Origin of the sequence: Streptomyces hokutonensis (assembly GCF_042751305.1) — a bacterium.
Lineage (GTDB): Bacteria > Actinomycetota > Actinomycetes > Streptomycetales > Streptomycetaceae > Streptomyces > Streptomyces hokutonensis_A.
Map to the genome: position 1 here is coordinate 57,672 of NZ_JBHYWD010000021.1, position 43,311 is coordinate 100,982.

Annotated in this window: 41 protein-coding genes (1 of these 41 cut by a window edge); 18 read left to right on the forward strand and 23 right to left on the reverse strand. The window is 69.6% G+C overall.

The window, feature by feature from the left end:
* From ACFXC1_RS38825 to ACFXC1_RS38840, 4 genes are all read right to left on the reverse strand, one after another.
* Positions 1-1,122: the 5' end (the start) of a DUF3367 domain-containing protein gene (locus ACFXC1_RS38825; protein ID WP_381252075.1), read on the reverse strand. Its footprint begins 3,399 nt before the window's first position; 1,122 of the gene's 4,521 nt are visible here — the first part of the coding sequence; its start codon is at positions 1,120-1,122; the stop codon falls past the left edge of the window.
* Complete coding sequence (locus tag ACFXC1_RS38830) at positions 1,119-1,862, reverse strand: class I SAM-dependent methyltransferase (RefSeq protein WP_381252077.1); 744 nt, start codon at positions 1,860-1,862, stop codon at positions 1,119-1,121. The genes ACFXC1_RS38825 and ACFXC1_RS38830 overlap by 4 nt, the downstream gene beginning before the upstream one ends.
* Entirely contained in the window at positions 1,850-3,004 is a 1,155-nt protein-coding gene (locus ACFXC1_RS38835) for a glycosyltransferase family 4 protein (RefSeq protein WP_381251901.1), read from the reverse strand. The genes ACFXC1_RS38830 and ACFXC1_RS38835 overlap by 13 nt, the downstream gene beginning before the upstream one ends.
* A gap of 203 nt (positions 3,005-3,207) precedes the next feature.
* Positions 3,208-4,185 (reverse strand): cell envelope lipid trafficking protein PgfA, encoded by a 978-nt coding sequence (locus ACFXC1_RS38840; protein ID WP_381252079.1) that lies wholly within the window; start codon positions 4,183-4,185, stop codon positions 3,208-3,210.
* Between the two features lie 153 nt (positions 4,186-4,338).
* On the opposite strand from ACFXC1_RS38840, the gene ACFXC1_RS38845 reads away from it, so the two are divergent.
* The 4 genes from ACFXC1_RS38845 (at position 4,339) to ACFXC1_RS38860 (ending at position 7,470) form a co-directional block, all read left to right on the forward strand.
* Positions 4,339-4,491, forward strand: a complete 153-nt coding sequence (locus ACFXC1_RS38845; RefSeq protein WP_362970637.1) for a hypothetical protein — start codon at positions 4,339-4,341, stop codon at positions 4,489-4,491.
* Positions 4,492-4,495: 4 nt separating this feature from the next.
* Positions 4,496-5,737, forward strand: a complete 1,242-nt coding sequence (locus ACFXC1_RS38850) for a helix-turn-helix domain-containing protein (RefSeq protein WP_381251903.1) — start codon at positions 4,496-4,498, stop codon at positions 5,735-5,737.
* Between the two features lie 120 nt (positions 5,738-5,857).
* Positions 5,858-6,631 carry an IclR family transcriptional regulator gene (locus ACFXC1_RS38855; RefSeq protein WP_381251905.1) on the forward strand — a complete coding sequence of 258 codons (774 nt, stop codon included), beginning with the start codon at positions 5,858-5,860 and terminating at the stop codon, positions 6,629-6,631.
* Complete coding sequence (locus tag ACFXC1_RS38860) at positions 6,628-7,470, forward strand: SMP-30/gluconolactonase/LRE family protein (protein ID WP_381251907.1); 843 nt, start codon at positions 6,628-6,630, stop codon at positions 7,468-7,470. Before ACFXC1_RS38855 ends, ACFXC1_RS38860 begins: the two co-directional genes overlap by 4 nt.
* A 63-nt stretch (positions 7,471-7,533) precedes the next feature.
* Here ACFXC1_RS38860 and ACFXC1_RS38865 read toward each other — a convergent pair whose 3' ends face one another.
* Genes ACFXC1_RS38865 through ACFXC1_RS38880 form a run of 4 tightly spaced genes read right to left on the reverse strand, consistent with a single transcriptional unit; the run spans position 7,534 to position 11,834 of the window.
* Entirely contained in the window at positions 7,534-8,919 is a 1,386-nt protein-coding gene (locus ACFXC1_RS38865; protein ID WP_381251909.1) for an FAD-dependent monooxygenase, read from the reverse strand.
* A gap of 49 nt (positions 8,920-8,968) precedes the next feature.
* A complete protein-coding gene (locus ACFXC1_RS38870) occupies positions 8,969-10,144 on the reverse strand; it encodes an MAB_1171c family putative transporter (RefSeq protein ID WP_381251911.1) in 1,176 nt (391 codons plus the stop codon).
* On the reverse strand, positions 10,141-11,313 hold the full coding sequence (locus tag ACFXC1_RS38875) for an MAB_1171c family putative transporter (protein ID WP_381251913.1): 1,173 nt from the start codon (positions 11,311-11,313) through the stop codon (positions 10,141-10,143). Before ACFXC1_RS38875 ends, ACFXC1_RS38870 begins: the two co-directional genes overlap by 4 nt.
* Positions 11,310-11,834, reverse strand: a complete 525-nt coding sequence (locus tag ACFXC1_RS38880) for a toxin (protein WP_381251915.1) — start codon at positions 11,832-11,834, stop codon at positions 11,310-11,312. Before ACFXC1_RS38880 ends, ACFXC1_RS38875 begins: the two co-directional genes overlap by 4 nt.
* A gap of 486 nt (positions 11,835-12,320) precedes the next feature.
* On the opposite strand from ACFXC1_RS38880, the gene ACFXC1_RS38885 reads away from it, so the two are divergent.
* Positions 12,321-13,289: an arabinan endo-1,5-alpha-L-arabinosidase gene (locus ACFXC1_RS38885; RefSeq protein ID WP_381251917.1), complete on the forward strand. Its 969-nt coding sequence runs from the start codon at positions 12,321-12,323 to the stop codon at positions 13,287-13,289.
* Positions 13,290-13,309: 20 nt separating this feature from the next.
* The gene (arfA, locus tag ACFXC1_RS38890; protein ID WP_381251919.1) at positions 13,310-14,830 is read left to right on the forward strand and encodes an arabinosylfuranosidase ArfA; all 1,521 of its coding nucleotides are present in this window, start codon (positions 13,310-13,312) and stop codon (positions 14,828-14,830) included.
* A gap of 5 nt (positions 14,831-14,835) precedes the next feature.
* Here arfA and ACFXC1_RS38895 read toward each other — a convergent pair whose 3' ends face one another.
* Positions 14,836-17,805 carry a glycoside hydrolase family 35 protein gene (locus ACFXC1_RS38895; protein ID WP_381251921.1) on the reverse strand — a complete coding sequence of 990 codons (2,970 nt, stop codon included), beginning with the start codon at positions 17,803-17,805 and terminating at the stop codon, positions 14,836-14,838.
* A gap of 118 nt (positions 17,806-17,923) precedes the next feature.
* Between ACFXC1_RS38895 and ACFXC1_RS38900 the strand changes: the two genes are divergently transcribed.
* The 3 genes from ACFXC1_RS38900 (at position 17,924) to ACFXC1_RS38910 (ending at position 20,436) form a co-directional block, all read left to right on the forward strand.
* The gene (locus ACFXC1_RS38900) at positions 17,924-18,382 is read left to right on the forward strand and encodes an RrF2 family transcriptional regulator (RefSeq protein ID WP_381251923.1); all 459 of its coding nucleotides are present in this window, start codon (positions 17,924-17,926) and stop codon (positions 18,380-18,382) included.
* A gap of 105 nt (positions 18,383-18,487) precedes the next feature.
* On the forward strand, positions 18,488-19,411 hold the full coding sequence (locus ACFXC1_RS38905) for a sulfite exporter TauE/SafE family protein (RefSeq protein ID WP_381251925.1): 924 nt from the start codon (positions 18,488-18,490) through the stop codon (positions 19,409-19,411).
* A 368-nt stretch (positions 19,412-19,779) separates the two neighbouring features.
* Positions 19,780-20,436 (forward strand): DUF4360 domain-containing protein, encoded by a 657-nt coding sequence (locus ACFXC1_RS38910; protein ID WP_381251927.1) that lies wholly within the window; start codon positions 19,780-19,782, stop codon positions 20,434-20,436.
* Between the two features lie 47 nt (positions 20,437-20,483).
* Here the strand turns inward: ACFXC1_RS38910 and ACFXC1_RS38915 are convergent, their stop codons facing one another.
* Positions 20,484-21,251, reverse strand: a complete 768-nt coding sequence (locus tag ACFXC1_RS38915; RefSeq protein WP_381251929.1) for an intradiol ring-cleavage dioxygenase — start codon at positions 21,249-21,251, stop codon at positions 20,484-20,486.
* Between the two features lie 146 nt (positions 21,252-21,397).
* On the opposite strand from ACFXC1_RS38915, the gene ACFXC1_RS38920 reads away from it, so the two are divergent.
* The gene (locus ACFXC1_RS38920; RefSeq protein ID WP_381251930.1) at positions 21,398-21,913 is read left to right on the forward strand and encodes a hypothetical protein; all 516 of its coding nucleotides are present in this window, start codon (positions 21,398-21,400) and stop codon (positions 21,911-21,913) included.
* A gap of 25 nt (positions 21,914-21,938) precedes the next feature.
* Here ACFXC1_RS38920 and ACFXC1_RS38925 read toward each other — a convergent pair whose 3' ends face one another.
* Genes ACFXC1_RS38925 through ACFXC1_RS38935 form a run of 3 tightly spaced genes read right to left on the reverse strand, consistent with a single transcriptional unit; the run spans position 21,939 to position 23,344 of the window.
* Positions 21,939-22,421: a catalase gene (locus ACFXC1_RS38925; protein WP_381251931.1), complete on the reverse strand. Its 483-nt coding sequence runs from the start codon at positions 22,419-22,421 to the stop codon at positions 21,939-21,941.
* The gene (locus tag ACFXC1_RS38930; RefSeq protein WP_381252081.1) at positions 22,418-22,903 is read right to left on the reverse strand and encodes a catalase; all 486 of its coding nucleotides are present in this window, start codon (positions 22,901-22,903) and stop codon (positions 22,418-22,420) included. Before ACFXC1_RS38930 ends, ACFXC1_RS38925 begins: the two co-directional genes overlap by 4 nt.
* Positions 22,904-22,921: 18 nt before the next feature.
* Positions 22,922-23,344, reverse strand: a complete 423-nt coding sequence (locus ACFXC1_RS38935; RefSeq protein WP_381251932.1) for a hypothetical protein — start codon at positions 23,342-23,344, stop codon at positions 22,922-22,924.
* A 53-nt stretch (positions 23,345-23,397) separates the two neighbouring features.
* Between ACFXC1_RS38935 and ACFXC1_RS38940 the strand changes: the two genes are divergently transcribed.
* Entirely contained in the window at positions 23,398-23,796 is a 399-nt protein-coding gene (locus ACFXC1_RS38940; RefSeq protein ID WP_381251934.1) for a MerR family transcriptional regulator, read from the forward strand.
* A gap of 8 nt (positions 23,797-23,804) precedes the next feature.
* Here ACFXC1_RS38940 and ACFXC1_RS38945 read toward each other — a convergent pair whose 3' ends face one another.
* Positions 23,805-24,941 carry a hypothetical protein gene (locus tag ACFXC1_RS38945; RefSeq protein ID WP_381251937.1) on the reverse strand — a complete coding sequence of 379 codons (1,137 nt, stop codon included), beginning with the start codon at positions 24,939-24,941 and terminating at the stop codon, positions 23,805-23,807.
* Between ACFXC1_RS38945 and ACFXC1_RS38950 the strand changes: the two genes are divergently transcribed.
* The 5 genes from ACFXC1_RS38950 to ACFXC1_RS38970 all read left to right on the forward strand — a co-directional run bounded on the left by ACFXC1_RS38950 (position 24,933) and on the right by ACFXC1_RS38970 (position 29,839).
* Complete coding sequence (locus tag ACFXC1_RS38950; protein WP_381251938.1) at positions 24,933-25,145, forward strand: hypothetical protein; 213 nt, start codon at positions 24,933-24,935, stop codon at positions 25,143-25,145. The genes ACFXC1_RS38945 and ACFXC1_RS38950 overlap by 9 nt on opposite strands.
* Before the next feature lie 7 nt (positions 25,146-25,152).
* Positions 25,153-25,461: a hypothetical protein gene (locus ACFXC1_RS38955; protein ID WP_381251940.1), complete on the forward strand. Its 309-nt coding sequence runs from the start codon at positions 25,153-25,155 to the stop codon at positions 25,459-25,461.
* Between the two features lie 71 nt (positions 25,462-25,532).
* Entirely contained in the window at positions 25,533-26,912 is a 1,380-nt protein-coding gene (locus ACFXC1_RS38960; RefSeq protein ID WP_381251942.1) for a DUF3500 domain-containing protein, read from the forward strand.
* A gap of 125 nt (positions 26,913-27,037) precedes the next feature.
* Complete coding sequence (locus ACFXC1_RS38965; RefSeq protein ID WP_381251944.1) at positions 27,038-28,213, forward strand: 4-hydroxybenzoate 3-monooxygenase; 1,176 nt, start codon at positions 27,038-27,040, stop codon at positions 28,211-28,213.
* A 27-nt stretch (positions 28,214-28,240) separates the two neighbouring features.
* The gene (locus ACFXC1_RS38970) at positions 28,241-29,839 is read left to right on the forward strand and encodes a methyltransferase (RefSeq protein WP_381251945.1); all 1,599 of its coding nucleotides are present in this window, start codon (positions 28,241-28,243) and stop codon (positions 29,837-29,839) included.
* A 58-nt stretch (positions 29,840-29,897) separates the two neighbouring features.
* On the opposite strand, the gene ACFXC1_RS38975 is transcribed toward ACFXC1_RS38970, so the two are convergent.
* From ACFXC1_RS38975 to ACFXC1_RS39010, 8 genes are all read right to left on the reverse strand, one after another.
* Positions 29,898-31,571: a pyridoxal phosphate-dependent aminotransferase gene (locus tag ACFXC1_RS38975; protein WP_381251947.1), complete on the reverse strand. Its 1,674-nt coding sequence runs from the start codon at positions 31,569-31,571 to the stop codon at positions 29,898-29,900.
* A gap of 195 nt (positions 31,572-31,766) precedes the next feature.
* Entirely contained in the window at positions 31,767-32,921 is a 1,155-nt protein-coding gene (locus tag ACFXC1_RS38980) for an aldose epimerase family protein (protein ID WP_381251949.1), read from the reverse strand.
* Between the two features lie 73 nt (positions 32,922-32,994).
* Positions 32,995-34,239 (reverse strand): multiple monosaccharide ABC transporter permease, encoded by a 1,245-nt coding sequence (gene mmsB, locus ACFXC1_RS38985; protein ID WP_381251951.1) that lies wholly within the window; start codon positions 34,237-34,239, stop codon positions 32,995-32,997.
* Positions 34,236-35,786 (reverse strand): multiple monosaccharide ABC transporter ATP-binding protein, encoded by a 1,551-nt coding sequence (gene mmsA, locus ACFXC1_RS38990; RefSeq protein WP_381251953.1) that lies wholly within the window; start codon positions 35,784-35,786, stop codon positions 34,236-34,238. Before mmsA ends, mmsB begins: the two co-directional genes overlap by 4 nt.
* Positions 35,787-35,833: 47 nt before the next feature.
* Entirely contained in the window at positions 35,834-36,946 is a 1,113-nt protein-coding gene (gene chvE / locus ACFXC1_RS38995; RefSeq protein WP_093626278.1) for a multiple monosaccharide ABC transporter substrate-binding protein, read from the reverse strand.
* Positions 36,947-37,207: 261 nt separating this feature from the next.
* On the reverse strand, positions 37,208-38,182 hold the full coding sequence (locus ACFXC1_RS39000; RefSeq protein WP_381251955.1) for a hypothetical protein: 975 nt from the start codon (positions 38,180-38,182) through the stop codon (positions 37,208-37,210).
* 122 nt (positions 38,183-38,304) lie between these two features.
* Positions 38,305-39,309 (reverse strand): zinc-dependent alcohol dehydrogenase, encoded by a 1,005-nt coding sequence (locus ACFXC1_RS39005; RefSeq protein ID WP_381251957.1) that lies wholly within the window; start codon positions 39,307-39,309, stop codon positions 38,305-38,307.
* A complete protein-coding gene (locus tag ACFXC1_RS39010; RefSeq protein ID WP_381251959.1) occupies positions 39,306-40,463 on the reverse strand; it encodes a mandelate racemase/muconate lactonizing enzyme family protein in 1,158 nt (385 codons plus the stop codon). The genes ACFXC1_RS39005 and ACFXC1_RS39010 overlap by 4 nt, the downstream gene beginning before the upstream one ends.
* Positions 40,464-40,720: 257 nt before the next feature.
* Between ACFXC1_RS39010 and ACFXC1_RS39015 the strand changes: the two genes are divergently transcribed.
* Positions 40,721-41,518 (forward strand): SCO2400 family protein, encoded by a 798-nt coding sequence (locus tag ACFXC1_RS39015; protein WP_381251961.1) that lies wholly within the window; start codon positions 40,721-40,723, stop codon positions 41,516-41,518.
* A 32-nt stretch (positions 41,519-41,550) separates the two neighbouring features.
* On the opposite strand, the gene ACFXC1_RS39020 is transcribed toward ACFXC1_RS39015, so the two are convergent.
* Positions 41,551-41,988, reverse strand: coding sequence for a MarR family winged helix-turn-helix transcriptional regulator (locus ACFXC1_RS39020; RefSeq protein WP_381251963.1), 438 nt, complete (start codon positions 41,986-41,988; stop codon positions 41,551-41,553).
* 105 nt (positions 41,989-42,093) lie between these two features.
* On the opposite strand from ACFXC1_RS39020, the gene ACFXC1_RS39025 reads away from it, so the two are divergent.
* Positions 42,094-43,092, forward strand: coding sequence for an NADP-dependent oxidoreductase (locus tag ACFXC1_RS39025; protein ID WP_381251965.1), 999 nt, complete (start codon positions 42,094-42,096; stop codon positions 43,090-43,092).
* Positions 43,093-43,311 lie beyond the last annotated feature (219 nt).

Below are 43,311 nucleotides of genomic sequence, written 5' to 3' on the forward strand. Positions count from 1 at the left end.
GAACGGGACGAGCGGGCCGTTCAGCCAGTCCTGCACCAGCCCGTGGAAGGGCGCCCCGAACGAGCCGCCGTACCCGGCGAACAGGATCAGCGCGACCGACACCGCGACCAGCACCAGCCAGCGCCGTTCCGGCATGTCACGCCGTGCGAGCCCCGCGAGGCCGAGCCCGGCCGCGAGTGCCGAGCAGACGATCACGATCACCGAGGAGGCGACCGTCCAGCCGGCCGGTATCCAGGCCTCGCCCAGATGCAGATAAGCGACCCAGTCACCGGCTCCGCGCAGCCCCTCCGTCGCCGACATGGTGTCCGTCGTGGTCTGCGAAGTCTCCACGTAGGGAAGGAAGTTCTCGCCGTAGACCCCGAGCATGAGGAGGGGGATCCACCACCATGCCGTAGCCAGCACGACCCCGGGCACCCACCAACCGATGAGCTTGCGCTGCCGTGGCCCGGCCGGGCGGGACAGCAGATACAGCCCCACCGGGAACAGGGACGCCAGGGTCGCCGCCGCGTTGACCCCGCCCATGAACGGCACGATCAGCGCCGAGCGCAGGGCGGCCACACGGGCCGTGCAGCGCTCGTCGGTCAGCGGCAGCAGGACCCAGGGCAGGAAGGCGCCGGGCAGCGCGGCGGCCGACGTGGAACCGACGACGATCGTGAACACCGGCCACAGCGCATAGGTCACGGCGGCGAGCAGCCGGGACGCCGGGCTCCCGACCCGCAGCCGCTCGGCCAGCCGCAACGCGCCCCAGAAGGCCACCGAGACGACCAGTGACAGCCACAGCCGTTCCGCCAGCCACACCGGCAGGTGCACGGCGTGCGCCAGCCAGTAGAACGGCAGCATCGGCCAGAGATAGCCCGCGTACTGGTCCTGGATACCGCCGAAGGAACCCCGGTCGTGCCACAACTGCCCCAGATCGGACAGGAATTGGCCCGGGTCGACGATGACACCGAGTTTGGTGTCGAAGGTCTGCCGCCCCGGATGCACGGCCAGGAACAGCACGAACACCACGGCCCAGAACCCCAGTAGCCAGCGCCACGACCTCGGACCCTCCGGGGGCCCGGCCAGGGTCGTGCTGGTGGGATCGGCCGCCGGGGGCGGAGCCTGGACCGTGGTCGCCGTCATCGTGGACACCGCCGGAGGATGAGAAGGAGGTTCCAGGTGGCCAACTCCCTTATCCCGGGCGCCTTGACGACGGCTCGGTCGAGGAAGGGCCAGTAGCGGGACCGCGCCGCGACGACCGTCACGTCGTCGCGGGCACGGACCTGCCGCAGGGTGGCACCGATGTGCACGGCGAACAGGTTCTCGCCGAGCGTGTGCTTGGCGGCCTTGCCGGTACGGCGCCGATAGCGGGCCCGAGCGCGCTCGGCGCCGAGGTAGTGCCAGGGCGCCCACTCGTGACCGCCCCACGGGGACAGCCAGTTGGTGAACGACACATAGATCAGCCCACCGGGGCGGGTCACCCGCGCCAGCTCACTGAGAAACGTCTGCGGATCGGCCACGTGCTCAAGGACGTTGGACGAGAAGGTCACATCGGCGACCCCGTCGGACAGGGGGAGGAGATAGCCGTCCGCGACGACCGTCCCGTCGGGCGGCTTCTGCCCCAACTCCCGTACGTCCGGCTCGAAGAGATAGGCGTGGGCCCCGCGCCGCCGGAACTCCTCGGTGAAGTAGCCACTGCCACCGCCGACGTCCACGACTGTGCGCCCGGTGACAGGTCCGTCGTAGGCCTCGACCTGATCGGCGGCGTCGCGCGCGAGCAGCGAGTAGCAGGACTCGGGGTCGTCCTGTTCGTGCAGGAAGGCCCGGAACAGAGCCACCGACCTCCGTAGGGAAGGGTCCTTGGGGCCGGTCACGACCCCCAGCCCCTCACCGCCTCAGCGGCGACAGCCCGGAACTGTCTCACCGTCCGATCCCAGCGATAGCGAGCCGCCCGGTCACGCGCGGCCTTCCCCATGGCCTCACGCCGACGCCCGGACAGAGCCAAGGTGCACCAGGCCGCCGCGAAGGACGACTCCCCCCGCGCCAGTACCCCGGTCTCCCCGTCCACGACGGAATCCCGCAGCCCAGGCACATCGAACGCGATCGCCGGCGTCTCCCGGGCGGCAGCCTCCGTCACCACCAGCCCCCACCCCTCCAGCGCGGACGGATGCAGCAACAGCCAGGCAGCGCAAAGGAGTTCGTGTTTCCGCGACTCGGAGACATGCCCGGTGAACTCCACACCGGGCCCCGCGAGTTGCTCCAGCCGCTCCCGCTCGGGCCCGTCGCCGACGATCAGAAGGCGCCCGCCGACCACGGGACGTACCCGCTCCCACAGCCGCAGCAGCAGATCGATCCGCTTGTACTCGACCAGCCGGCCCACCGCCACGAACAACGGTTCCGGCGAGCGCTCGGCACAAGGACCGGGTTCCTCGACTCCGTTGTGGACGACCCGGATCCGCTCCCGCTCGATCCCGATCCCGCGCAGCGCGTGCGCGGTGGAGGGAGAGACCGCGACCAGCAGACCACGATGCTGCGCCCCGGTCAGCGCCCACTGTTCGAGCCGCCGACCGATCCGGGCCGCCGGGGCCATCGGCCCGTCGAACCGCATCTTCCACACGTCCGTGTGGACGTGGTTGACCAGGCAGATGGTGGGCCCGTGATGCCAGACGGGAGCGAAGTAGGGCATGCCGTTGCACACCTCGACCAGCAGATCGCAGCCACCGATCCGCCGGCTGAACGTCGTACGGGCACGCAGGTAGTGGCCGTAGGTGCCGCCCGCCGACACCACCCGGTAGTCGCGGTAGGCCGCGGGGCCGCCGCACAGCAGGGTCACCTGGTGGCCGAGTCGGGTCAGGCCGTCGGCGAGTCTGTCCACGAGGAGTTCGGAGCCGCCGGCCGAGGGATTGTCGAGATCCCGGTGGGCGAGGAACACGATGCGGCGCGGTTGCGGCACCGGCATCGCGTGGTGCTGCGCGGCCGGCGGGGACGCGGTACGCAGCGGGTGGTGGGGCACGTGCTGGGGCATGGGTGCTCCAACTCGTCTCGGGGTGCGGAACTCTGCGGGGGACATAGAAGGGCAAGGGCGGGCAAGGGCGGGCAAAGGGCGGGCGCGGTGCGGGAGTTCTGTGGGCGGGCTGTGTGCGGGTGGGTGGACAGTTTTCGCTTCGGCGTTCCCGACGGCTACTCACCCGCGTGACAATTTCGGGGGTTATTAGAACTGACGTCACGTCACATCGTGGGTGGATACTCGGGCGAAGCGGGCGATTCGGGGCGTCGGCGTCCGCGTACCACCAAAACAACCCCCGCCACGGCGAGGACGAATCCAGCCACAGCGGTACCGATCGGCAACGACTGCCCCACCAGCCGCAGTTGACCGCTCTCCTGCTTCGCCAGTTTCACCTGTTCCTTCTGCGTGGCCGTGGTGAACGCGAGCTTGTCGGCGTCGAGGAGGAGCACCGCGTCGTAGGAGTGACCGGGGGCGCGCAGGGTGCGGCGGGGGCCGGTCTGGGCGTAGATCACCCGGCCGGTGCGCTGGTCGACGACCAGCTCGATGCCGTGGTTGGAGTACCACTCCTCGGCCAGGATCTGGGGGGAGGTGGGCTGGTCGACGAGGCTGCCCGGAACCAGCCGGGTGCCGATCTTCGTGGGCGGGACCGTGCCCTTGAAGACGTAACCCGAGTAGCCCTGCACCTTCTTGGTCCCCGAGTAGCGCAGAGTGACCGTCCCGCCAAGGGAGTTGTCCCACCACTGGTACGGCTGTTTCCGCACGTCGAAGGGGAACTTCAGGTAGGCGTCGCCCTCGAAGTACGGGTTCTCGTGGCAGCAGTGCACCGGCCTGTTGGTCTTACGGTCCGTGACCCAGCGGTTGGGGAAGAACTCCAGCGCGTCGTGCGGATCGGCGGCCGGGAGGGACTTGTCGGTGTCGACGGTCGTGGTGACGTCCCACACCGCGTCCCCGCTCTTCTCGCTGTCCGCGACATCGCCGCGCACCTGCTGGGTGACGGTGATCCGCCGGTCGTCCACGGTCCGCAGCTCGCCGGTGTCGAAGTAGCTTCCGGTGCCCCGGTACACGGCGGTCGTGTCGATGTCGATCGGCGTCACGGCGGCCCGCGGCTCGACGTACCACGCCAGCAGCGGCGCCAGGACCAGCAGAAACGTGCCAAGTCCCAGGAGAATCAAGGAAAGTGGAGAGGCTGTACGGCGCATCCGGACACTCCAGTGGAAGGTGGTGAGGAGTTCGGGCCGGCCCTTGGGGCGGGAACCGTAGGCGCCCCTTGACGGAGTGTCAATGTCTGCCGACACTGGGCCGACGGGCAGGGGCGGGCGCACGGACCTCAGGACAGAGAGGCTGACCCTGCGATGTCCAGACTGCTCGCCGCCGTACTCACCATGGCTCTCGCCGCCGCCCTCGCCGTCGGCGCCGCGCTCGGCATCGTCGCGCTGCTCGACGCCAGGCCCGACCAGCCGAACACGCCCCTGATCACGTACGAGCAAGCGGGTCAAGGGAGTTGACCCCATGGCCGCTCGACCGGCGACCGTGACGGCACGCTCGGCATGGCTCGACGTGCCACGCCCCCAGGTGCGCGAGTTCGCCGCGATCGCCATGGCCGAGGCGCCCGCGCTCGCCGAGGAGATCCTGCGGGAGATCCGCCGCGAGCACCCCCAACTGCCCCTGGTTCTCGACGACTCGGGCGAACCCATGGCTCTGATCGGGATCCGCCGTGCCATCGAGGTCTTCGTCCAGCATCTGGAGACCGCCGAGGGCCGCCCGACCGTACCGCCGGGCGTCTTCCAGGAGTTCGGGCGCGGCGAGGGCCTCAACGGCCGCAGCCTCGACTCGCTCCAGGCGATCTACCGCATGGGCGTACGGCTCGCCTGGCGGCGCTTCGCCGAGATCGGCCAGCGCGTGGAGATCCCACCGCCCGCGATGTACGAACTCGTCGACGCGGGCTACGAGTACCTGGACGGGCTGGTCGACCAGTCCGTGCGCGGCTACGCGGAGGCCGCCGCGAGACAGGCGGGGGAGCGGTTGCGCCTCCAGCGGCGGCTGATGGAGCTGCTCCTCGCCGAGCACCACCGCGGCGACCCGGCCGAGGCCCTCTCCGAACGCGCCGCCCGCATCGGCTGGCCGCTGCCCGACAAGGTCTCCGTCGGTGTGCTGCTGCGCCCGGCCCGCGAGGCGGTCGCCCCCGCCGTGGGCCAGGAGGTCCTGCTCGACATGGAGTACGAGCAGCCCCGCATGGTCGTCCCCGAACCGGACGCGGCCGGCCGCCCCGAGCTGCTGCACCGCGCGCTGACCGGCTGGGCGGGTGCGATCGGGCCGCCGGTGCCGCTGGCCGACGCGGTGAAGTCGGCGCGCTGGGCCGAGGCCGCCGTAGGGCTGATGGAGCGGGGGCTGTTGCCGGCCGGAGGGGTGCTGTACTGCACCGAGCACACCGAGGCGCTGGTCCTGCTCCAGCCCGAGGAGCTGATCGACGATCTCGCGCTGCGGTGTCTGGCGCCGCTCGCGCACTGCGGGCCGACGCACGGGCGGCGGCTCGCGGAGACCCTGCTCGCCTGGCTGGAGACCCGGGGCGGGGCGCCGGAGGTGGCCGCGCGGCTCGGTGTGCACCCGCAGACCGTGCGCTACCGGCTGCGTCAGATCCGTGAACTCTGGGGCGGCGAGATCGACGATCCCGACCGGCGCTTCGAACTCGAACTCGTCCTGCGGGCGCAGCGGTTGAGGGGTGCGCTGGGTGATCCGCGGGGCCGGCGGTAATCAGGCGATCACCCGACCATTGCCCGTGCAACCCTCTATGGCTAGCCTGTGTTCGTTATCCCGATCGTCAGTTGAAATCTCGAACACGCCAGTCGATACCACTCTCAGAAGGGGGCCGGTGTGGGACGCCTCGTACCTGCCGTGACCCGGGCTCTCGACATCCTTGAGCTCTTCCTCGACGGGGACGGGACGCTCTCCGCCCCCGACATCGTGCGCAAGCTGCAACTGCCGCGCACCACCGTGCACGAACTCGTCACCACGCTGTCCGCCCGGTCTTACATCGTGCCCGTGCCCGGACAACCCGGACGCTACCGGCTCGGAGTCCGTCCGTACCAGCTCGGGAGCCGTTACGCCGAGCAGCTCGACCTCGCCGCCGAGGGCCAGCAGGTCGCCCGGTCCGTCGCCGAGACCTGTGACGAGACCGTGCATGTGGCCATCCTCGAAGGCACCGACGTCATCTACATCGCCAAGGTCGACTCCACGCACGCGGTGCGCATGGTGTCGGCGGCCGGCCGCCGGCTGCCCGCCCACTGCACCTCCGTGGGCAAGATGCTGCTGGCCTCCCTTCCCGAGCCGGAACTCACCGCCCGTATCCCCGCGGGCGCGACGCTGGTCGCGATGACGCCCAACAGCATCGTCGAGCCGGACGCCCTGCGCGAGGCCCTCGCCGAGATCCGGCAGCGCGGGGTCGCGGTCGAGAGCCGCGAGTCCAACCCCGACGTCTCCTGCGTCGCGGCCCCGGTCCGGGACCGCACCGGCCAGGTCGTCGCCGCGCTCTCCATCTCCGTGCCCATGATCCGCTGGAGCGACGAGCGGCGTGACGAGCTGGAGCAGCTCGCCGTGAAGGGCGCGGCCGAACTGTCGGAGCGACTCGGGCACCGGAGCGTGGCATGACGTACGAAGTGGCGGTACGCGCCGAGGCCACCCTCGGCGAGGGGCCGACGTGGGACGCGGCGGCCGGTCGGCTGATCTGGATCGACATCCTCGGCTCCAGGGTCCACACGTACGACCCCGCGACCGGCGCGCGCACGGTCCGCGTGACCGAACAGCACGTCGGTGCGGCGAAGCCCCGGGCCGGCGGAGGGCTGGTCCTCAATCTCCGGGACGGCGTCGGGCTCGTGGACGAGGACGACGGGTTCCGGTGGCTCCACCGGGAGCCGGTTCCCGGCCGGCGCGCCAACGACGCGGCCGTGGCACCCGACGGCGCGTTGTGGGTGGGCACGATGCGCTACGACGAGGCCGCGTGCGGTGGCACGCTGTCCCGGATCACCGGGGACGGCTCGGTGCAGCTGGTCCTCGACGACGTGGCCGTCAGCAACGGGACCGGGTGGAGTCCGGACGGGCGGCTCATGTACTACATCGACTCGCCCACGCGGCGGATCGATGTCTTCGAGTACGCGGACGGGCGGGTTTCGAAGCGGCGGCGCTTCGCCGAGATTGAGGCGGGGGCCGGGTTTCCTGATGGGCTGACTGTCGACGCCGATGGGTGTGTGTGGGTGGCGTTGTGGGGTGGGAGTGCCGTGCGGCGGTATACGCCGGATGGTGAGTTGGAGCGGGTTGTTTCCTTGCCTGTGCCGTTGGTGACCGCGTGTGCGTTCGGTGGGGCGGACCTGACAGATCTCTACGTCACTACAGCTCGGGTGGGGCTCAAGTCGCCGCATCCTGTTGCTGGTTCGCTGTTGGTTGTGCCTGGGGCGGGGAAAGGGTTGGCGCAACCTGCGTTTGACGGGTGAGGGTTGAGTTGTGGGCGCGGGGCCGGTGGGTGCTGGTCGCGCAGTTCCCCGCGCCCCGAAAAACTACTTCAGCGCGGCCAGTGTCCTTCGTTCCGACGGAGTCAGCGGCGGGCCCGAAAGCGGTGGCAGGAGTGGGCCGTTGAGGGCCGCCAGCAAGGTGCCGGGGCGCAACAGCGTCGACGCGTCCGCCTCCATGCTCGTCACCGTCGCCAGTGCTGCCGCCGCCTTGTAGGAACCCGTCGCCGACTTCAGGAGGCGGCGGGAGTAGCCGGTGATCAGGCGGTCCGCCCTGGTCGGCTCGGGGCCCTTCGTCTCGGGGTACCAGATGTCCTGGCCCACCGCCATGGACCAGGCGCCCTCCACGGGGGCGGCGACTCCGCGCTGGACCTTGGCGGCCAGGCCGGGGGCGGTGAAGCCCTCGTGGTCCAGTTCGCGGGAGAGTATCCGTGCGCCGAGCGCGGCCACCGACATGCCTTGTCCGTAGGCCGGGTTGAAGGTGGCGAGGGCGTCGCCGAGGACGACCAGGCCCTCGGGCCAGTCCTGGACCTTCTCCAGGTAGCGGCGGACGTTCTTGCTGCTGTGGCTGGTGTGGATGTCCGTCAGGGGTTCGGCGCCGGAGACCAGGCGGCCGAGGATGGGGTGCGGCAGGTCGCGGACGTACTGGAGGAAGCCGTCCGGGTCGGCGGGCGGTTCGCCGCCGCGGGTGCCGGCGAGGCTGACCATCCAGCGGTCGCCCTCGATGGGCAGGACCATTCCGGCGCGGCCGGGCCGGGACTCGTACGGGTTCGCCTGGAGGATCGTCAGGGGGAAGTGCTCGGCGCCCTCGGGGCGGCGGTAGATGCGGGTCGCGTTGACGAGGCCGGAGTCGACCGTTCGCTCCTCGATGCCGGTCACCCCCAGCGCTTCCAGCCAGCGCACGATCCGTGAGCCGCGCCCGCTGGCCTCGACCACGAAATCGGCGTCAAGTTCCGTGATCCCGGCGTCCGTTGAGATGCGTACACCGGTCACACGCCGGGCGTCGCCGAGCAGGTCCAGGCCCCGGGCCGTACGGATCTCGGTCTTCGTGTTGGCCAGGACCGCCGAGCGCACCACCCAGTCCAGCAGTGCGCGGGTGCAGGTGAGCATCCGGGGGCCCTCGTGCTTCCAGCGGCGCAGCCAGCCCTCGGAGGTCAGGGCGAGCATGCCCGAGTTGAGGGAGATCTCGTGGGCGCCGGCGGCGAGCAGCTGGTCGCGCACGCTGGGGCCGGGCACGAGGTCGTCGATCGCGGCCAGGCCGCCGGACATCAGCAGATGGGCGTGGCGCCCCTGCGGGAGACCCCTGCGGTGCTCCGGCCCGTCGGGCAGCTCGTCCCGGTCCAGCACGATCACCTCGTCCGTGTGGACGGACAGGGCGGCGGCGGCCAGCAGGCCGGCCAGACCGGCACCGACGACGACAGCTCTCCGCGGCATGGGGCTCCTCAAATCAGCCTGGAAACAGGGGTGTTCGCGCAAACGTGGGTCAGCGAGGGGTGGCCTTCACCGTACTCTGCGGTACGGCCGTGCCGAGCCGCGACCGTGCGAGTGCCCGGGCCAGTTCGACCAGGCCGCAGGTGTCGGAGACCTCGGTGGCGTAGAGCCGGTAGGTGCTCGGGGTGTCGAAGGGTTTCTCGCGGGCGGCGGCGCGGCGGGCGGCGTCGGCCACCATCGCCGCCTCGGCCGCCACCCGGGCCTCGTGCGCGGAGCGGCCCTCGTGCAGCGCGGCGTCGCGGGTGCGTTCGCGGACCCGGTCGTCGAAGTACGGGGCGAGCGCCAACAAGCCGTCGTGTATGGACACTTCACGCCAGTGCAGCCGCATCCGAGGGAGCTGCCAGAGCGCGCTCGGCGGCTTCGGCGCGAGGGACGCGAACCGGACCTCCGTCCACAGCGGGCCCAGCCCGCGCAGCGCGCCCAGGTCGCGCCGGTGCGCGCGGAGCGCCGGCAGCAGCCTCGGCAGGGCGAAGCCCGCGGAGCAGGTGAGGGCGGCCAGCGAGGCCATCGGCGGGGCGAGCCCGGTGGAGAGGAAGTCCAGGTCGTGACCGTTCCAACGGGCCACCACCGCCGTGTACTTGGCGAGCTGGAAGCCGACCACGTCCAGCAGCGTGCCGACCAGGATGAGCCGCAGCCCGGTCCGCAGCAGACCGGTGACCTCCCGGGCCCAGGTCACGCACACCGAGCACATGGCCAGGGTGGCCGCGCTGTGCCCGAGCAGATAGAGCACGATCATCTCGCGCATATAGGGCGTGTTGGCGTAGTACGTGTCGAGGTCGGTGAGCCGCTCGGTGCTCGCGTCGGCCAGTGCGAACAGCACGACGATGGCGACGATCAGCGCGCCGTAGGCGGCCATGCTGCGCAGCACCATGCGGCGGATCCGGGCGGGGGAGCCGCCCCGCCACTGGATCAGCAGGACGAGCAGGGAGCAGCTGTACGCGGAGATCATGCCGTAGGTGAGGGGCGCGCCGAAGTTCGGAATGCCGGTCAGGCCGTTGACCGCGCTCAACGTCGTCGGCGCCGCGCAGATCAGCCCCAGGGAGCCGAGGACGATCGCCGCGCAGGTGGACACGGTCAGCGGGTCGCGCGGGGCGTTCGAGGGCCGGGCCAGCAGGGCGGTGCAGGAGAGCAGGAAGACGGCGGCGGCGAGATACACCATGAGGCTCATGCCCGGCTGCTCCCTTCCGCCGTGCCGGCGCGGACCCGGGCGGCGGCGACGAGCGGGGACCCGGTCAGCGCGTCGGCGATGGGCGCGAGGAGGGCGGTTCCGGGGGCCTGGTCCGGGGTGTCGGCGGGGGCGAGGTGCGGGTCGCCGGTGCGCTCCTCGGCCACCGCCGCGGCGACTACCGCCGCCCACGCGGTCGCCTCGGCCCGCTCCGGGTCGCCCGTCGTGCGTGCCGCGGCCTCCAAGGTCCGCTCGTACAGGGCCCGGTCGAAGAACGCGTCCAGGTGGCCGAGCGCGTTGTGGATGCTGGTCTGGCGCCACACCAGCCGGGTTGCGGGGGAGGAGAAGCGGGGCCGGGGCAGCCGTAGCGCACGGCGGGTGAGGAGTTCGTCCAGTTCGTGTTCGAGCGGTTCGAGCCGGGCGTACGTCCGCCGGGCCTGCCGGCGCTGGGTCAGCCGGGGGCCGGCCAGCGGGATCAGCACACCTACGACGATCAGGACCGCGCCGAGGCCGGCGGCGGCCGGCGAGACGGTCGTCCCGAGCTCCGTCCAGTCCCGTCCGAACCAACCCGCGACCACCGCCGCCAACTTGGTCAGGCTGTACCCGGCGCCGCACAGCGAGCCGACGCCCAGCGTGACCAGCCCGGCGCGCAGCCAGCCGTGCACCTGCCGGGCCCAGCGCAGCGAGGAGACCGTGGTGACACTGACGGCGGCGAGGTGTCCGGCGAGATACAGCACGATCATCTCGGCGGTGAACGGTGTCGTCGCGTAGTAGGTGTCGAAGTCGGTACGGCGCTCCACAGGGGTGTCGCCGAGCGCGAACATCACGGCGATGCCGACCAGGACGATCGCGTAGGCCACGATCCAGCGGCGGGCGGTGCGGTGGACGTGCGGTCCGCCCCGCCAGTAGACGATCAGGACCTGGGAGGACGCGCTGTACGCGGTGATCGACGCGTACGTCAGCGGTGCGGCGAGGTTCGGGACACCGCTGAGCCGGTTGACCGCGCCGACGGTCGGCGGCGCCCCGAGGAAGAAGCAGGCCCCGGCCAGCGCGAGCAGCACGCAGATGACCCGGAGATAGGGGTCGCGCCAATGGCGTATGAGATCCGGGGCCTTGACCAGCATGCCCAGCCAGAGCAGGCCGCAGCTGAGGTAGTTGATCAGGCCGTTCATTTTCTGGTCCCGCGGTAGTTGAGGGCGGCGCCGATGCGCCCGGCGACGCCCTGCGTACCGTCGTCGGCCTCGGCGGGGTCGGTGCCGGCCGCGGACTCCAGCCAGGGGCGCAGCCGCCCGCTCATCAACATGCCGAAGCGGTCCGCCTCTTGTTCGTCGGCGACGCTGAAGTCGGTGCGGGCCGCGACGGGCCGCGGACCGCGCTCGGCGGTCAGCTGGGGAGGGCGCTCGGTGGTGCGCCGGTGCATGTGCCACACCTCGTGGCAGAAGATCACGATCTGGTGCCAGGCGGCGGCCCGCTTGTCGATCACGATGACGTCGTAGGTGTCGCCCTCCAGCCACAGCCCGCTCGCGGTGTGCGGCGGGAACACCTCGCGGCGCACCACGACTTCACGTCCCCGCCAGCGGATGACGGAGTCGACCAGCGCGTCGAAGAGGGCCTCGGGATCGGCGGGGACCGGGACGTGCATGGGGTCGATGAGGGCGCCGGCGAGCCGCCTCATCTCCTTCTTCGTGCGCACCGCTGCAATATGCCAGGACATACGTCGACTCAGCCACCTCACCGTCGCCGCGGCAGCAGGAAACCGGCCGCTCCCTCGTCTCGCCGTCCGCCGCACAGCCGGTCCGAGGTTACGCGTCCACAACTGCCGACGTCATGTCGTTCGGTGGCCGTTGTGGGCCCGGGAACGACCGCTGTGTCCGGAAATCGACCCCGAGAATGAATGTTGCACTGTGCTCAGCCCATTGACGTGAACGCGCTTCGATTTTACCGTCCCGTTCGAAGTTACGTGCGCTATGCGGCATTTCGAACATGGCAGGACTCCTACCGGCAAGGGGCGGGGCATGGGACCACATGAGCCGAAGCGCGGGCACCGCCCGGCCGCGGCCGGCCGCGGCCTCGAGCCCGGCCGTCTCCCGGATCCCCCGGGCCGAGACCCGCTCGCCAAGTACGGCGTGAAAGAAGCGGACGCGCGGCGGGCCGGTGACTCACCGACGGAGGTACCGAGTTGAAGCACCCGACACTGACGACCCTCCTCGCCGCCGCGGTGATCGCACTCCTCCCCGCCACGGCCGAGGCCGACGTCACCTACCCCGACCCGCAGCCCGTCACCGGCCGGCAGATCATCCACGACCCCACGGTCGTCCGCCTCAACTCCGGCGGCTACGTGGCCTATTCGACCGGCGGCGTGATCGGCGCCCGCACCTCGAAGGACCGCGTCCAGTGGGACGACGCGGGCAACGCCTTCGCCGCGCCCCCGAGTTGGTGGTACGACTACAACTCCGCCGGCGACCCCTGGGCCCCCGACCTCTCCTACCGTGCCGGACGCTACTGGCTCTACTACGCCGTCTCCTCCTGGGGCACCAACCACTCCGCGATCGGCGTCGCCACCTCCCCGACCGGCCTCCCCGGCACCTGGACCGACCACGGCAAGGCCTTCAGCTCCGAGACCACGGACACGTGGAACGCCATCGACCCGGCGATCGTCCGGGCCGACGGAAGACTCTGGATGGCGTTCGGCTCGTACTGGACGGGCATCCGCATGGTCGAACTCGACCCCGCCACCGGCAAGGCGATCCCGGGCGCGCCGGTCGCCCAGCTGGCCACCCGTCCGGACGCGCCGTACGCGGTCGAGGGCGCGTACGTCCTGAAGCACGGCCGCTACTACTACCTCTTCGCGTCCTACGACGCCTGCTGCGCGGGCGTGAACTCGACCTACAAGATCCGGGTCGGCCGTTCCGCGTCGGTCACGGGCCCGTACGCGGACAGCACCGGCAAGCCGATGCCGGCGGGCGGTGGCGACCTGCTCCTGGCGAGCCACGGCAGGTTCGTCGGCCCGGGAGGAGAGTCGGTCTTCAAGGACAGGGGCCGGGACGTCTTGGCGTACCACTACTACGACGCGGACGACAACGGCACGCCGAAACTGGGACTCAACACCCTCGACTGGACAGAAAACGGCTGGCCTAATGTTGGGTAAGCGCTTTCCGAAAGGACCCCATGAGCACCCGCACCGCCCGCTTCACCCTTGACCCGGCCTTCACGGTCGGCGAAGTCGACCCCCGCCTCTTCGGCTCCTTCGTGGAACACCTCGGCCGCTGCGTCTACACCGGCATCTTCGAACCGGACCACCCCACCGCGGACGAGGACGGCATCCGCCGGGACGTCCTCGACCTCGTCCGCGAACTCGGTGTGACGGCCATCCGCTACCCCGGCGGCAACTTCGTCTCGGGCTACCGGTGGGAGGACTCCGTGGGCCCCGCCGAATCGCGCCCCCGCCGCCTCGACCTGGCCTGGCGCTCCACGGAGACGAACCGCTTCGGCCTCTCCGAGTACATCGCGTTCCTGAAGAAGGTCGGCCCCCAGGCGGAGCCGATGATGGCGATCAACCTCGGCACCCGGGGCGTCGCCGAGGCCCTGCAACTCCAGGAGTACGCCAACCACCCCGCCGGCACCGCCCTCTCCGAGCAGCGGATCGCCAACGGCGACAAGGAGCCCTTCGGCATCAAGGTCTGGTGCCTCGGCAACGAGATGGACGGCCCCTGGCAGACCGGCCACAAGACCGCCGAGGAGTACGGCAGGATCGCCGCCGAGACGGCCCGCGCGATGCGCCAGATCGACGCCGACGTGGAACTCGTCGCCTGCGGCTCCTCCTCGCAGGCCATGCCGACCTTCGCCGCGTGGGAGGCGACCGTCCTCCAGGAGACGTACGACCTGGTCGACTACATCTCGCTGCATGCCTACTACCAGCCGCTCGACGGCGACCTCGACTCCTTCATCGCCTCCGCCGTCGACATGGAGTCCTTCATCGAGAACGTGGTCGCCACCGCCGACCACGTGGGCGCCCGCCTGAAGTCGAAGAAGAAGATCAACCTCTCCTTCGACGAGTGGAACGTCTGGTACACGGCGGACTGGGAGGAGCACACCAAGAACGCGGACCCGGCCGACTGGCCGGAGGCGCCGCGCCTGCTGGAGGACAACTACAGCGTCATGGACGCCGTCGTCTTCGGCTCGCTCCTGATCGCCTTGCTCCGGCACGCCGACCGCGTCACCGTCGCCTGCCTCGCCCAGCTCGTCAACGTGATCGCGCCGATCATGACCGAGCCCGGCGGCCCGGCCTGGCGGCAGACGACGTTCTTCCCGTTCGCGCAGGCCTCGAAGTACGGCCGGGGCCAGGTCCTGGACGTCCGCGTCGACTCCCCGACCCACGAGACGAAGCAGTACGGCGAGGCCGACCTGCTGCACGCCACGGCGGTGCGCGGCGAGGACGGTTCGGTCACGGTGTTCGCGGTCAACCGCAGCCGCACGGAGTCGCTCCCGCTCCAAGTCGGCCTGAACGGGCTCGGCTTGACCTCGGTCGTCGAGCACAGCGCCCTCGCGGACGCCGACCCGGACGCCCGCAACACCCTGGCCGACCCGGAGCGCGTGGCCCCGCACCGGGTCGAGGGCACCGCACTCCAGGACGGCACGCTGACCGCCGTACTGGAGCCGCTGTCCTGGAACGTGATCAGGCTGGCCTGAAGTGGTCAGTGGCCGGGGGAGGCCACCAGTGTCACTGGTACTCCTCCGGCCGCGCTGCCGAGCAGCGTCAGGCGTACGTCCTTCGGGCCCGCCGGTGTGGTGCCGTCGGACAGGACGGCCAGCGCGAGGGTGTTGGTGCCGCGGGTGCGGAGGATGCCGTTCGGCAGGGCGAAGGTGTGCTGTGGGCCCACGTCGTTGATGTACTGGCCCATGTTCCAGCCGTTCAGGAAGATCTGGACGCGGTAGGCGCGGGCCGGGTCGTCGTCGAGGACGAGGCCGATCGAGGCGTCGATGCCGGTGTCCACGGCGAGTTTGAAGGTGGTCCGGTACCAGGCCACGCCCTGCCGCTGGTCGGCGCGGGGGAGGGTGACGGCCTCCCAGCCGGAGTCCGGGAAGTCCGGCAGGTGCCAGCCCTCGCGTTCGCCGTAGAGGCCGCCGTTGTTCTGCGGGCCGCGCACCGGGTCGGGTGCCGTCTCGCCCTGGAGGCGCCAATTCACCTTCGGGGAGGCGCCCTTGAAGGTCACGGCGGTCAGACCGCGGGCCACCTTGTGGGTGTCGAGGGCCTTGCCGTCCTGGTCGTGCTGCATGCGCCGGACGAGGACGGACAGGACGTGCGGACCGGCCGTGCGCACCTTCTCCGGGACCGCGAGGGTCGCCTTCGCGGTCCAACTCCCTTGCCGGACGCTGGTGGTGGTCGGCACCGGCATCCGGTGGGTGCCGAGCGGTTCGCCGTCGAGCCAGGCCATCAGCAGGCCCTGCGTGCCGGTGCTGTAGGCGAGGGCCACCGATTCCAGGGCGTCGGTGGCGGCCGTGGTGAAGCGGCCCCGGTACCAGACGTCGCCGTAGTGGAAGCCGTAGTCGTCGGCGAAGAGGACGGGCTGTCCGGAGGGGACGGCCGTCGTGCTGAACGTCGAAGTCCTGTTCGCAGCCGTCCACTTGGAGTCGTCGAAGGCGACCGCGGCCTCCTGGTTCTCCACCTTCCGGCGCCAGCCGCCGAGCGCGGGCAGCGGCACCGCGGGCACCCCGGCCAGCACCGTGTCCGCCCGCAGCCCGCCGGAGCTGGTGACGGTCACGGGGACGGCCCGGCCGTTCCAGGTGACCTCGGTGACACCGCGCGGCCCCCACACCTCCAGGCCGGTCTCGCCGATGGTGTCGCCGGTCAGGTGGACGGTCGTACCGCTGACGGTGACCTCGCGGAGCAGCGCCGGGCCGTAGACCAGCACGGTGCCCGATCCGGTCTCGCACGGCCACAGGCGTACAGAGGTGGCCTCGTCGGCGAACAACAGCAGGAGCGGGCTGTCGACGCCGCCGCCCTGGACGAGGATCCGGGTCAACCCGCCGGGGCCGAGCGGGACCGTGGCGTGGAGGAGACCGCGGTCCCACACCCAGGCGGCCTCCACGTCGAGCCGGGCGACCAGCGGCTCCTGCGGGCACTCCACCACGGCGTGCGCCATCTCGCCGCGCTTCCCGGCGAACACGGCGATATCCTGCCGGCCGACTGTGAGGAGCATTATCGGCGTGACTGTCGAGTATCTCAACTTCCGTGCGCCCAGGGCGAGTCGGGCGACGAGAAGGCGGGCGTCCTGGGCCGGGACGGTGACCTCGATGTCGTCGTCCGGGGCCGACAGCGTCGAAGTCACGTCCGCCGCGGTGTCGTTGCGCAGCACGTAGACGTGCGAGCCGGTGTCGGCGTTGGAGAGGTGGTACGCCTTCAGGCCGTCCACCGTGACGTCCGCCGCCCGGTCCAGCTTGGCGAAGTCGGGCACCGTCCGCAGCAGATGGCCCAGTTGGTGCATCGGGACGAGCTTCGCGGTCGGGTTGCGGCCCTCGTCGAAGGCGGCGCCGTAGTCGTACGACGTGTAGACGACCGGCGCCGGCAGCCAGCCCCACGAGGTGCCGCCGAAGGTCATGTAGACGTTGTGCAGGGTGAGGCCGTTGGCGAGGTTGGTGAGGTAGAAGCGCCGCTCGTACGCCGCGTCACGCGTCCGGCGCGACTCCGCGTAGCCCTTCCCCTCGAACCAGGAACCGCCCCACGGGTCGAACCAGCCGCCCCCGAACTCCGGTACGAAACCAGGGGTCTTGGGGCTGGCGGTCGCCCCGCCCTTCGCCCCGCCGATCCCGAAGTGGCCCCAGTCCGGGGGCGGTTGGGTCGGCGTCGGATAGCCGTCGAAGCCGTAGAGCCAACCGCCCGTGTCGCCGCCGGTGTCGAAGGAGCCGGGGGTCCAATAGCCGTTGCGGCCCTTGTCGTTGTGGAACAGGGGGACGTCGATGCCGTCGGCGCGCACCTTCTTGTACAGGTGGGACATGTAGGCGGTGCCGTCCGGGTGGGTCACCTGGCCGTCGTACTCGTTCTCGATCTGGTAGAGCAGGACCGTGCCCTTGCCCTGCGTGAACAGGTGCTTGGAAACAATGGAGTTGACCTGCGTCAGCCACTCGTCGACGTGCGAGAGATACGTCGGATCGGCCGTCCTCGCGGTGCCCTTGGTGGCGGTCAGCCAGCCGGGGAAGCCGCCCGCGTCGATCTCCGCGTTGATGTACGGGCCCGGGCGCAGGATGACGTAGAGGCCGGTCTCGGCGGCCGTGCGCAGGAACAGGTCGAGGTCGCGGACGCCCGTGAAGTCGTAGCGGCCCTGGGCGGGGGAGTGGTAGTTCCACGAGACGTAGATGCTGACCGCGTTGTAGCCGAAGGCGCGCATCTTCTGCAGGACGTCCCGCCACAGGGACGGGCTCGGCAGCCGGAACGGGTGCATCTCGCCCGACCACAGGACCAGGCGTCTGCCGTCGACGAGCAGCGAGTAGCGGTCGTAGCCGATCGTGTGCGGCAGGCCGTCCGCGCCCGGCGGAGCGGGGGGCGGGCCGGTCGGCACGACGTGCGCGGCGTACGCGTCCGGGGAGCCGGCGCTGCCACCGCCCAGCGCGAGTCCGAGCGCGGCCGTACCCGCGAGGGTGCTGAAGGTACGCCTGCTCAGCTCCACTGGAAGCTCCTTTCGGGTCCGGTCCGTCGGCGGCACGTGCGAGGCCATTTTCCGTGGTGATCCCTGGAGGCCGTCGTGCGGGGTCATTCTGTACGCCAGAACGGCCCACAATGGACGCATGAGGATCTCGGCACGGGCGGATTACGCGGTACGGGCGGTACTGGAGCTCGCCGTACGGGGTGACGACGGCCCGCTGAAGGCCGAGACCATCGCCACCACCCAGGGCATCCCGCACAAGTTCCTGGAGGGCATTCTCGGCGATCTCCGGCGCGCCGGGATCGTCGACAGCCGGCGCGGCGGGGGCGGCGGCTACCGGCTGGCGCGCGCCGCGACCGCGATCACCGTCGCGGACGTCATCCGCGCGGTGGACGGCCCGATCGTGTCGGTGCGCGGCGAACGCCCCACCGGCCTCGCCTACACCGGTTCCGCCGAACCCCTCCTCCCGCTGTGGATCGCGCTGCGCGCCAACGTCCGCAAGATCCTGGAGGGCGTCACGCTCGCGGACATCGCGGCGGACGCGCTGCCGGAGCCGGTACGGGCGCTGGCGGCGGAACCGGCCGCCTGGGAGAACCCGTAGTCGTTCACCGTCGTCTCAGGCCGCGCTCAGATTCACCCTTTAGCGTCACCTCCCGTTCATCCCTACTCAATCGGTGGGAAAGCCGGAACGGACGGGACGCACGACATGCGCACGCTGATATTGCTCGCCCTCGCGGGCCTCGGGGCCCAGCTCGTGGACGGCAGCCTCGGCATGGCCTACGGAGTCACCTCGACGACGCTGCTGCTCGCCATGGGGACCAATCCGGCCGCCGCCTCCGCCACGGTCCATCTCTCCGAGATCGGTACGACCCTGATGTCCGGGGCCTCGCACTGGCGGTTCGGGAACGTGGACTGGAAGGTCGTCGTGCGGATCGGCGTGCCCGGCGCGGTCGGGTCCTTCCTGGGGGCGACCGTGCTGTCGAAGCTCTCGACGGAGGTCGCGGAGCCGGTGATGTCGCTGATCCTGCTCGGGCTCGGTGTGTACGTCATGTCGCGGTTCACCTTCAAGGGGCTGCCGGAGGGGCGGCTCGGCAAGCCGCTGCGGAAGCGGTTCCTGGCGCCGCTGGGCCTCGTCGCCGGGTTCCTGGACGCCACCGGCGGGGGCGGCTGGGGGCCGGTCGGTACGCCCGCGCTGCTGGCCAGTGGCCGGATGGAGCCGCGCAAGGTGATCGGGTCGGTCGACACCAGCGAGTTCTTGGTCGCGGTGGCGGCGAGCCTCGGTTTTCTGTTCTCGCTGGGGTCCCAGGGGCTGAAGTGGACCTGGGTGATCGCCTTCCTGCTCGGCGGGGTGGTCGCCGCGCCGGTAGCCGCCTGGCTGGTCCGGCTGGTGCCGCCCCGGGTGCTGGGCTCGGCGGTCGGCGGGATCATCGTCGTGACCAACGTCCGTACGCTGCTGCACGGCGACTGGATCGGCGCGCCGGGCGCGCTGAGCGCTTGGGCATACGTCGTGCTGTACGGGATGTGGGCTGCCGCTCTGGCGTACTCGGTCCGTGCCCATCGCCGGGACGAGGCGAGGAGGGCGCGGACCGAGTCCGAGTCCGCCGAAGGGCGGCAGCCCGTCAGGGTGTGATCGGCGCTCGCCGATCAGTGCTTTTCGATCAACTGCCTCCCGGTCGAGTAGCGCTGACGCCCACCGTCATGGACAGCGAAGTTACGGCCGCACCTGAAGAGTTCCTTGATGTGCGGCTGTGAAGGGCCTGGGGACGGATCGGCCAACGCCCGCTTATTTCCACAGAGTTCGCACACTGTGGAGAGAGTGTGAAAGGCGCGACTGTGAATGGCCTGAGTTCGCCCTGACCGTTCCGTGTGCGGCTTCCTACGATGCGAGCGCCCCGTCGGTCTTCACAGGAACTTCATTGGTTCTTCAAAGATTGGTTCTTCAAAGATTGGGTCTTCAAGGACCTGGGGCACAGCCACCCCCCAACCCAAGGAGAAACCGTGCCTGGTGGGCTCCTCCTGAGTGGTGCGGTCGCCGCACTGCTCGCCACCGCGCTGCCGTCCGTGCAGCACTCGTCGTCGCCCGTCTTCGACGACCCGCCGCCGGACAAGATCGTCATCAACGTCGCGACCGTGAACGGCTCGGGCTGCCCGCAGGGCACGACGGCCGTCGCCGTCTCCGAGGACAACACCGCCTTCACGGTGACCTACAGCGCGTATCTCGCCCAGGTCGGCGGAAACTCCGATCCCACGGCGTTCCGCAAGAACTGCCAGCTCAACCTGGTCGTCCACGTCCCGCAGGGCTTCACCTACGCCATCGCGAGCGTGGACTACCGCGGCTTCGCCTCGCTCCAGCGCGGTGCGAGCGGTGCGCAGAAGGCCTCGTACTACTTCCAGGGCTCGTCGAGCACCGCGTCCAAGAACCACCCGTTCAACGGCCCCTACGACGACAACTGGCAGGCGACCGACAGCACCGACTGGGCCCAACTGGTCTGGGCGCCCTGCGGAGTTCAGCGCAACTTCAACATCAACACGGAGCTGCGGGTGGCCGCCGGCACCTCGTCGTCCAGCGCGGTCAGCTTCATGACCATGGACTCGACGGACGGCGACATCAGCACCGTGTACCACATGGCGTGGAAGGAGTGCCCGGCCTCCTGAGGTGAGGTGGGGTGGCCCGTCCCGCACCGCGGGCCACCCCCTTGGGCTCAGCTCTGCTGGACGCCGAGGGTGAGGGTGCCGGTGTAGCCGGACGACGTCGAACTCCCCAGTGCCGTAAGGGTCATGAGCCCGGACGCGGCGCCTCCGTCGTCGTAGATCGAGTCCTGCGCGAGGGTGGTGCGGGTGACCGTGTTGGTCGAGTACGGCGAGATCTTGGCGACGGCGGACGTGATCGTCTCGTCGATGAACAGCTGGCCCGTGTGGAGTTCCTGGCCGCCGGTGAACGAGCCGTCCGAGGTGAGTGTGACGCCGGTGTGCACCTTGACGTGGATGTGCACGCAGCGGCCCCGGTACCAACCCGGGTAGATCGTGGTGATGTTGGCGAGTCCGGCGGAGTTCGTCAGGACGCCGCCGCGCAGGAAGGTGCCGTCGTCCGCCTCGCTGTGGCCGTTGTTGCCGACGTAGCCGGAGTACTCGCCGAGCGCGTCGCAGTGCCAGATCTCGACGAGCGCGTTGGGGATGACGGCGCAGGTGCTGTCGTTCACGACCGTGAGCGCCAGCTTGAGCGGGAGGCCGGCCTTGCCTTCGGTGACGTCGGCGCGGACGAGGGCGCCGTCGAGGTAGTAGGGGCCTTCGGTCATCTCCTTGGTGAGGGTGCAGACGGCTGCGGCTGTGGCTGCGGCGGGGGTGGTGGTGGGGGTTGTGGGGGCTTCGGGCGCGGCGGCGCCTACGGCCAGTACGGCGGCCGTGGTGCCGGTGGCGATCAGTACGGTGCGGCGCCCGATCGGGTTGGTTGCTCCAGAAGTGTCTGTCATGAACACGGCATCCTAGGTAAGGAGTCTGTCGGTCAGCTGTGGGGTTGGCAAAGTGACACTTCGTCAAGTTCCTTGCAGGACACGGGACATGGCCACTGCCGATACCTGACTCCTGCCGGCGCGATGGCCCGGGAGAGGATCGCGGGGTGAACGACTTCGACTCCCGCCGCGCCGAACCCGGCGAGTTCCCGCGCCTGGGCGCCGCGCTCGACCTCGTCAACCGCGACTTCGCGGCAACCTTCCCCGACCGGGAGCCGCTGGTCCTGATGGTCTGGGGCGGGGACATCGGCGAGCAGCAGATCTACGTCGCACTGTCCGACGGCACCTCGCAGGGCAACGGTCTGTCCGAACCCGGGGATGCCGAGGCCGATCCTCTCGTCCATGTCGCGGAGGCGGCGCAGGAGACAGTGGTCGAACTGCTCTGGCAGGCCTGGCCGGTGTGCCCGTTCCACAAGCTCGGCACGCATCCGCGTCCCGAGGGGACGACGGCCGACTGGGAGTACGGGGAGAGCTGGGGTCCCGGGGTGGTGTGGTGGTGCCGCGGCCATCGCGGGGGCGACTGCCACGACCTCGCCTCGGTGGGCGAACTGGTCGGCGCCCTGCCGGGCAAGCAGCGGCGGGAGGCGCGGCGGAGGGAGCGGAGGCGGGGCAGGGCCGGATGATGCCGCGGCCCCGCTTCGCCCCACGTCAGGGAGCCAGGCGGCATTCGGCCGAGACGGAGTAGGCGTGGCGGCGGAAGGTCACCATGGTGTCGTCGGAGAGTTCCACGCCGGGGGCGAGCCGGGTGGGGTCGAAGACCTGCTGCTGCCAGTGGTCCTCGCGCGCCGAGCGGGCCGTGATGTGCAGCTGCCCGGCCGGGATGAGCGGCCGGTGCTCGGGCCAGGCCCGTGAGGGGTCGTGGGTCGGGTCGCCCGGCTGCGCGAACTGGAGGACCAGGGTGAAGGAGAGCGGCCCCGTCGCGAGCCGGGAGTCGAGGTCGCCGATGAGGAAGTCCGGGGCCGGCGTCTCGCCGTACGGCGACTCCAGTTCCACTTCGCCGAGTTGGGGCACGAGCCGGTAGCGGAACGGCCGCCGCTCACCCGACTCGTCCACCAACACGAAGGCGTGCAGGCCGTCGTAGCGTGCGGTGGCGAAACCGGCGGGTGCCTGCTGACCCGCGAAGGACTTCAACGCCCCCGGCTTTCCGGGTGTTGGGCCAGTACGGTGGCGAACTTCCCGGCCGCCGCCAGCTTCCCCTTGGCCCGGTCGGCGAGCCCGCCCTCCGTGCCCGCCTTGCCCAGCGCCTCGACGAGGTCGATGAACCCCTCGGGATTGTGACTGGGGAAGACCCGGAAGGTCGCCGCCACCAGATCCATGACGCCCTTGTCGGCGTCGAGAAACTTCACGGCCATCCCGCGTACGCCGCGCGCCCGGTCGTCGGCGTCGTAGCGGCCCGACCCGTTGGAGAACCGTACGACCGCCTCGGACTCGCCGGTGGGGCAGGCGGCGGTCGTCCACTGCGAGACCTGCCCGCTGGCACGAAGCGCGCGTCGTAGACGGCGCCGCGCGCGTGCAGACGGCGGTCGTGCGGACGCGGTGGCGCCGCGGCCTCGATCCGGTCGACGGCCTGTGCCGCGATCATGCCGTCCTTGGTGACCGAGGAGTCCTACGATGACTGAGCCATGCCCGCGTCATCGCACCGGCGACTTCCGCAACTCCGCTCCCCGCCGACACCACGGCGCCAGTTGGAGCACGCCGAACACCGCCTCCACACCCAGGAACAGCCACAGGAACCGAGGGGCACCGTGCGCGAGGGCGTACCCCTGCCAGCCGGTGAACAGCACACGGGCCACCCCGTCGAGCAGGCCGTGCAGAGCCAACGGCCGGACGAGCCGCAGCACGGCCCAGACGACCACCACCGACCCCATCAGATTCGCGTACAGGGTCTGTACCGGGTCGAGTTCGGGCAGCACGCCCAGCCCCCAGTCCCGGCCGAGCGCCGACAGCGCGTCGTGCGCCAGCGCGTACGTCCACGGGGTCGCGAAGCCGGCGGTCACGACGAGGTCGTACCAGGCACTGGCCCGCACGACCCGGAGATAGGAAGCGATCTTCATGCCGCCGACGCTAAACAGTGGAGTGCGGTCCAAGGTCAAGTCATCATGTGGGCATGCGTATCGGGGAGTTGGCGACACGGGTGGGCCTGAGCCGGGATTCTCTGCGGTTCTACGAGGAGGTGGGCATCCTCACCAGCGAGCGTCAGCCGAACGGCTACCGAGACTACTCACCCGAGGCGGTCCCCTGGCTCGAATACGTCCGCACGGCACAGGCCCTCGGCTTCTCGCTGGCCGAAATCGCAGAGCACGGCAGGGAGTTGAACGAGACCCCGGACCAAGCGGCGGCGCTGTCGGCCCTGTTCGCCGACAAGATCCGGATCATCGACAACCGCATGGCCGAACTGGCCGCCCTCCGAGCCGAGTTGACGGCCCGCGTCGGCACGGACTGCCCCCTGCGCAAGCAGCCGGCACCCGTGGCGCGGGCCGGGAGACGGTCAGGATTCCGGGGGTGACGACGGGCTCACTGGAGCGACGGGTGTGACGTCGCGCGGACGGTCCACGGTTCCTTGTCGATGCGCACCGTGTCCAGCGTCATCCCCGCGAGGAGGCCCAGGGCTCCCGAGACCACGCCCAGCAGCAGGGCGGCCCAGTCCGGGACGACATCCAGCAGGAACGGCAGCGCGAAGAGGGCGCCGACCGCCGCGATGCGCAGATGCCAGGCGTGCACGCCCGGGAGGTACCGGGAGGGCCGCGGCACCGGCGCGACGGCGAGCGCGGGGTCGGTCTCCCGCAGTGGGGCGGCACCGTCGCGCAGGAAGGGCGCGTAGTCCTCCTCCACGGTCTGACCCCAGACCACATGACCGGAGTCGGAGACGAACGCGGCGGGGACCAGACGTTCCTTGTTGGTCCCGGCGATGTCCTTCCACCGGGTAGGCCAGCACAACCAGCCACTGTGGCCGCCGAGTTGGGCCACGGCGTTGGCGAGGTGCTTGTCACCGACCGCGCTGCTGTGACCGGCATTCATGGCCTGGAGCCGGACGGTCGGTTGCCCGTCGGTGTCGCAGTCGTCCACCAGCTCGACGCTGTAGGCGGTGCGGGCGGCGATCTTGCCGAGGCCCCGCCCCGTCGGATACCGGTACGTCTCCAGCACCGGGGTCCCGAACCGGACGCGGACCGCGTGGACACCACCCTTGGCGGCGTCCTCCTTGAGCATCCGCTGCATGGGGCCGAGATAACTCTGCAGCAGGCAGAGAAGACACAGGGATGTCACCACGCCGACGATGAAGGTGAGCCCGCAGTACACGGCACCGAGTTGTGAACCCCGGCCGCCGTAAGCGCTGTTGGCGGCGGCGAAGGGTGTCCAGACGACGAGATACGCCGTCGCGACGAGCCCCCAGTCCCGCCGCACCGTCCCCAACGCGCCGGGTATCGCCTCCCGGGGAGCACCGGCCATCGCCATCGGCTTCACGAGCGGCGCCGCCCGACAGACCACCAGCCACCCCACGACGAACGCCCCCGCGAGGGCCAACGGCACGAGGATGTCCAGACGGGCGTGGTGCGGGTCGTACTGGAACGCCGCCGCGGCCCAGGCGACGGCCGTCGACAACAGGGCCGCCGCGCCGAGAGCTCTGGCGAGTGGCGTGGAAACGTGCTGCATGTGATCTCCCCCCAGATCATGGTGCGGAGATCATATGCGGCGATTGCTCAGACGGCGCGGATGAATTCCGTCCAGGTGGCGGGGGAGGTGGCGATCTCCACGCAGTTGTCGCCGGAGCCGCTGCCGCTGGGGAAGACCGTCCGCGCTGAGGTCGACGTGCCGCGCTGGTTATCCCGTTTCCAAGGAGCCTCACCGGTGCGATGATTGGCCAGTGATCATAGCCCTGCGTGTACTGCTTTTCGCCGCCGCCTTCTTCTCTCTCGCCGTGGGCATCACGGCCGTCACCTCATCGCGGGTGCTTCCCTGGCTGGCGGGCAAGGTGATCAGGCCTCGACTGTGGGGCTCCGGATACATGTTGTTCGGCGTTGTCGTCCTGTATCACGCGGTGGTCGCGCTGGTGCATGTCGACCCGGACGTCGAACTGGTGCTGACGATCGTCACCACGCCGACGGCCATTGCCGGTCTCGTGATGATGATGTTCGCCCAGCGGGTCGGCTGGGAAGCCCGACCGCTCACGTAACTCCGGTCGGAGCCGTCTCCTCACAGGTTCCCGACAAGAACGCTTCAGGTCCGGCATGGACCCTGATCCCCATGCATGGACACCGACCCCACACCCCCGCATCCGAGCGCAGCCGCCGCTGGTTCATGAACAAGGCGCTGCTCGCCGGCGGAGTCGCCGCGATGGCGACCATGACGGGATGCTCCAACGACTCGTCGGACACGGCGAGTTCGTCCTCGGCCGCACAGTCCGGCGCCCCGAGCGGGATGCCCTCGGGCGGGCCCGGAGCCGGTGGGGGAGGGGGCGGCGGCATGGGCCCCGGGGTCTCCCAGGTGAAGTACAAGGACGTGAAGGGGGTCACCACCGACGGCAACGTCGTCGACGGCCTGTTCACGATCCACTCGACCGGCGTCTCCACGGACAAGCTGGTCAAGGCGGCGCAGGTGTTCCTCGACGGGCTCTCCGCGAAGGAGCGCAAGTCCTGCACGTTCGACGTCGACGCCGACGAGTGGACGGCGTGGAGCAACGTCGACGGCTACGCCCGCAAGGGCGTCCGCATGGGCGACCTCACGGAGAAGAAGCGCAGCCTCGGGTACGCGCTGCTCGGCGTCGCGCTCTCCGCCGACGGGCTCACCCAGACCCGCAACATCATGAAGCTCAACCAGTTCCTCGGCGACTCCAACGGCGGCAACCAGAAGACCCTGACCGAGGGCCACTACTTCTTCACCTTCATGGGCACCCCGTCGACCACCAAGCCGTGGGGTTTCCAGTACGAGGGTCACCACGTCGCCATCAACTACTTCGTGCTCGGCGACCAGGTCGTGATGACACCTACCTTCATGGGCTCCGAGCCGACCACGGCCACGTACAAGGGCGAGAAGATCAGCCTGTTCCGGCCGGAGACGACGGCCGGCCTGGCGATGATCCGGTCGCTCACGAAGGCGCAGCTCGCCAAGGCGGTCTCCTCGCAGGACAACGGCAACGAGGACATGAAGGCGGGCGCCGGCTCGGACAACCTCAAGCTCGCCTACGCGGGCGTGCGCGGCTCCGAACTCACCACCGCACAGCGGAAGAAGCTGCTCGCCGTGGCCCAGGTGTACATCGGCTACGTCAACGAGGGGCACGCCGAGGTCAAGATGACCGAGGTCGAGAAGCACCTCGACGACACGTACTTCTACTGGATGGGCGAGACGAAGGACGACTCCGCCTTCTACTACCGCATCCACAGCCCGGTCGTGCTCATCGAGTACGACGCCCAGGCCCCGCTCTTCTTCCACGAGGCGTCCTCCGCGAGCCCGAGCGCCGGCGCCAGTGCGAGCGCGAGCTCCAACGCCGGCGGCCCTCCCGGCGGCGGCATGGGCATGGGCGGCGGCACCCCGTCCCAGGAGCACATCCACACCATCATCCGTACCCCCAACGGCGGCGACTACGGCGTGGACCTGCTGAAGCTGCACCTGGAGAACGACCACTGACGACAACAGCCAGTGACATATGCCCAATTGGGCCTTAAGGACTATTTAGTCGTTATGAATTCCTCATCTTCCCGATCTTGCTGATATGAAACCACTTGGCCGAAAAAGCAAGATCAGGGGTGTTTGTGGGGAAACGATTCGACTCCGGGGCGCGGACCGGGGTGGTGATCGTCGGGGCGGGCCCGGCGGGGCTGGTCCTGGGGAACCTGCTCCTGGACCAGGGCATCGACTGCGTGATCCTGGAACGGCGCGGACGCGAGGCGGTGGAGGGGCGGGCCAGGGCGGGCTTCCTGGCCGCCCACTCCGTCCGTGTGCTCGCCCGACACGGCCTCGACTCCGGCCTGTTGACCAAGGGCCGTACGCACCGGACCTGTCTCTTCCGCAGCGAGCAGGGTGAATTCACCCTCGACTACGGCGAGTTGGGGCGCGGTGAGGTCCACACCGTCTACCCCCAGCAGGAGTTGGTACGGGACCTGCTCGCCGAGTACCTGCGACGCGGCGGCGAGATCCGCTTCGGCGCCGAGGTCGAGGAGATCTCCGAGGCCCGGGTGCGGATGCGCGACGGTTCGGAGGTCACCGGGCGCTATGTCGCCGGGTGCGACGGACACCGGGGAGTGGGCCGCGCCGCCCTCGCGGCACTGGGCACCCGGACGGCCCGCCGGGACCACGGGGTGAGCTGGCTGGCGGTCCTGGTCGCGGCCCCGCCCAGCCTCGCCGCCGTCGGTTACGCCCTGCATGCCCGCGGCTTCGCCGGCCACATGGCCCGTACGGCGACCGTCACCCGCTACTACCTCCAGTGCCCGCGCGGCACCGATGCCGCCGACTGGAGTGAGGACCGGATCTGGACCGAGCTGGAAATCCGGCTCAGGACAGCCGAGTTCGGCCCGCTCAAGGACGGTCCCGTCCTGGAGACGGCGGTGGTCGACCTGCGCTCCGACGTTCTGGACCGGCCGGGCACCGGACGACTCTGGCTGGCCGGTGACGCCGCCGGACTCATCAGCCCCTCCGCCGCCAAGGGCGCCAACCTCGCCGTACTCCAGGCGGAACGGCTCGCCGAGGCGTTCGCGCGGGTGCTCACCCGCGACGACGACAGCGGTCTCGCCCGCTACGCGGCCGACTGCCTGCCCCGCGTCTGGCGGGCCCATGAGTTCTCCCACTGGATGAGCACGCTGCTCCACGGCCCGACCGCCGAGGACGCCGAGGCCCGCTACGGCCGCGCGCTCCAGTACGCCCGCCTCGACAGCCTGCGTACCTCCCGCACGCACCAGGACTTCTTCGCCGAGAACTACACCGGCATCTGACCCTCCCCACGATCTTTGGGACCCCACATGAACCTCCCCGTCGCACAGGCGCGCCTCGACGAGGCCGACGTGCAACGCGTCCGGCGCGCCGCGGCCTACGTCGAGGCCCACGACACGGAAGCCGTCCTGGCCGAACTGCTCCCCGACCTCACCCCGGCCGAACGGGCCGACGTGGCCCGCCACTTGGTCTTCGACCACACCGCGGTACTGGTCTTCCCCGACTCCCTCGACGGCCTCTGCGAGGAACTCCGCCGCCAGGGCTTCGAACCCGGCTCCGTCACCCCGAGCGTCGTGGTCCGCGAACGCCTTGCCCGCCGCTACGGCCCCACCCTCGCCGAAACCCCGGTCGCCATCGTGCACGTCACGGCAGGCACCCGCAGCGTGGAGATCTTCGCGCTCCCCGTCCCCCCGGACTCCCCCCTGGAGGCCGTAGCAGCGGACGAACGCGCCGCCGACCACGAGTCGCACCACGCCTTCGCGGTCACGGCTCCCGGCCCGGTGGTCCCCGCGGGCCTACGACTCCTTCTCCAGGAGCGGGGCGGCGCGGTCCCCGACGGCGGCGGCTACAACGGCCACGAAAACGTCACCGTCCTCTACCACCGCACCCGAACCCACCGCCGCTTCGAACTCCGCCTCCCCGGCCGCCACACCCCGCTGCCCGACCCGACGACCTCACTCCTCGGCGTGATGACGGGAGCCTGGGCCACCCAAGCGGTCGCCACGATGGCCGAGTTGGGCATCGCCGACCACCTGGCCGACCACCCGGGCACCGACGCGGACACCCTGGCCCACCTCACGGCCACCCACCCGGAAGCCCTGCGCCGCCTCCTGCGCTACCTGACCTCCCTGGGCCTGCTCACCTCGTCCGACGGCACGTACCACCTCACCGCCACGGGCCAACCCCTGCGCACAGGGACGGAGTTCAGCCTCCACCCCCTGGCACGCTTGTACGCGGGCCCCTTCTACGACTCCTTCTCCGGCTTGACCCACTCCGTACGCACCGGCGAGGAAGCCTTCGCCCACCGCTACGGCCGGCACCACTTCCCGTATTTCGCCCAACACCCGGAACTCGGCGACCTGTTCCACCGTGCGATGGCGGCCAGCGCGGAGATGTTCGCCCCGGTACCCACGCTGATCGACTTCTCGACCGCACGACGCGTGGTCGACGTGGGCGGCGGAAACGGCGCCCTGCTGTCCCGACTCCTTCGCGCCCACGCCCACTTGGAGGGCGTCCTGCTGGAACGCCCCGAGGCCCTGGAAGCGGCCCGCCCCCAACTCCCCGAACGCTGCACCTTCGTACCGGGCGACTTCACCGAGTCCGTACCGGCCGGCGGCGACATCTACCTCCTGTCCCGAGTCCTCCACGACTGGGACGACGACCGCTGCCTGACCATCCTCGACAACTGCGCCAAGGCAATGCACCCAGGAGCCCAACTGCTGGTGGTGGAACGCCTGTTGCCGACTCCGACGGCGGTGGCCTGGGACATCCACATGCTGTGCAACGTAGGAGGAAGGGAGAGGGACGAGGACCACTACCGCCTACTGCTGGATAAGACGGGCTTCGAGGTGAAGGGTTGTTATGCGTTGCCGCTGGGGGCCTCGCTACTCAACGCCGTGAGAATCTAGGGGCGCGGGGAACTGCGCGACCAGCCCCCACGCACCCGCACCTGACAACGAGGCCCAACTAACCGGCCTGCCCCATCCCCGCAGCATTGGGCCAACTCTGCGCATTGGGCCACCCAGTGGCCGGCGCCGGCGCAAGATTCTGCATCCCGTTGGGACTGGTAGCCCCCCGCACCTGCGCGGCCGTAAGCCCATTACGCGCAGGCACACCAGTGGGTGTAGGCCCCTGAGGCACAGGAGCAGGCGCGGGCGTACCGTACGGCTGCTGCTGAGGCTGCTGCATGACCGGCATCTGCTGAGACACCTGAGCCAACTGCTCCGGCATCTGCGCAACAGGCTGCATCGGCATCTGCGGAGCCTGTGCCGCGGCCACCATCGGCTGGTACTGAGGCTGCTGCTGAGGTTGGGGCTGAGGCACAGACACTGGCACGGGCTGCGGCTGAGGCTGAGGCACCGCGGCCGCCGGTGCCTGCATGGGCACGGGCTGCGGCTGCATCTGGGTGATCGCGGCGGGCATCTGCATGCCCGCGCCGTTGGTCGCGCCGACGAGCCGGTCCACGGCCGCCGTACCCGAGCTGTAGCTGGTCCCTGTGCTCAGCTCGGGTACGGCAGCTCCCCTCCTGGTCCCGTAGAGCACCTGTTCCAGGCCGGACACCAGGCGACGCACGTCCACCTGGGGGCGCACCACGAGGCGCAGGAAGCGGCTGGACGAACCGATCTTGTTGCCGCACTCGCGGACCAGGATGCGGTGCTCGGTGAGCATCCGGTCCCGGACCACGGTTCCCTCGGCGCCCACGGGAAGGCGTACGAAGAGGAAGTTGCCCTGCGACGGATAGACCGTCAGGCCGGGCAGCGCGGAGAGATGGCTCGCCATGTCGAGTCGGTCGCGGCGCACCTGCTGGAGGCTCTGCGCGTACTCCGCGCCGTGCTCCTTGAGGATGAACACCACGTGCTCCGCGAAGGCGTTGAGGTTCCACTTCGGGAGCATGGAGCGTATACGGCCGGCGAGGGCGGGGTTGGCGACGAGGTAGCCGAACCGTATGCCGTGCAGGCCGAAGTTCTTGCCGAGGCTGCGCAGGACGACCACGTTGGGGCGGAGCATCGCCTCTTGCACGACGCTGGGTTCGACCTCGGCGTCGGCGAACTCGAGGAACGACTCGTCGATGACGATGAGGTCCAGGTCGGCCATCGCGTCCATGAACTGGACGAGCGCCTGCTTGTGGATGAAGCCGCCGTCGGGGTTGTTCGGGTTGCAGATGACGGCGACCTTGGTGTTGCGCTTGCGGATGAACTCGGAGTACTGCGCGAGGTCCAGGGCGAAGCCGTTGGACTCCTGGAGCGGGAACATGTCGACCCGCTTGCCGGTCTCCATGGGCTGGTCGGTCCAGCGGCCGAAGGTGGGGACGGGGATGGCGAGTGACTCGCGGACCATCAAGTGGTCGATCCAGGTGATCAGTTCGGTCGAACCGTTGCCCATCGCGACGCAGCTCGGCGGGAGTTGGAGCAGATTGCAGAGCTCGGCCGTGATGGTGTCGGCGCTGCTCGGGTAGTACGTGATGATCTCGCGCAGCCGGGCCGCCATCTGGTCGAACATGGCGGGGGTGGGGAAGTACGGGTTGCACGGGATACAGAAGTCCACGGGGCCGGTGCCGTCGCTCTCACGCGCCAGCGCTGCCATCGACGGGCTGTGCGCCGCCGAACTGCGGAACAGCGAGGTGACGTTGGAGTCGGCCAATGGAACCTCCGTATGAAGGCGGGCCCGGCGGGGACGACCGGGCCCGTCGTCTTGGGTGGCCCGCGCGGGGGAGCACGGGCCGCCCTTGAATACGGAGACGAGAGTGGCACTGTTCAACGGATGTGAAATTAGTGTGAGTTCGGGAACCCCTGACCCGAGCCTCGCGTCACGTAGTAAATGGTCACGCGTGGAAGGTCACGCGCTGAACGTGTGGATCGTTGACGTCCTGTACGTCTGCCCCGGCCTCAGCACCGTTGACGGGAAGTTCGCGTGGTTCGGCGAGTCCGGGAAGTGCTGGGTCTCCAGGCAGAGCGCGTCGCCCTGGCGGTAGGTGTGGCCGCCGGTGCCGGTCAGGGTGCCGTCGAGGAAGTTGCCGGAGTAGAACTGCAGCCCCGGCTGGTCGGTGGCGATCTTCAGGGTGCGGCCGGAGTGCGGGTCGTGCAGGGTCGCGGCGTGCTCGGGCTTCGCGGTGATGCCCTTGTCGAGGACCCAGTTGTGGTCGTACCCCTTGGCCTGCACCTGCTGGACGTGCGCGGCCCGGATGTCGCGGCCGATCGGCTTCGTCTTGCGGAAGTCGAAGGGGGTGGCGGAGACCTTGGCCAGTTCGCCCGTGGGGATCAGCCCCGAGTCGGTGGGCGTGTAGCGGGAGGCGGGGATCGTGAGCTGGTGGTTCTCGATCGTGCCGCTGCCCTCGCCGGCGAGGTTCCAGTAGACGTGGCTGGTGAGGTTGACGACCGTGGCCTTGTCGGTGGTCGCCTCGTAGTCGATGCGCCAGTCGCCGTGCTTGTTGAGCGTGTACGTCACCTTCACCTTGAGGGTGCCCGGGTAGCCCATCTCGCCGTCGACGCTGGTGTAGTGGAGGTGCAGGCCGACGTCCGAGCCGGCGGTGAAGCCCTCCACGTCCCAGATGTGCTTGTCGAAGCCCTGGCTGCCGCCGTGCAGGCTGTTGACCCCGTCGTTGACGGAGAGCTGGTAGCTCTTGCCGTCGAGGGTGAACTGGCCCTTGGCGATGCGGTTTCCGTAGCGGCCGATGAGCGCGCCGAAGTACGGGGTCTTCGCCACGTAGTCGGCGATGTTGTCGAAGCCGAGCGACACGTTGGCGTACTTGCCGTGCCGGTCCGGGAGTTCGAGGGACTGGACGACTCCGCCCCAGGACAGCACCTTGAGCCGGGTGCCGCCGTTCTCCAGCGACCAGCGGTAGACCTTGCTCCCGTCGGCGAGGGTGCCGAAGAGTTCCTTCACGGGCTTCTTGCCTCCCGAGGCTGCCTGCGCCGTACCTGTACCGAGGGCGCTCGCTGCGATGCCTGCTGCTGCGGCGCCTGCAATGACCGTGCGTCTGTTCAGTTCCATTGAGCGGCTCCTGCACATGGAAGGGGCCCCGCCGTGCTGTGCGAATGACAGACGTGCGGGGCCCGGGCTGGACTTACGAACCGGACTTGCGCTTGTTCCACACGTCGAAGCCGACCGCGGTCAGCAGGGCGAGGCCCTTGATGACCTGCTGCCAGTCGGTGCCGACACTGAGGAGGTTCATGCCGTTGTTCAGCACGCCGAGGACGAGACCGCCGATGATGGCACCGAGGACGGTGCCGACACCGCCGCTCATGGAGGCGCCGCCGATGAACGAGGAGGCGATGGCCTCCAGTTCGAAGCCGTCGCCCGCCTTCGGCGAGGCCGCGTTGAGGCGGGCGGTGATGACCAGACCCGCCAGGGCCGCGAGCACGCCCATGTTCAGGAACACCTGGAAGGTGACGCGCTTGTCCTTGACGCCGGACAGCTTCGCGGCCGGCAGATTGCCGCCGATCGCGTAGATGTGGCGGCCGAAGACGGTGTTGCGCATCACGTAGCCGTAACCGGCCACCAGGACACCGAGGATGATCAGGATGATCGGCGCGCCGTCGTAGCTGGCGAGCAGCAGGGTCAGCCAGAGGATCGCGGCGACGATCGCCACGAGCTTGAGCAGGAACAGCTTGGTGGGCGCCACGTCGAGCGAGAACTCCTGCTGGCGGCGCCGGTCGCGGAACTCCTGCCACACCACCGCGGCGATCATCACGAGCCCCAACAGCAGCGTGATGTTGTGGTAGTTGGTGTTCGGGCCGACCGCGGGCAGGAAGCCGTTGCCGATCTTCTGCAGGCCGCCCGGGAAGGGGCCGAGCGTCTGGCCCTGGAGGAGGATCTCCGTGAGGCCGCGGAAGAGCAGCATGCCGGCGAGGGTGACGATGAAGGACGGTATGCCCGCGTAGGCGATCAACAGCCCTTGCACCGAGCCCGCCACGGCGCCCATCAGCAGGCACAGCACCAGCGCGACCGGCCACGGCACCTGGTGATTGACCATCAGGACCGCCGCGAAGGCGCCCACGAACGCGGTCAGCGAGCCGACCGACAGGTCGATGTGCCCGGCGATGATGACCAGCATCATGCCGATCGCGAGGATCAGGATGTAGCTGTTCTGCAGCACCAGGTTGGAGACGTTGCGCGGCAGCAGCAGGTCCCCGCCGGTCCAGATCTCGAAGAGGATCACGATCAGGCCGAGGGCGATCAGCATGCCGTACTGCCGCATGTTGCGCCGCAGTCCGTCCAGCACCAGCCGCAACAGGCCGCCGCCCGCGCCCGATCCGTCCTTGCCCGGCGGTGCCGCGGCCGGGATCTTGTCGGTGACGTCCGTGCTCATCGCGTTACCTCTTTGTCCTTCGTCATCTGGCGCATCAGCACTTCCTGCGTGGCCTCGGCCCGGGGCACCTCACCGGTCAGCCGGCCCGCCGCCATCGTGTAGATGCGGTCGCACATGCCGAGCAGCTCCGGCAGTTCGGAGGAGATGAAGACCACCGCCTTGCCCTCGGCGGCGAGTTGGTCGATGACCGTGTAGATCTCGTACTTGGCACCCACGTCGATGCCGCGCGTGGGCTCGTCCAGGATCAGCACCTCGGGACCCGCGAAGATCCACTTGCTGAGGACGACCTTCTGCTGGTTGCCGCCGGACAGCTTGCCCACCGGCTCGAAGACGGTCGGCGCCTTGATGTTCATCGAGGAGCGGAACCGCTCGGCGACCTGCCGTTCCTCCTGCTCGTCGACCACACCGCGCTTGGCGACCTTGCTCAGGGCGGCCAGCGAGATGTTCCGGTTGATCGTGTCGATCAGGTTCAGGCCGTAGTGCTTGCGGTCCTCCGTGACATAGGCGATGCCGTGCCCGACCGCCTCCGCGACGGACTTGGTGCGGATCTCCTGGCCGTCCTTGAGGACCGTGCCGCCGGCGTAGCGGCCGTAGGAGCGCCCGAAGACGCTCATGGCGAGTTCGGTGCGGCCGGCGCCCATGAGTCCGGCGATGCCGACGATCTCGCCCCTGCGCACATTTATTGACACATCGTCAACTACCTTGCGCTGCTGGTCGATCGGGTGGAACACGGTCCAGTCGCGGATCTCCAGCGCGGGCGCCGCCTCGGCCTTGCCCGCGTAGGGGGTGCGCTCGGGGAAGCGGTGGTCGAGGTCGCGGCCGACCATGCCGGAGATGATCCGCTCCTCGTTCGTCTCCGGCGCCTTCACGTCGAGCGTCTCGATCGAGCGGCCGTCGCGCAGGATCGTCACCGAGTCGGCGACCCTGCGGATCTCGTTCAGCTTGTGCGAGATGATGATCGAGGTGATGCCCTGCTTCTTCAACTCCAGGATGAGATCCAGGAGTTTGCCGCTGTCCTCGTCGTTCAGCGCCGCCGTCGGCTCGTCCAGGATGAGCAGCTTCACCTTCTTCGACAGCGCCTTCGCGATCTCCACCAGCTGCTGCTTGCCCACGCCGATGTCGGCGACGCGGGTCTCCGGGTGGTCGCTCAGGCCCACCCGGCGCAGCAGTTCGGTGCCGTGCCGCAGGGTCTCGTTCCAGTTGATGAGCCCGCGCGTGGCGTGCTCGTTGCCGAGGAAGATGTTCTCGGCGATCGACAGGAACGGCACCAGCGCCAGTTCCTGGTGGATGATGACGATGCCTCGGTGCTCGCTGGCCCGGATGTCGCGGAAGCGGCACTCCTCCCCTTCGAAGAGGATGTCGCCCGAGTAACTGCCGTGCGGATGGACGCCGGAGAGCACCTTCATCAAGGTGGACTTCCCGGCGCCGTTCTCACCGCAGATGGCATGGACCTCGCCCTGACGGACCGTCAGAGTGACGTCCGAGAGCGCTTTGACACCGGGAAAGGTCTTGACGATCGAGCGCATTTCCAGGACGGGTCCCGCCATGGTCGTGCCTTCCAATCAAGTGTGGGGTGGGGTAACGGGCCGCGGAACTACTTGAGTTGCGCGTCCGTGTAGTACCCGCCCTTGACCAGCACGTCCTCGTAGTTGGACTTGTCCACGCTCACCGGCTGCAGCAGGTAGGCCGGGACGACCTTGGTGCCGTTGTCGTAGGTCTTGGTGTCGTTGGTCTGCGGCGTCTTGCCGTTGAGCACGTCGTCGATCATCGTGTCCGCGACCTTGGCGAGCTCACGGGTGTCCTTGTAGACGGTCTGCGTCTGCTCACCCGCGATGATCGACTTCACCGAGGCCAGCTCGGCGTCCTGGCCGGTGATGACCGGCAGCGGCTTGCTCGCCGAGCCGTAGCCGTCCGACTTCAGCGCGGACAGGATGCCGATGGAGATGCCGTCGTAGGGCGACAGCACCGCGTCGACCCGGCCGGTCTTGTAGGAACCGGTGAGGATGTCCTCCATGCGGTTCTGCGCCTTGGTGCCGTCCCAGCGCAGAGTGGTCACCTTGTTGAGCTCGGTCTGCCCGGACTTGACGACCAGCTTCTTCTGGTCGATGTACGGCTGGAGCACGCTCATCGCACCGTTGAAGAAGTACTTGGTGTTGTTGTCGTCGTTCGAGCCGGCGAACAGCTCGATGTTGAACGGGCCGTTCTTGCCGCTGTCCAGCCCGAGCTTCTTGATGAGGTACGTGCCCTGGAGCACGCCGACCTTCGTGTTGTCGAAGGAGGCGTAGTAGTCGACGTTCTTCGTGCCGAGGATCAGGCGGTCGTAGGCGATGACCGGGATCTTCGCGGAGGCGGCCTCCTGGAGCACGTTGTTCAGCGACTTGTTGTCGATCGCCGCGATGATCAGGCCCTTGACGCCCTGGGTGATCATGTTCTCGATCTGGGAGACCTGGGTGTCCGGGTCGTCCTCGCCGTAGACCAGCTTGGTCTTGTAGCCCTTGGCCTTGAGGTCCTTGACCATGTTGTCGCCGTCGGAGATCCAGCGCGCGGAGGACTTCGTCGGCATCGCGATGCCGATCGTGCCGCCCTTGGCGCTGCTCTCCTTCTCCTTGCTGCCGCCCGAGCCACTCTGGCCACAGGCGGACAGGGACAGCGCGAGGGTGGCGGCGCCGGCTATGAGGGGAAGGGCGCGACTTCTGCGGATGCGCATGTGAACTGGCCTCATTCTTCTCGTCGTTGAGAGGTGCAGCGAGTGTGTGTGGGTGGTGCGGTTGAGTTGTGTGGCGCGGCCCGGTGGGGGCTGGTCGCGCCCCGCGGCGGAGCCGCAGTTCGATACAGCCCCGCGCCCCTGGAAACCGGGAGGTGTTCAAGAGGTGCGGGTGATGCGGGGTGCCTTTGGAAACGGGGCCGAGTTCATAAGGGGCGCGGGGAACTGCGCGACCAGCCCCCACGCACCCGCGGTCCCCGACGGTCAGGCCGTGGCAGCCCCGGCGGGGAAGCGGTTCAAAGACCCCGGCAACCTGGACCCGAGGGGAGCCATGTCGCCGTCCGCCCCGTGGCGAGCGAGCAGGTCGAGGGCGAGCCGCCCGCGACGGACCCGCTCGCGGGCCGTGTCGAGGGTGACGTCACGGAGATGGGTGCCCCACGGGTAGATGCCGGGGGCCTTGGAGAGGCCGAACTTCAGGTACAGAGGGGCCCCGCGGCGGATCAGCTCCGCGACCTCGTACATCCGGATGTAGCCACCGAGGTCGTCCGGCGCCTCGATGTACATGTCCATGGGGGCGGCCGAGACGCGCCGGATCTCGGTGAGGTGGTCGAGCGTGAGGTCGCTGGGGACGTTCAACGAGTCCGCGCCCAGCTGCTCGTAGACCGCGTACGCGGCCGGGTTGACCGGACCGATCAGCGCCGAGACCTTGAGCGTGGTGTCGGCCGGGATGATCCCGGCGACCCGCGCCCGGTGCAGCGTCCACAGCACCCCCTCGTCGGCGACGAGCAGGCACTTGACGCCCAACTCCGTTGCCCTGACGGCGTCTTCGATACAGCCGGCGACCGCGTCGTGACCCCGGGCGCGCAGACCCCCGCCGCGCGAGTCGGAACGGACCGAGCCACCGATGTCCCAGGTCCCGCGCGGACCGGTGAACAGGCAGAGCTCGATGTCGCGTTCGGCCGTCGCCTCGACCATCTCGGTGATCTCGGAGTCGGTCAGCATCCACACACCGCTGCCCTGGCTGATCCGGTGGATCGGCACGTCGAGGCGCGAGGACTCCTTGAGGATGACCGCCAGCGCCTCGGGACCCTCGCAGGAGGGGATCTCGGTGCGCCAGCGACCGCCGCCGGGGAAGGTGTGCGGCGAGGCGTCGGCGGGGTCGAGGGCGGGCGCGCCCAGGCCGAGCGCGGAGAGCGCCTGCTCCCCGGGCCTGCGGGCTGCAGTGGCGGTGTCGGTCACTGGCTGTCCTTCGTGTTCGGTATATCGGACGCGGTTCGCGGCTCGCGGTAGAGAAAAACTGTGGTGGTACGCCGGCGCGGGGTGGTCAGGACACCCCGTGCCGACGTACGGCTGGGGGTTTCCTACGGCCGCAGCAGCACCTTGCCGACCTTGGGATCGCCGGACCCCACCAACTCGATGGCCTGCGGGAACTCGGCGAGCGGAAGCTCATGGGTGACCAGGGGAAGCGGATCGAGCAACCCCGCCCCGAACACCCGCACCGTGTGCGCCCAGGCGTCCGGCGGTGCCCCGAAGACGGTGTGCACCTCCAGCTGCCGTACGACGAGATCGGTCGGGTCGAGACCCTCCGCGCCCGGCGCCGGGATGCCGGTCAGGACCAGGCGTCCGCCGCGCCGGAGCAGGGCGGCCGCCGTACGGGCCGCGTCCGCCGAGCCGGCGGTCTCGATCACCACGTCGAAGTCGTCGGGGAGCGGTTCGTTCTTGGTACGGAAGTCCGTGGCGCCGAACTGCTCGGAAAGGGCCGCGCGGTCCGGGCGGGAGCCCACCACCAGGAGTTCGGCGGGGGAGTTCGCCCTGAGGAACTGGATCGCGAACATGCCGAGCGTTCCGGTGCCGACCACGGCCACTCGCTCACCCGGCCGCGCGTTCGCCTTGAGCGCCGCCGCCGCGATGCAGGCCGCCGGCTCCAGCAGCGCCGCCGCCGTCAAGTCGGCCCCGTCCGGGAGGACATGGAGCAGCCGGGCGGGGAGGGTGAGGGTGGTGGCCATGGCGCCGGGCTGGGTGAAGCCCGTCTCCTCGTAGCCCGCCGTACACAACGTCGTCTCACCCGCGTGACACCGGTCGCACACCTGGCAGTTGCGGAAGCCCTCGCCGACCACCTTGCGGCCGACCAGACTTGACGGCACCCCGGCGCCGACCGCCTCCACCGTGCCGGACCACTCGTGGCCCGGCGTGAGGGGGTAACGGACGTAGCCCTCGGGCCTGTTGCCCTGGTACACCTCGCGGTCGCTGCCGCAGATGCCGACCGCGTGGACGCGTACGAGCGCCTCACTGGCGTCCGGCTGCCGGGGCTCGTGCGAGACCAGGCTGTGCTCGCCCGGTGCCGCGATGACGACCGCGGTGCTCACTTCGAGCCCTTGGGCTTGCGCTGCTCCCAGCCGTCCGCCCAGAGGTCGAACCGCGCCTGCTGCTGCGGGAATTCGGCCGCCGCGTCGGTGTCCAGCTCGACGCCGAGACCGGGCGCGTCCGAGAGGTGGAAGTAGCCGTCGATCACCTGCGGGGCACCCTTGACGACCTTCTTGATCTCCGCGTCAGCGAAGTCGTTGAAGTGCTCCAGGATCTTGAAGTTCGGGGTGGAGAAGCCGACTTGGAGCGAGGCCGCGGTCAGTACCGGTCCGCCGACGTTGTGCGGGGCGACGAGGACGTAGTGCGCCTCGGCGGTCGCGGCGAGCTTGCGCGTCTCCCAGATGCCGCCGATGTGACCGACGTCGGGCTGGATGATGTCGACGGCCTGGCTCTCGAACAGCTCGCGGAACTCGACGCGGTCGTGGATGCGTTCACCCGTGGCGACCGGGATGTCCACCTTCGCGGCGACCTTCTCCAGCGCCTTCAGGTTCTCCGGCGGGACCGGCTCCTCCAGCCACGCGGGCTTGAACGGCGCGAGTTCGCGCGCGAGCCGTACCGCGGTGGACGGCGAGAAGCGGCCGTGCATCTCCAGCATCAGCTCGGCGTCCGGGCCGATCGCGTCCCGTACGGCCTCGATCAGCGAGACCGCGTACAGGGTCTGCGCGTGGTCGAGTTCGAAGTGCCCGGTCCCGAACGGGTCGATCTTCAGCGCCTTGTAGCCGCGCTCCATGACGCCCTGGGCGGCCTTGTGATAGGCCTCCGGGGTCCGCTCGGTGGTGTACCAGCCGTTGGCGTACGCCTTCACCTTGTCCGTGACCTTGCCGCCGAGCAGCTGCCACACCGGCACCCCGAGGGCCTTGCCCTTGATGTCCCAGCAGGCCATCTCGATCACGGCGATGCCGGACATGACGATTTCGCCCGCACGGCCGTAGTCGCCGTACTTCATCCGGCGTACGAGGTCTTCCAGGGCGAACGGGTCGGAACCGAGAATGTGGTTTGCCTCGGCCTCGCGCAGGTAACCGATGAGCGCGTCGGTGTGTCCCAGCATCCGGGTCTCGCCGACACCGGTGACGCCCTCGTCGGTGTGCACTTGGACGTACGTCAGATTGCGCCATGGCGTCCCGACCACGTGCGTGCTGATTCCCGTGATGCGCACGGCAGATGCCCCCTGTGCTCTTCGGTGCTGTTCGAAATTTCGGCTCACGTTCGAAATGCTGGGCAGACAGTAAGGACGGCGGGGGTGGGGTGTCAATGGGTCGAACAAGTAACGGTTTCGACAAGGGGGGCGATCGCAGGTTGGGTCCCGATGGGGTTCTTGTCGGGTTCCGGCAGGGTTCGGCGCGCGGTTCCTCGCACAACTTTCACAGACGTGACTATGAACGTTACCTGTGAGGAACTTAGTCTTCCCGCGTCATGGACTACTGCCACCCCTGCGGCCGGCACCTGAACGGCGCCCTCGCGTGCCCGGGGTGCGGCACGCCTGCCGAATTGCCCGTTGTGTCAACTCCTCCCTACGAGGCGGGGGTTGACGTGCGTTCGCAAACGGATGGCGGGGGCGACCAAGCCTCCGACACCGACGAGTCGGACGAGGAGCACGGCAGTGAACGCGGCGGCGAACACGGCGGCGAACACGAGGGGCGTGCCGCCCGGCGGAGGAACCGCGGGCGGCGTGATGCCGACGTCGACACCGGCACCGATGCCGATGCCGAGGAGCCGGCCGCGCCAGGCGCGAGTCGTCGCGATCGCAAGGCCGCCGCGCATCGACGGCGGCGGCGCCGGGTCCTCCTCGTCACGGCCGGCTTCGTGCTCGCGGCCGGCGGGCTGAGCCTGGCCGAACTGGGCACGGACGCGCCGTTCTCGGCCTCGAAACCCGCGGCCCCGGGGGATGCGTCGGCGGAGGGCGCGGCCTCCTCGGAGGCGAGCGGTACGGCCGAGCCCTTGGGCGACACGAAGACCGCGGGGGCGGGTACGGGTTCCGCGTCCCCGGACGCGTCGGCGTCACGGTCCGCCTCGCCTTCGGAGTCCGGGAAGGGGACGAAGAGTCCCTCCGCGTCGCTGAAACCGACGACCGCCGCCGGCGGCACGTCCCATACGTCGACATCCACGACGGACCCGACGACCACTCCGACCTCGGAGCCCTCGTCCTCGGAACCGAGTCCCACGCCGTCGCCTTCGGAGACGTGCAAACAGATCTTGTGGTGGTGCTCCTGAGCCGTTCGGCTCGGGCATCCAAGCCCCGACGGTCAGATTTCCAGCATCCGTCGTAGCAGGCCTCGGAGTGCCAGTCTTTCGTCGTCCGACAGCCCGGCGAGTGGTTCTCGGGCGAAGCGCAGCGATTCGCGCAGGCTACGGGCCACCCGCCTGCCCTCGTCCGTCGCCGCCGCCAGCTTCACCCGCCGGTCCGCGGGGTCGGGGCGGCGCTCCACCAACCCCCGCGTCTCCAGCCTGTCCACGATCCCGGTGACGTTCGACGGCTCGCACTTCAGCTTCTGCGCCAGCTTGCGCATCGGCAGCGGCTCGAGCGACAGCAGACTCAGCAGCCGCGCCTGCGCGCCGGTCAGCGAGTGGTCGCCCGCCGCCTCCTCGTAGTCCTCGTAGAACCGCGCCACGACATCGCCGATCAGCTCGACGACCTCCAGGGTCACGGGGTCGGCGCGGCGCGTCTTTTCGGGTGTGGCCATGGACTCAAGCGTACCCCGTTACTTGACAACATGAAATATTCAGGAGCATTGTTGTTTCAGGTACTGAAGTATTTGAACGCCATGCATTGAGGAAAGGCGCTTGTGATGATCAACCGCGAATGGCACCTGCTCAGCCGTCCGGTCGGCTGGCCGAAGCCCGAGGACTTCGCCCTGGTGGAGACCGAGACCCGGACCCCGGGCGAGGGCCAGGTGCTGGTGCGGAACAAGTACCTCTCCGTCGACCCGTACATGCGCGGCCGCATGAGTGCCGCCAAGTCGTACGTCGCCCCGTTCGAGCTCGGCAAGGTGATGCAGGGCGGTGCGGTCGGCGAGGTCGTCGAGTCCAACGCCGAGGGGTTCGCGGCCGGCGACCACGTGCTGCACTTCGGCGGCTGGCGCGAGTACGCGACCATCGACGCCAAGGGCGCCGTCAAGGTCGACCCCGACCTCGCCCCGCTCTCCACCTACCTCGGCGTGCTCGGCATGACCGGCCTCACCGCCTACGCCGGGCTGCTGCGCACCGCCTCCTTCAAGGAGGGCGACTCGGTCTTCGTCTCCGGTGCGGCCGGTGCCGTGGGCAGCCAGGTCGGGCAGATCGCCAAGCTCAAGGGGGCGTCGCGGGTTGTCGGTTCCGCCGGGTCCGACGAGAAGGTCAAGCTGCTGGTTGAGGAGTACGGCTTCGACGCCGCCTTCAACTACAAGAACGGGCCCGTGAGTCAGCAGCTGCGCGAGGCTGCTCCGGACGGTGTCGATGTGTACTTCGACAATGTCGGGGGTGAGCATCTCGAGGCTGCGATCGGTTCGCTCAACGAGCGTGGGCGCATTGCCATCTGCGGGATGATCTCCGTCTACAACAGCACCGAGCCGGCTCCTGGGCCGAAGAACCTCGGGCGGCTCATCCAGACCCGGGGGCGGATCGAGGGGTTCCTCGTCGGCGACCACTACGACCTTCAGCCGGAGTTCGTCCGGGAGGTCGGCGCTTGGGTGGCTTCCGGGGAGCTGAAGTACCGGGAGACCGTCGTCGAGGGGATCGAGAACAACCTTGAGGCGTTCCTGGGGCAGCTGCGGGGGGAGAACACGGGGAAGATGATCGTCAAGCTTTGACGGGGTGGTGTTGGGTGGGCGCCGGGTTGGTGGGGCGGTGTTGATAGGCGCCCTCGCAGGTGGGCCGGTGTTGGGTAGGCATCGGGTAGGTGGGCCGGTGTTGAGAAGGCGCCGTGCGCGCACCTCTTGTGGTTCGGTCGCCTTCGGGGCGCCTCAAGCCGGTGTCGAGAGGCCCATCGTGCTCGGCGCTGCGCGCCTCCGCGCGCTGGGCCTCTCGGC

Excerpts from the sequence above, each read along its gene's own strand:
- ACFXC1_RS38835 (WP_381251901.1), bottom strand. The coding sequence starts at position 3,004 with ATGCCCCAGCACGTGCCCCACCACCCGCTGCGTACCGCGTCCCCGCCG.
- ACFXC1_RS38840 (WP_381252079.1), bottom strand. The coding sequence starts at position 4,185 with ATGCGCCGTACAGCCTCTCCACTTTCCTTGATTCTCCTGGGACTTGGC.
- ACFXC1_RS38845 (WP_362970637.1), top strand. The coding sequence starts at position 4,339 with ATGTCCAGACTGCTCGCCGCCGTACTCACCATGGCTCTCGCCGCCGCC.
- ACFXC1_RS38850 (WP_381251903.1), top strand. The coding sequence starts at position 4,496 with ATGGCCGCTCGACCGGCGACCGTGACGGCACGCTCGGCATGGCTCGAC.
- ACFXC1_RS38860 (WP_381251907.1), top strand. The coding sequence starts at position 6,628 with ATGACGTACGAAGTGGCGGTACGCGCCGAGGCCACCCTCGGCGAGGGG.
- ACFXC1_RS38865 (WP_381251909.1), bottom strand. The coding sequence starts at position 8,919 with ATGCCGCGGAGAGCTGTCGTCGTCGGTGCCGGTCTGGCCGGCCTGCTG.
- ACFXC1_RS38870 (WP_381251911.1), bottom strand. The coding sequence starts at position 10,144 with ATGAGCCTCATGGTGTATCTCGCCGCCGCCGTCTTCCTGCTCTCCTGC.
- ACFXC1_RS38875 (WP_381251913.1), bottom strand. The coding sequence starts at position 11,313 with ATGAACGGCCTGATCAACTACCTCAGCTGCGGCCTGCTCTGGCTGGGC.
- arfA (WP_381251919.1), top strand. The coding sequence starts at position 13,310 with ATGAGCACCCGCACCGCCCGCTTCACCCTTGACCCGGCCTTCACGGTC.
- ACFXC1_RS38900 (WP_381251923.1), top strand. The coding sequence starts at position 17,924 with ATGAGGATCTCGGCACGGGCGGATTACGCGGTACGGGCGGTACTGGAG.
- ACFXC1_RS38905 (WP_381251925.1), top strand. The coding sequence starts at position 18,488 with ATGCGCACGCTGATATTGCTCGCCCTCGCGGGCCTCGGGGCCCAGCTC.
- ACFXC1_RS38915 (WP_381251929.1), bottom strand. The coding sequence starts at position 21,251 with ATGACAGACACTTCTGGAGCAACCAACCCGATCGGGCGCCGCACCGTA.
- ACFXC1_RS38935 (WP_381251932.1), bottom strand. The coding sequence starts at position 23,344 with ATGAAGATCGCTTCCTATCTCCGGGTCGTGCGGGCCAGTGCCTGGTAC.
- ACFXC1_RS38940 (WP_381251934.1), top strand. The coding sequence starts at position 23,398 with ATGCGTATCGGGGAGTTGGCGACACGGGTGGGCCTGAGCCGGGATTCT.
- ACFXC1_RS38945 (WP_381251937.1), bottom strand. The coding sequence starts at position 24,941 with ATGCAGCACGTTTCCACGCCACTCGCCAGAGCTCTCGGCGCGGCGGCC.
- ACFXC1_RS38960 (WP_381251942.1), top strand. The coding sequence starts at position 25,533 with ATGCATGGACACCGACCCCACACCCCCGCATCCGAGCGCAGCCGCCGC.
- ACFXC1_RS38970 (WP_381251945.1), top strand. The coding sequence starts at position 28,241 with ATGAACCTCCCCGTCGCACAGGCGCGCCTCGACGAGGCCGACGTGCAA.
- ACFXC1_RS38980 (WP_381251949.1), bottom strand. The coding sequence starts at position 32,921 with ATGGAACTGAACAGACGCACGGTCATTGCAGGCGCCGCAGCAGCAGGC.
- mmsB (WP_381251951.1), bottom strand. The coding sequence starts at position 34,239 with ATGAGCACGGACGTCACCGACAAGATCCCGGCCGCGGCACCGCCGGGC.
- mmsA (WP_381251953.1), bottom strand. The coding sequence starts at position 35,786 with ATGGCGGGACCCGTCCTGGAAATGCGCTCGATCGTCAAGACCTTTCCC.
- chvE (WP_093626278.1), bottom strand. The coding sequence starts at position 36,946 with ATGCGCATCCGCAGAAGTCGCGCCCTTCCCCTCATAGCCGGCGCCGCC.
- ACFXC1_RS39015 (WP_381251961.1), top strand. The coding sequence starts at position 40,721 with ATGGACTACTGCCACCCCTGCGGCCGGCACCTGAACGGCGCCCTCGCG.
- ACFXC1_RS39020 (WP_381251963.1), bottom strand. The coding sequence starts at position 41,988 with ATGGCCACACCCGAAAAGACGCGCCGCGCCGACCCCGTGACCCTGGAG.
- ACFXC1_RS39025 (WP_381251965.1), top strand. The coding sequence starts at position 42,094 with ATGATCAACCGCGAATGGCACCTGCTCAGCCGTCCGGTCGGCTGGCCG.